At 41.7% G+C, this 57,671-nt stretch carries 49 protein-coding genes, 1 other RNA gene and 2 pseudogenes; 29 read left to right on the top strand and 23 right to left on the bottom strand.

What is annotated here, in order from left to right:
* Window positions 1–29: 29 nt before the first annotated feature.
* The 4 genes and pseudogenes from udp to BM329_RS14450 all read right to left on the bottom strand — a co-directional run.
* The gene (gene udp, locus BM329_RS08010) at window positions 30–806 is read right to left on the bottom strand and encodes a uridine phosphorylase (RefSeq protein ID WP_177216219.1); all 777 of its coding nucleotides are present in this window, start codon (window positions 804–806) and stop codon (window positions 30–32) included.
* A gap of 231 nt (window positions 807–1,037) precedes the next feature.
* On the bottom strand, window positions 1,038–2,426 hold the full coding sequence (locus tag BM329_RS08005; RefSeq protein WP_092551378.1) for a GntP family permease: 1,389 nt from the start codon (window positions 2,424–2,426) through the stop codon (window positions 1,038–1,040).
* A 277-nt stretch (window positions 2,427–2,703) separates the two neighbouring features.
* On the bottom strand, window positions 2,704–3,087 hold the full coding sequence (locus tag BM329_RS08000; protein WP_092551375.1) for a YgiW/YdeI family stress tolerance OB fold protein: 384 nt from the start codon (window positions 3,085–3,087) through the stop codon (window positions 2,704–2,706).
* A gap of 249 nt (window positions 3,088–3,336) precedes the next feature.
* A pseudogene (locus BM329_RS14450) lies at window positions 3,337–3,441 on the bottom strand (IS5/IS1182 family transposase); the annotation flags it as partial.
* Window positions 3,442–3,667: 226 nt separating this feature from the next.
* On the opposite strand from BM329_RS14450, the gene BM329_RS07995 reads away from it, so the two are divergent.
* The 3 genes from BM329_RS07995 to BM329_RS07985 are packed head-to-tail and all read left to right on the top strand — an operon-like array spanning window position 3,668 to window position 5,965.
* The gene (locus tag BM329_RS07995) at window positions 3,668–4,369 is read left to right on the top strand and encodes an amino acid ABC transporter permease (protein WP_092551372.1); all 702 of its coding nucleotides are present in this window, start codon (window positions 3,668–3,670) and stop codon (window positions 4,367–4,369) included.
* Window positions 4,347–5,111, top strand: a complete 765-nt coding sequence (locus BM329_RS07990) for an amino acid ABC transporter ATP-binding protein (RefSeq protein WP_092551369.1) — start codon at window positions 4,347–4,349, stop codon at window positions 5,109–5,111. The genes BM329_RS07995 and BM329_RS07990 overlap by 23 nt, the downstream gene beginning before the upstream one ends.
* A gap of 53 nt (window positions 5,112–5,164) precedes the next feature.
* Window positions 5,165–5,965 carry an amino acid ABC transporter substrate-binding protein gene (locus BM329_RS07985; protein WP_092551366.1) on the top strand — a complete coding sequence of 267 codons (801 nt, stop codon included), beginning with the start codon at window positions 5,165–5,167 and terminating at the stop codon, window positions 5,963–5,965.
* Window positions 5,966–6,060: 95 nt separating this feature from the next.
* Here the strand turns inward: BM329_RS07985 and rraB are convergent, their stop codons facing one another.
* On the bottom strand, window positions 6,061–6,486 hold the full coding sequence (gene rraB / locus BM329_RS07980) for a ribonuclease E inhibitor RraB (protein ID WP_092551363.1): 426 nt from the start codon (window positions 6,484–6,486) through the stop codon (window positions 6,061–6,063).
* Window positions 6,487–6,719: 233 nt separating this feature from the next.
* On the opposite strand from rraB, the gene argF reads away from it, so the two are divergent.
* Together argF and BM329_RS07965 are read left to right on the top strand one after the other, a co-directional pair.
* Entirely contained in the window at window positions 6,720–7,733 is a 1,014-nt protein-coding gene (gene argF, locus BM329_RS07970) for an ornithine carbamoyltransferase (RefSeq protein ID WP_092551357.1), read from the top strand.
* Between the two features lie 257 nt (window positions 7,734–7,990).
* Window positions 7,991–9,166, top strand: coding sequence for an MFS transporter (locus BM329_RS07965; RefSeq protein WP_143101224.1), 1,176 nt, complete (start codon window positions 7,991–7,993; stop codon window positions 9,164–9,166).
* On the opposite strand, the gene BM329_RS07960 is transcribed toward BM329_RS07965, so the two are convergent.
* From BM329_RS07960 to BM329_RS07945, 4 genes are all read right to left on the bottom strand, one after another.
* Entirely contained in the window at window positions 9,128–10,318 is a 1,191-nt protein-coding gene (locus BM329_RS07960) for a glycerate kinase (RefSeq protein WP_092551354.1), read from the bottom strand. The two genes, BM329_RS07965 and BM329_RS07960, sit on opposite strands and share 39 nt — an antisense overlap.
* 137 nt (window positions 10,319–10,455) lie before the next feature.
* Window positions 10,456–11,949, bottom strand: a complete 1,494-nt coding sequence (locus BM329_RS07955) for an aldehyde dehydrogenase family protein (protein WP_092551351.1) — start codon at window positions 11,947–11,949, stop codon at window positions 10,456–10,458.
* A gap of 14 nt (window positions 11,950–11,963) precedes the next feature.
* Entirely contained in the window at window positions 11,964–12,344 is a 381-nt protein-coding gene (locus BM329_RS07950; RefSeq protein WP_092551348.1) for a cupin domain-containing protein, read from the bottom strand.
* Between the two features lie 80 nt (window positions 12,345–12,424).
* Entirely contained in the window at window positions 12,425–13,726 is a 1,302-nt protein-coding gene (locus BM329_RS07945; RefSeq protein WP_092551408.1) for an NAD(P)/FAD-dependent oxidoreductase, read from the bottom strand.
* 519 nt (window positions 13,727–14,245) lie between these two features.
* Between BM329_RS07945 and uriH the strand changes: the two genes are divergently transcribed.
* A complete protein-coding gene (gene uriH / locus BM329_RS07940) occupies window positions 14,246–15,196 on the top strand; it encodes a uridine-preferring nucleoside hydrolase UriH (protein ID WP_092551345.1) in 951 nt (316 codons plus the stop codon).
* Between the two features lie 375 nt (window positions 15,197–15,571).
* On the opposite strand, the gene BM329_RS07935 is transcribed toward uriH, so the two are convergent.
* Window positions 15,572–15,742: a helix-turn-helix domain-containing protein gene (locus BM329_RS07935; RefSeq protein WP_092551342.1), complete on the bottom strand. Its 171-nt coding sequence runs from the start codon at window positions 15,740–15,742 to the stop codon at window positions 15,572–15,574.
* A 218-nt stretch (window positions 15,743–15,960) separates the two neighbouring features.
* Here BM329_RS07935 and BM329_RS07930 point away from each other — a divergent pair, with 218 nt between their 5' ends.
* On the top strand, window positions 15,961–16,173 hold the full coding sequence (locus tag BM329_RS07930; protein WP_092551339.1) for a helix-turn-helix domain-containing protein: 213 nt from the start codon (window positions 15,961–15,963) through the stop codon (window positions 16,171–16,173).
* A 44-nt stretch (window positions 16,174–16,217) separates the two neighbouring features.
* Here the strand turns inward: BM329_RS07930 and sugE are convergent, their stop codons facing one another.
* On the bottom strand, window positions 16,218–16,532 hold the full coding sequence (sugE, locus tag BM329_RS07925; protein WP_092551336.1) for a quaternary ammonium compound efflux SMR transporter SugE: 315 nt from the start codon (window positions 16,530–16,532) through the stop codon (window positions 16,218–16,220).
* A gap of 203 nt (window positions 16,533–16,735) precedes the next feature.
* Window positions 16,736–17,302 carry an elongation factor P gene (gene efp / locus BM329_RS07920; RefSeq protein WP_092551333.1) on the bottom strand — a complete coding sequence of 189 codons (567 nt, stop codon included), beginning with the start codon at window positions 17,300–17,302 and terminating at the stop codon, window positions 16,736–16,738.
* Between the two features lie 40 nt (window positions 17,303–17,342).
* Between efp and epmB the strand changes: the two genes are divergently transcribed.
* On the top strand, window positions 17,343–18,374 hold the full coding sequence (gene epmB / locus BM329_RS07915) for an EF-P beta-lysylation protein EpmB (RefSeq protein ID WP_092551330.1): 1,032 nt from the start codon (window positions 17,343–17,345) through the stop codon (window positions 18,372–18,374).
* Between the two features lie 279 nt (window positions 18,375–18,653).
* Here epmB and ampG read toward each other — a convergent pair whose 3' ends face one another.
* A complete protein-coding gene (ampG, locus tag BM329_RS07910; RefSeq protein WP_092551327.1) occupies window positions 18,654–20,183 on the bottom strand; it encodes a muropeptide MFS transporter AmpG in 1,530 nt (509 codons plus the stop codon).
* A 72-nt stretch (window positions 20,184–20,255) separates the two neighbouring features.
* Window positions 20,256–20,843, bottom strand: coding sequence for a lipoprotein (locus BM329_RS07905; RefSeq protein WP_092551324.1), 588 nt, complete (start codon window positions 20,841–20,843; stop codon window positions 20,256–20,258).
* A 254-nt stretch (window positions 20,844–21,097) separates the two neighbouring features.
* On the opposite strand from BM329_RS07905, the gene bolA reads away from it, so the two are divergent.
* The 9 genes from bolA to BM329_RS07855 all read left to right on the top strand — a co-directional run bounded on the left by bolA (window position 21,098) and on the right by BM329_RS07855 (window position 31,990).
* Complete coding sequence (bolA, locus tag BM329_RS07900; RefSeq protein ID WP_092551321.1) at window positions 21,098–21,421, top strand: transcriptional regulator BolA; 324 nt, start codon at window positions 21,098–21,100, stop codon at window positions 21,419–21,421.
* A gap of 604 nt (window positions 21,422–22,025) precedes the next feature.
* Window positions 22,026–23,330, top strand: a complete 1,305-nt coding sequence (gene tig, locus BM329_RS07890; RefSeq protein ID WP_092551318.1) for a trigger factor — start codon at window positions 22,026–22,028, stop codon at window positions 23,328–23,330.
* Window positions 23,331–23,592: 262 nt separating this feature from the next.
* A complete protein-coding gene (gene clpP / locus BM329_RS07885) occupies window positions 23,593–24,216 on the top strand; it encodes an ATP-dependent Clp endopeptidase proteolytic subunit ClpP (protein ID WP_092551315.1) in 624 nt (207 codons plus the stop codon).
* 146 nt (window positions 24,217–24,362) lie between these two features.
* Window positions 24,363–25,634: an ATP-dependent protease ATP-binding subunit ClpX gene (clpX, locus tag BM329_RS07880; RefSeq protein WP_092551312.1), complete on the top strand. Its 1,272-nt coding sequence runs from the start codon at window positions 24,363–24,365 to the stop codon at window positions 25,632–25,634.
* A gap of 342 nt (window positions 25,635–25,976) precedes the next feature.
* A complete protein-coding gene (gene lon, locus BM329_RS07875; RefSeq protein WP_092551309.1) occupies window positions 25,977–28,331 on the top strand; it encodes an endopeptidase La in 2,355 nt (784 codons plus the stop codon).
* A gap of 240 nt (window positions 28,332–28,571) precedes the next feature.
* Window positions 28,572–28,847 (top strand): nucleoid-associated protein HU-beta, encoded by a 276-nt coding sequence (hupB, locus tag BM329_RS07870; RefSeq protein WP_177216217.1) that lies wholly within the window; start codon window positions 28,572–28,574, stop codon window positions 28,845–28,847.
* 175 nt (window positions 28,848–29,022) lie between these two features.
* Window positions 29,023–30,903 (top strand): peptidylprolyl isomerase, encoded by a 1,881-nt coding sequence (gene ppiD, locus BM329_RS07865; protein WP_092551303.1) that lies wholly within the window; start codon window positions 29,023–29,025, stop codon window positions 30,901–30,903.
* 148 nt (window positions 30,904–31,051) lie between these two features.
* Window positions 31,052–31,444: a ComEA family DNA-binding protein gene (locus BM329_RS07860; RefSeq protein WP_092551300.1), complete on the top strand. Its 393-nt coding sequence runs from the start codon at window positions 31,052–31,054 to the stop codon at window positions 31,442–31,444.
* Between the two features lie 147 nt (window positions 31,445–31,591).
* Window positions 31,592–31,990 carry an acyl-CoA thioesterase gene (locus tag BM329_RS07855; protein WP_092551297.1) on the top strand — a complete coding sequence of 133 codons (399 nt, stop codon included), beginning with the start codon at window positions 31,592–31,594 and terminating at the stop codon, window positions 31,988–31,990.
* A 224-nt stretch (window positions 31,991–32,214) separates the two neighbouring features.
* Here the strand turns inward: BM329_RS07855 and queC are convergent, their stop codons facing one another.
* Both queC and BM329_RS07845 read right to left on the bottom strand, forming a co-directional pair.
* A complete protein-coding gene (queC, locus tag BM329_RS07850; RefSeq protein ID WP_092551294.1) occupies window positions 32,215–32,913 on the bottom strand; it encodes a 7-cyano-7-deazaguanine synthase QueC in 699 nt (232 codons plus the stop codon).
* Window positions 32,914–32,945: 32 nt separating this feature from the next.
* Window positions 32,946–33,998 carry a PLP-dependent cysteine synthase family protein gene (locus BM329_RS07845; protein ID WP_092551291.1) on the bottom strand — a complete coding sequence of 351 codons (1,053 nt, stop codon included), beginning with the start codon at window positions 33,996–33,998 and terminating at the stop codon, window positions 32,946–32,948.
* A gap of 122 nt (window positions 33,999–34,120) precedes the next feature.
* On the opposite strand from BM329_RS07845, the gene BM329_RS07840 reads away from it, so the two are divergent.
* From BM329_RS07840 to BM329_RS07830, 3 genes are read left to right on the top strand one after another with little or no spacing between them, the layout of a single operon-like run.
* Entirely contained in the window at window positions 34,121–34,591 is a 471-nt protein-coding gene (locus BM329_RS07840) for an Lrp/AsnC family transcriptional regulator (RefSeq protein ID WP_092551288.1), read from the top strand.
* 56 nt (window positions 34,592–34,647) lie between these two features.
* Entirely contained in the window at window positions 34,648–36,396 is a 1,749-nt protein-coding gene (locus BM329_RS07835; RefSeq protein ID WP_092551285.1) for a SmdA family multidrug ABC transporter permease/ATP-binding protein, read from the top strand.
* On the top strand, window positions 36,380–38,158 hold the full coding sequence (locus BM329_RS07830; RefSeq protein ID WP_092551282.1) for a SmdB family multidrug efflux ABC transporter permease/ATP-binding protein: 1,779 nt from the start codon (window positions 36,380–36,382) through the stop codon (window positions 38,156–38,158). The genes BM329_RS07835 and BM329_RS07830 overlap by 17 nt, the downstream gene beginning before the upstream one ends.
* Before the next feature lie 219 nt (window positions 38,159–38,377).
* Here the strand turns inward: BM329_RS07830 and BM329_RS07825 are convergent.
* Window positions 38,378–38,777 (bottom strand): annotated as a pseudogene (locus tag BM329_RS07825) (acyl-CoA thioesterase II); the annotation flags it as partial.
* Between the two features lie 864 nt (window positions 38,778–39,641).
* Here BM329_RS07825 and ffs point away from each other — a divergent pair.
* Window positions 39,642–39,738: signal recognition particle sRNA small type (gene ffs / locus BM329_RS07820), an RNA gene on the top strand.
* A gap of 88 nt (window positions 39,739–39,826) precedes the next feature.
* On the opposite strand, the gene BM329_RS07815 is transcribed toward ffs, so the two are convergent.
* From BM329_RS07815 to BM329_RS07800, 4 genes are all read right to left on the bottom strand, one after another.
* A complete protein-coding gene (locus BM329_RS07815) occupies window positions 39,827–40,030 on the bottom strand; it encodes an HHA domain-containing protein (protein WP_010845060.1) in 204 nt (67 codons plus the stop codon).
* A gap of 46 nt (window positions 40,031–40,076) precedes the next feature.
* On the bottom strand, window positions 40,077–40,445 hold the full coding sequence (tomB, locus tag BM329_RS07810) for an Hha toxicity modulator TomB (protein ID WP_092551279.1): 369 nt from the start codon (window positions 40,443–40,445) through the stop codon (window positions 40,077–40,079).
* Between the two features lie 764 nt (window positions 40,446–41,209).
* Window positions 41,210–44,359 (bottom strand): efflux RND transporter permease subunit, encoded by a 3,150-nt coding sequence (locus BM329_RS07805; protein ID WP_092551276.1) that lies wholly within the window; start codon window positions 44,357–44,359, stop codon window positions 41,210–41,212.
* A 14-nt stretch (window positions 44,360–44,373) separates the two neighbouring features.
* Entirely contained in the window at window positions 44,374–45,573 is a 1,200-nt protein-coding gene (locus BM329_RS07800; RefSeq protein ID WP_092551273.1) for an efflux RND transporter periplasmic adaptor subunit, read from the bottom strand.
* Between the two features lie 141 nt (window positions 45,574–45,714).
* On the opposite strand from BM329_RS07800, the gene acrR reads away from it, so the two are divergent.
* A complete protein-coding gene (gene acrR / locus BM329_RS07795) occupies window positions 45,715–46,365 on the top strand; it encodes a multidrug efflux transporter transcriptional repressor AcrR (RefSeq protein ID WP_143101223.1) in 651 nt (216 codons plus the stop codon).
* A gap of 166 nt (window positions 46,366–46,531) precedes the next feature.
* The gene (mscK, locus tag BM329_RS07790) at window positions 46,532–49,963 is read left to right on the top strand and encodes a mechanosensitive channel MscK (protein WP_092551267.1); all 3,432 of its coding nucleotides are present in this window, start codon (window positions 46,532–46,534) and stop codon (window positions 49,961–49,963) included.
* Window positions 49,964–50,010: 47 nt separating this feature from the next.
* Here the strand turns inward: mscK and rsmS are convergent, their stop codons facing one another.
* Together rsmS and priC are read right to left on the bottom strand one after the other, a co-directional pair.
* A complete protein-coding gene (gene rsmS / locus BM329_RS07785) occupies window positions 50,011–50,163 on the bottom strand; it encodes a pleiotropic regulatory protein RsmS (RefSeq protein ID WP_092551264.1) in 153 nt (50 codons plus the stop codon).
* Window positions 50,164–50,185: 22 nt separating this feature from the next.
* Window positions 50,186–50,728, bottom strand: a complete 543-nt coding sequence (gene priC / locus BM329_RS07780) for a primosomal replication protein PriC (RefSeq protein WP_092551261.1) — start codon at window positions 50,726–50,728, stop codon at window positions 50,186–50,188.
* 208 nt (window positions 50,729–50,936) lie between these two features.
* Here priC and apt point away from each other — a divergent pair, with 208 nt between their 5' ends.
* The 6 genes from apt (at window position 50,937) to adk (ending at window position 57,451) form a co-directional block, all read left to right on the top strand.
* Window positions 50,937–51,488 (top strand): adenine phosphoribosyltransferase, encoded by a 552-nt coding sequence (gene apt / locus BM329_RS07775; RefSeq protein ID WP_092551258.1) that lies wholly within the window; start codon window positions 50,937–50,939, stop codon window positions 51,486–51,488.
* A 97-nt stretch (window positions 51,489–51,585) separates the two neighbouring features.
* Window positions 51,586–53,550 carry a DNA polymerase III subunit gamma/tau gene (dnaX, locus tag BM329_RS07770; protein ID WP_092551255.1) on the top strand — a complete coding sequence of 655 codons (1,965 nt, stop codon included), beginning with the start codon at window positions 51,586–51,588 and terminating at the stop codon, window positions 53,548–53,550.
* Between the two features lie 48 nt (window positions 53,551–53,598).
* On the top strand, window positions 53,599–53,928 hold the full coding sequence (locus BM329_RS07765; protein ID WP_092551252.1) for a YbaB/EbfC family nucleoid-associated protein: 330 nt from the start codon (window positions 53,599–53,601) through the stop codon (window positions 53,926–53,928).
* Window positions 53,928–54,536, top strand: a complete 609-nt coding sequence (gene recR / locus BM329_RS07760; protein WP_092551250.1) for a recombination mediator RecR — start codon at window positions 53,928–53,930, stop codon at window positions 54,534–54,536. The genes BM329_RS07765 and recR overlap by 1 nt, the downstream gene beginning before the upstream one ends.
* 206 nt (window positions 54,537–54,742) lie before the next feature.
* Entirely contained in the window at window positions 54,743–56,632 is a 1,890-nt protein-coding gene (gene htpG, locus BM329_RS07755) for a molecular chaperone HtpG (RefSeq protein WP_177216220.1), read from the top strand.
* 171 nt (window positions 56,633–56,803) lie between these two features.
* Window positions 56,804–57,451: an adenylate kinase gene (gene adk, locus BM329_RS07750; protein WP_092551244.1), complete on the top strand. Its 648-nt coding sequence runs from the start codon at window positions 56,804–56,806 to the stop codon at window positions 57,449–57,451.
* Window positions 57,452–57,671: the final 220 nt, after the last annotated feature.

Below are 57,671 nucleotides of genomic sequence, written 5' to 3'. Positions count from 1 at the left end.
GCCCTTAACAGAATCACTTGATAAAAGTATTACAGCAAGCATCGAGCAGCTTCGACAACAATCCCCAAGGCATTGCTTTCTGTTTTCTTCAATAACTCAGCATCCGGTATTTCTTGTTGAGTACGATTAACAATAACACCTGCTACCATACCAGCACGCAGCCCCTGGCTTGCACACATTGTCAGCAATGTTGCTGATTCCATCTCAAAGTTCATTACACCCATTTCCTGCCACTCTTTCATGGAACCCTGGAAGCGACGGACAACACGGCCTGAATAAGTATCGTAACGCTCCTGCCCTGGGTAGAAGGTATCAGAAGATGCCGTCACACCAACATGAGTTGTAATACCGGATGATTTTGCTGCTTCATACAGAGCATTTGTACACTCAAAATCAGCCACGGCTGGGAATTCCATTGGAGCAAAGTGCAAGCTGGCACCATCTAAACGGACTGCGGCAGTTGTCACCAATACATCCCCTACATTGATGTGTGGCTGGATTGCACCAGTTGTACCGATACGCAAGAAAGTACGCACTCCCAACTGGGCAAGTTCTTCCACCACAATCGACGTTGAAGGGCCGCCGATACCCGTAGAGCAGACAATAACGGCTTTTCCGTCTATTTCTGCACGCCATGTTGTAAATTCACGATGAGAGGCCAGATGTACTGGGTTACCCATCAATCGTGCTATTTTTTCAACACGGTTAGGATCGCCTGGCACAATTGCCAGAGTCGCACCTCGCAGATCGCTTTTAGTGATACCTAAGTGAAATACATCGGACATATCTAACTCCTCAACGGCCATGATTCAAAATATGGATACCTAAATTTAGTCAATACTCTGACATTTTTTAGTGATTAAAATCACTTTTAATTTATACAGATAAGAAACACATACATATATTCGTGATAAAAATCACAAATAAAAAAGAAAATAATGTGGTGAGTGTAATGCGGCAATGAAAACAATGTTCGAAGAACAATCACAAAGTCAGAAAACAGAAAAAACGCCCTTTACAGAGCGCTATTGCATGGATTACATCACAAGATTGAGAAGCAATACACCACACAGCCCAATCCCCCACGCAATTGTGGTAGGAATTGACCAGACGATAATCTGTTGCCTCACATTTTTAATGCCCATCATCCGGTTAACCACCCAGAAAAAACAATCATTGAAGTAGCTAAAAAACAGTGTTCCCATCACCGCAGCCTGAGCCGCTACCAACATATTAATGTCCGGTATCTGCTTGATAACCGGGGCTGAAATAGAAGCTGCGGTAATCATTGCTACCGTGCCAGAACCTTGGATTATGCGGATTAGTGTCGCAATGATAAATGGAATCAAGACTGGTGTTATTGGCAAGCTGGCAATATATTGCGCCAATATCGTTCCCGTCGAACTTTCATTTAACACAGCCCCCAATGCGCCTCCAGCCCCTGACACCAACAAAATAATACCTACAGTCTTCAACCCTTCCTCTAAATGTTCAATCACTTCGTGTTTGCTGGCTTTTGGAATGAGCGTATAAATAGCCAATAAAACACTGATTGCCAGCGCGATAATTGGTGAACCAAGGAACCCAAAAATCTGAAAATAGAAATCGTTTTCTTTCCCGGCAAAGATATCGGTTTTCAATAGCAAGCCATTAATTACACCGGCCAAAATAAGAACAATAGGCACAACAATAGGCAAAAGAGACAAAAATAAGCTCGGTAGTGATTTGTTAGATTTTTCTTCCATATAACGTTGATGAACTTGTTGCAAATTTTCTGCATTTTCTTCTGTATCATCAAGCTGGTATTCAGGATATTTAGTCTCCAACCACTTTGCATAGCAGGTAATACCTATAACACATGGAACGGCCAGTATCATACCTGCCAGCATCATTGAGCCTATACTCACTCCGAATATCCCTGCCACACCAAGCGGTCCCGGGGTCGGGGGAACAATGTGGTGAGTCACTACCAGCCCTCCCGCCAGTGATACCCCCAGCGTCAATACATTGCGTTTACCTTTCTTTGCTAATGCTTTCACCAGCGGATAGAGGATCACAAAAGCCGAATTAACAAATATAGGGATACTGACAATATAACCGGTGATCGCCAGTGCCCATTCTTCACGCCGTTTACCCAGCCATTTTATCAAGCTATAAGCGATCCGTTCAGTTGCGCCGGACACTTCCAATATCCGGCCCATCATGCTCCCTAATCCAATTACAATGCCGATACTACCTAATGTTGAACCAAATCCTTTGGTGATCACTTCGACAGCATTGCTCATAGTTAAGCCGCCAGAAGTCCCAGCAATTATCGCAGCAATCAACATGGCAAGCAGTACATGAATACGAGTACGCAAGACCAGAAAAATCAGCGTAAATACCGCCACTCCCAATCCAATAATTGGAATGTAAAACTCCACCATAAAACCCCATTTCAATCTGTATTATTGGCGATAAATGCACGAATGACATCGCTGAAAGGATAACTGCAGAACCAAATGGGTATGATCCTTAAAAAGCAATGAATTTAGCTATTTTCAATATGTTAATATATCCATAAAATCAGTCACATTAAACCCTGCCTTCACGTCAATAATATGTTCATTTACTTAATTTTGGTTTTTGTCATTATGGTTAAACACCCGACTCCCAGAAAGCAAAAAACCCCGCGAGTGCGGGGCTGTATTCAAATTACTTGAGTTATTTCATGATGCGGATAGTTTTGACATCAATTTCAACACTGTTCCAGTCTTTGTCCACTTCACCTTCGATGCGAACTTTGTCAGTTGGAGTGGCCGTCAGACCCATCCAGCGCTTGTCATCAATGTCGACATAAACAGAACCACTGTTATCCCTGAATTCATAGAGTTCGTGACCAACCTGTTTAACAATGTTACCTTCCAAAACGACCCATGCATCATCACGAAAAGATTTTGCCTGAGCAACACTAGTCAGGTTGGGAGTTGGGCCTTTAAATCCACCCTGTGTGTAGTCTGTACTGTCCGGGGAAACGAAACCACCCTGCTGTGCCAAAGCACCAAAAGAAAGGGTACCGATAATGAGAGCAATCAGAGTTTTTTTCATAACTTTCTCTTTGATTATGCTAAAAAAACCCGCACTTGCGAGGTTTGGATATTTAATAAATTTTGTGACATTACTATCACTCTTGTCACGATACACAGGCTTTTGTAATTACGCAACTTTATTAAGGATTTATTTTTACGCACATTTATCTGACTCCAACATAACCCCTGAAACCAGCAAGACACCCTCATTAAATGACTAATATTTTCCTGTGAAATATAGGGCATGTTGATGTTTTATATTCACAAATCAATCAAACCACATAGGTAGCCAGACAATGATAAACGTCAGTGCTAACATGCTGGCATCATTTCGTTCTAATTTATAATATCTCGTTGCTATAGCACGAAAATTGTTCCAATAACCTGGTGAAACACCCGCTCCCCCAAGATAAAGGTACGGCCTTGTTATTTATTATAATTATACTTCTTGCCACATTTATCAATATAACCAACCCTACCTAAAGTTCTAAGCTATAACTTTCTTGTATATAGCGTTCACCTTTTCTTGCCATATCATCATTTAAACAACCCTATAAAAAATAAACATATTCTTGATATCAATCGATTAGGAAGGTTTTATGACCCCATCATGGCTCAGTTTAGCGCTGGATTCCCTGTGGCCGATGCTTTACGCTGGCCTGACATTCACTATTCCCCTCACTCTAATTACATTCGCACTTGGGATCTCGTTGGGGTTTATCGTTGCTTTAATCAGGCTATATGGCCCTAAGCCTCTGGTTGCAGTAGTGCGGTTTTATGTCTGGCTGATTCGCGGCACACCGTTGTTGGTTCAACTATTTTTGATTTTCTACGCCCTGCCCAGCATGGGCATTACTTTAGAAGCATTCACCTCCGCCGTTATCGGTTTTACCCTGAATGTCGGTGCCTATACTTCCGAAGTGATCCGCGCCGCGTTGATTTCTGTCCCCAAAGGGCAATGGGAAGCCTCCCACTCTATCGGCATGAGTTGGTGGCAATCACTGCGTCGGATTATTCTGCCACAAGCGGCACGGGTTTCTATTCCCCCCTTGTCCAATACCTTTATTTCGCTGGTAAAAGACACTTCGCTGGCTTCCGTCATTACCGTGCCAGAGATGTTCCTTGCGGCACAACGTATTGCTGCTGTGACTTATCAACCGCTAATTCTGTATACCGAAGCCGCCATTCTCTATCTCCTTTTGAGTTCGGTGTTATCCGCGCTGCAAGTCCGGTTGGAAAAGAAATTCGCCCAGCAAAATAGCAATAAGGAAGTCAAAGATGATTCAGCTCACCAACATTGAAAAAAGTTTCGGCGGGCAAACAGTGCTGAAAAACATCAGCCTGACAATTAAGGAAGGCAGTCTGACAGCACTGATTGGCCCTTCAGGCAGTGGTAAAAGTACTTTGCTGCGCTGCATTAATCTGTTGGAAATCCCGCAGGCGGGCAAGCTGGAGCTTGGCAAAGAAAAAATTACGTTTAATGGTAAGGAGCGGCTGCCACATCGTGAAATCCAGCGCTTTAGCCTGCAGACGGGCATGGTATTCCAGAATTTCCAGCTTTTCCCACATCTGACAGTAATTGAAAACATTATGGAAGGGCTGATTTGGGTACAGAAATGGCCACGCGAACTCGCCAGAGAAAGAGCGTTTGAGCTGCTGAAAAAAGTCGGGATGTCTCACAAGGCGGATGTTTGGCCCAGTACTTTATCAGGTGGCCAGCAACAGCGTGTAGCAATCGCCAGAGCGATGGCACCTTCACCCAAAGTGTTACTGTGTGATGAACCGACTTCGGCGCTTGATCCTGAATTATCCAAAGAAGTGGTTTCGGTTTTGAAACATTTGGCCGAAGAAGGCACAACCATGTTAATGGCAACGCATGATTTGCGGTTAGCAGCTAATCTTGCCCATGATGTTGTGTTTCTGGAATCCGGTGAGATTATTGAGTCCGGCACGGCAAAAACCATTTTCACACGTCCCGGTAAGGTGCGTACTGGCGAGTTTACCTCAACCCTGACAGAAACCTTGCCGGACTGGGAAATATAACGGGCAGTCATACTGAATATCAGCAAGATTATTTATGCGGAGAAACACAATTTATGCGGAAAAACATAGCGAAAAAACTTTTAAGTCTGTTACTGGCGAGCGCGACTGCCCTGGCTATTTCTGCCCCAAGCTATGCCGGCAAGGATTTTGACACTATAAAAGCCTCCGGTGTCTTTAAGATTGGTACAGAAGGGACTTATCCTCCTTTTACCTATCACGATGCCAGCAACAAACTGACCGGCTTTGATGTGGATATCGCACGGGAAATCGCCCGGCGTTTGAACGTCAAACCGGAATTTATGGAAGTAAAATGGGATGGATTAATCGCAGGGCTGGATGCAAAACGTTTTGATGCGGTTATCAATCAAGTTGGCATCACCCCAGAACGGGCAGCGAAATACAGTTTCTCTATTCCTTATACAACGTCTCAGGTGGTATTAATCACCCGTGATAACAACAGTAATATTAAAACATTCGCGGATATTAAAGGTAAACGCTCAGCTCAATCTCTGATCAGTAACTACGGCCAATTGGCAACCTTTTATGGCGCTGATTTAGTCAGCACGGATGGTTTTAATCAGGCCATTGATTTGGTCGTCACCGGACGCGCTGATGCCACATTGAATGATCGCCTGTCATTCCTCGACTTCAAAAAACAGCGCCCTAATGCACCAGTAAAAATCGTCGCCCGGCAAGCAAATGCCAGTCAATCAGCCGTATTGCTGCGCAAAAGTGATATTGAACTCGCAGAAGCCATTAATAAGGCTCTGCAAGAGATGAAAGATGACGGCACCTATGCCCGCATCTCCGAGAAGTATTTTGGAGTGGATATTTGTGACTGCTCCCCACCGTAAAGAGGGTTTACGGCGGATTTTGAACTTGCTCGTCAATTCAATCAGCCCCACCGTTCAAGTGGGGCATTCGATCTTAATGTGATGTTCGAAACATCTTAGTGAAGTCTTGGCTCATCTTCTTCTGGTGGGAAGAGATCACCGTTATCATCTTCATCATCCGATACATTGGGATCTTCAAAATACGTCCCCCAACCATCGTAATTCACACCCATTTTTTCAGCCAGATCCAGCAGTTGTTCAACCTGCGTATTGATCAAGTCAGCCTCCAGACGGCTTTCGCTAATCACATCACAACACATCAGAACAACACCATCTTCTGTTTCCAGCTCTTCCGCATCCGTTACTTCATAATCTAACTTAAATGCTTCAAGTGCTGCTTTTTCCAGTTGATCGAAATTTTCCGCCGAAAAGTGGTGCTCAATAATATAAAGCGCTTCAGGATCGCTGCCATCTTCCAATAATTCTTCGATGATCAAACGAGTTTCTTCACGCTGTTCTTCTAAAGCATGTGGGTCTGCCATGCCTATCCCCTCCGTCAGTTGGCTCTCCTGCTTTGCATTCTCCCATCTTTTCTAAACAAAGGATATATCTATCTCCTTTTGTCCAAAGAGAAATACAAACCATAATCGACTGATTCATCAGTCGTCTTAATACCATCACCCTTACAAACACCAAAGTCAGGGCTTGCAATTGAATTTTTAATCGGTATATATTGAATATAAATTCAATATTGCACTCATGGAGTCCATGCATAATGAATCCGTTTTTTCAACGCTCAATACTAAGACTGCTCGATATTACTCCTATAGAAATTAATACTCTTTTAACACTTGGCAAAAAATTAAAAGCGAATAAAAAATCAGGAAAAGAGCTTCCTTTACTTGCAGGAAAAAATATAGCCCTTATTTTTGAAAAAGACTCAACCCGTACACGCTGTGCATTTGAAGTTGCCGCTCATGATCAAGGTGCCAGTGTTACCTATTTAAGCACAAGTGGCAGCCAAATCGGGCACAAAGAATCCATCAAAGATACTGCGCGAGTGCTTGGCCGCCTATATGATGGAATACAATATCGTGGCTACGGGCAACACATCGTCGAAACACTGGCGCAATACGCAGGTGTTCCGGTTTGGAATGGATTGACCGATGAATTCCACCCGACCCAACTGCTGGCTGATTTACTCACAATGCAGGAGCACAGCCAAAAACTGCTATCTGAAATCAAATTTGCCTATTTGGGCGATGCCCGCAACAACATGGGCAATACTATGCTTGAAGCAGCTGCATTAACGGGTATGGATCTCTGTTTAATCGCTCCAAAAGCGTGCTGGCCAGAAGCAGATTTGGTTGCAGGATGCCAAAAACTGGCAGAAAAAACTGGCGGTCAGATCATTCTGACAGAAGATATTGAACAAGGTGTAAAAGAAGCTGATTTTCTGTATACCGATGTTTGGGTATCAATGGGAGAGCCTAAATCAGTCTGGCAAGAACGCATTGCATTGCTGAAACCTTATCAGGTCAATATGGATGTTGTGGAAATGACCGGTAATCCAGAGGTGAAATTCCTGCATTGCCTGCCCGCTTTTCATAATGAAGAAACCACACTCGGCAAGCAACTGGCAGAAGAATTCAATTTATATGGCGGATTAGAAGTGACCAATGACGTGTTTGAATCGAAACACAGCATTGTGTTTGATCAGGCTGAGAACCGTATGCATACCATTAAGGCGTTAATGGTGGCAACAATGGTGCAAAATCTAGTTTTATAATTGTTGATTCATATTGTGTCCGTTCATACTGCAAAAATTAAATGCAAATATCTCCAACTCACTTGAATCCTGCATTCTTAAGTGAATGCAACTATGTCACATGGCTCAATGACAAGAAAGCGCAGGAAGAGATTGGTATTTATTCTTGAAAGACAATGGGTATAGGATAATCTCGACAAGAATTCAGGCAATGAACAACTTGTAGAAATTATAAAGGCGGATAAATCAGTTTCCCTGGAAACAATATGGAGAAAAAGATGAATCAGCATTCTTCAATTCGTAATATAAAAATGGTTTTCTATCTGGTGTGTTTTAGTGCCCTGTTAGGTTCTCTTGCACAGAATATCTATGCACCTGTGATACCCACCATCAAAGAGATATTTAGTACATCCCTGCCCTTAGTTAATCTCACTGTGTCAGCATTCACATTTGTTTTAGCTGTTATGCAAATCGTGTACGGCCCACTCGCTGATAGTAAAGGGCGTAAAGCTGTTCTGCTCCCGGCTCTTGCTGTTTCTGTTATCGGCTCCATCGGTTGTGCCATGACTCACGATATCTATTGGCTGATTTTCTTTCGAGTAATACAGGCTATCGGGATTGCCGCCATCCCTGTTATTGCTGCAACAATTATTGGTGATCTGTATAAAGGGCAGGATCGTGCAAAGGCCATTAGTTCCTATCAAATGTTACTTACACTTGCCCCAGCTTCTGGGCCATTACTTGGCGGCTACTTGGCTGAATTAAATGGATATGTTGCTATTTTCCAGTTTATTGCGGTGATTGGCGGGCTATTATTCATCGGAAACTTGCTTTGGTTGCCAGAAACTCATCCCAGGCAACCTGAAAATGTTCAAAGGGGATCCTTTCATTTTCGTCTCATTTTGTCAGATCGTATTGCGCAATCCGTTTTTTTCGTCAGCTTTATGCTGTTCTATTGTTATTTTTGCTTTCTGACTTTTTTACCCATGATCCTGAATAGTGAATACCATTTCAGTCCTGTTGATATTGGTTGGATGTATATTCCCATGTCATTAGCTATGATTGCTGGCAGTTATAGCTATCGTCTAATCCATCATCGGCTTTCTCATATAAATGCATTAATTATCAGTAGCCTGCTGAATTTATCCATAATTTTCCTATTTTCCATGACATATCAATTTGGTATTCCTACGCTCATTATTGTCACGGCCTTGTACGGTTTCACTTTAGGTCTGTCAACTCCTACGCACGCTACATTATTACTCGCAAAGTTTGTGAAAGAGCGCGCTACCGTGATTGGGCTTTATAATTTCATCAGATACATGGGCATGGCGACCGGCCCAATAGTGGGGAGTTTTTTATTGTTCAATAATCACTATGAATGGATATTTTTAGTCGGGGCTGCGTTACTTGCCTTATCTATTACTTTTACCCATATCATGACTCAGAGATAAAGCGTAAGAGCACCTTATACAATGGGAAATAGACCAAAGCATAGCAACATTACGTGCCGTTACTCGTAGGTTCTCAGCACCATTGGCAAGGGCATCAGAAAGAGAACATGCCTCTGGCACAATGGAAAATACCGCATCCAGCCCATGTTGATGGACAACATCATAATCCCGGCTCATTCCCCCAACCAAAGCGATTGTGGGAATACCAAACTTTTTAGCAACACGGGCAACACCGATGGGCGTTTTTCCGTGTATGGTCTGGCTATCCATGCGGCCTTCTCCCGTGATGACCAAATCCGCTCCCTGAATGGCTTCTTCCAGTTTCAAGGTATCGATAACAATCTCAATACCTGAACGCAACCTTGCTTCCAAACATCCCAATAAAGAAGTGCCCATTCCTCCTGCCGCTCCCGCACCTGCTTCATCAATCACATTTTTGCCGGTCAAAGATTCAATCTTCATTCCATAATGGTGTAACGCAGAATCCAAAGCGTTAACCATTTCTGGCGTTGCTCCTTTTTGTGGACCAAACACCGCTGATGCACCTAATTCTCCACACAGAGGGTTATTCACGTCACAAGCGACAATGAGTTCAAGTTGATTGAGGCGAGGATCAAGCCCCGTTAAATCGATACTCTCCAATCGAATTAAGGCTGCCCCACCAAATGGCAGTATACGACCGTCACCATCCATTAAATTTGCGCCAAGTGCCTGCATCATACCCGCACCGCCATCGTTGGTCGCACTGCCGCCAATACCTAAAATCAGTTTCTGTACTCCATGTTCCAATGCAGCCAGAATGAGTTCCCCCGTGCCATAACTTGTCGTTATAAGAGGATTGCGTTGTTCTATTGGCACCAAATGCAGACCTGAAGCAGCAGCCATTTCAATCACTGCGGTTTTCCTGTCTCCCAGTAAACCAAAAAATGCTTCAACGGGTTGCCCTAGGGGATCAGTGACTGTACATAAGATACGCTTCCCCCCTGTCGCAGCGACCAGTGAGTCCACCGTGCCTTCTCCGCCATCCGCCATAGGCAACTTGATATAATCCGCCTGCGGGAAAATTTGCCGGAATCCCTGCTCGATCGCCAGTGACACTTGTAAGGCACTCAAACTTTCCTTAAATGAATCAGGCGCTATCACAATTTTCATTACAAATTTTCTCTATTCTCTATTATTTGAATCTATGATGACATTATGACGACAGGAAACGCTCTTCAAAAATAGGGCAGAGCGCTACAGCAGCCAAAAACTACGCAACGTTCTGCCGATATAGTCAATCTAGTCCATCAATAACGTATCATGACTGACTTAAGTTCGGTGTAGTGTTCAATAAACGCACTACCAAACTCACGACCAATCCCTGAAGATTTTACGCCTCCGAATGGGACTGCGGGGTCCAGGAATGTGTGCATATTGATCCATAGAATCCCAGCCTCAATGCGAGGTGTCATGCGCATCGCTTTACTTAGGTCATTCGTCCACAAACTGGCAGACAAACCAAATGGTGTTGAATTCATCATGGTAATCAGCTCTTCCTCATCATCATAACTGAGGAAAGTACCAATCGGCCCGAATGTCTCTTCTTTCATTAATGTATCTTCAGGGCTATTGGCTCTGACAATCGTTGGCGCGACAAAAAATCCTGGTCCTTCGAGCGCATAGCCTCCATACACAATTTCACAGCCATCCTGACGTGCTTGCTCAAACAAAGAGAGGATTTTTTCGTAGTGCGGCTTATTCGCCAATGGTCCCATTTCTGTTGATTCGTCAAGGGGAGAGCCTATTTTCATGGCTGACAGACGTTCAGACAATAATTCCAAGACGGCATCCATGTGAATTGATGGAATATAGAAACGTTCCGCAGCAGCACAAATTTGCCCCTGATAGACATATCCCGCTTCTAGGATGCCATCGACAATTTTTTCAACTGCCATATCTGGCAGGAAAGCAGCCGCATTTTTGCCCCCAAGTTCCAGTGTTGTGCGCTTCATTCCTTGCTCCAGCGCAGATTTACCCACGATCACTCCTGTCGGAACTGATCCTGTAAAAGTCACTTTGGAACATTGAGGGTGGTTTATCAGGGATGATCCAACACGAGGGCCAGAACCATTGACGATGTTAATCACGCCATCTGGAATGCCCGCCTCTTTTGCTAACTCTGCTACACGGAGCATGGTTAAGGGCGTATATTCACTGGGTTTAAGCACAATCGTACAACCACTGGCCAATGCCGCTCCCAATTTCCAGATAGAGATCATTATGGAGAAATTCCACGGAATAATGCCAACCACGACACCAACAGGCTTACGACGAGTAAACGCGGTATATTTCTCTCCCTTAAACGATGGTAACGAAACATTCAGGGTTTCACCGCTGATTTTGCTTGACCATCCTGCAAAGTAGCGTAAGTAATCGGCAGATGCCCCGACATCAAGCATACGAGATAATTGGATGGGTTTACCGGAACAGAGGCTTTCAAGTTGAGCCAATTCTTCACTATTCTTTTGCAGTAAGTCAGCAAGGCGATTCAAACAATTTCCCCGCTCCATCGGAGAAGTTTGTTCCCATATGCCATGGAACGCGTTCGATGCAGCCTGCATTGCCTGATCAATTTCCGCGTCCCCTCCCTGATTAACCGTAGCTATTGTTTCGCCGGATGCAGGGTTAACGATGGGGAAAGTGGTATTTCCCTGACCAAGAACAGAGATGCCATTAATATAATGACCGTGAGAGCGTTGCAAAAAAGCTGCAACGGACTCCAGTAAATGAATCTCACTCATTATCTTTCCTCTGTCTAGCCTGATATTTGCGCGTTTATACAAGCCATATAATGTTTGACAAAACGCTCACTGGTGATTTCCCACAGCACTTCAGTCCCCTTCACCACAAACCACGAATCACCTTTATGATATTCAATCATCACCCCTGTTTTGACATCCGTCAGTTTTACTGAACCTTCATGAACTGTTGCCATTTCATCGAAGGGATAAGTCATTTTGAACTTACCTTTAGTGCAGGTAAAAATACCGCACGTCAAATTATCCGTTGGCTCTCCGTGGATCATTGCCCCACTCACTTGTGGATCTCCTTCCACGATAATAGAACCAAGATTGGTGACACTGCCGATAGGCATTAATTCAGGAAGTGCTTTATCTAACATTAATGGCTTTATCATAACTTTTACCTTTCAAAATTTACTGTTTAAAATTTACTGTTCAAAAATGGAGAAAAGAAAAACGTTAAACAGAGATAAAATTAAAGACGACCCGTCCAATAACCAGAAGCTTGATGCCAAATCTTGCCAGCAGAGAAAAGTACATTTCTTAATTTATCTTTCCCGATAACATTAAGATGTGGAATAGAACTTAGTAGCGAATAACGATCAGATCCTTCGCTCATTCCTTCCGCCAGAATCTTGCAGATAATATGACTTGGAGTCACACCAAAACCCGAATATCCTTGTACATAGAACACATTTTTATGGTTAGGCAGAGAACCAATTTGTGGGAATAGATTGACACTGCAAGCCATTGGCCCACCCCATGCCAGTTCTATTTTTACCTCTTTCAGATAAGGGAAAGTTTTCAGCATGATTTTGCGGTTCCATGCTTTTAAATTAGAGGGAATATACTCAATAAGCTTTGTCGCACTACCATATAACAGGCGATTCTCTTTGGTCACCCGATAGTAGTCGATGATAGGTCTTATATCACTGTACGCTCCACGGATCGGGCTGATCCTTTCGATAAGCTCGTCTGACAGTTCTTCTGTCATCAGTTGGAAAGCGTAGGTATTGATCGTTTTTCTGTAGATAGTAGGTTCAAGCCCATTCAAAAATGCGTCGCATGCCCACAACATTTTATTGGCTCGAACCGAACCTGTTGCCGTACGCACTGTAACCCTTGGGCCATACTCCACATTCAAAACCTGACTGTTTTCGAAAATTTTGACGCCATATTCCGTCACTGCCTTAGCTTCACCTAACAGTAAGTTAAGTGAATGAACATGCCCGCCCCCCATATGTTTTAATGCACAGGTATAGCGATCTGAGCCGATAATTTTTTTAACATCAGCACCAGCATAAAACTCGATTTCTTCATCGGGAGAAGCCAGGCGAAATTCTTTCAACCAACCTTGTAACGTCTTTTCATGGCGTGGGTTCCAGCCAAGATAAGCATAGCCACGGCAAAAATCAGCCTTAATATCATATTTAGCTATTCGATCACGAATAATTCCTGTACCCAAGTTACTGATTTTAAATACGGTTTCTAACCCTTTTTCACCGATATAGCGCTTGATCTTCTCGAGATCATGACCAATCCCCGTCATTACCTGACCACCACTGCGGCCGGTACCCCCATATCCCAGTGTCCAACCTTCCAAAATAGCGATATTGGTAATGCCTTTTTCCGCCAGTTCCAACGCTGTATTGATACCAGAGAAACCGCCACCAATGATAACAACATCAACATCCAAGTCTTCTGTCAGTATTGGGAAGCGGAGATCATATTTCTTAGTTGCCGCATAATATGTCAATGAATCTATTTGATTATTCATATTATATCCCGTGAGCATCTGTTTTATCCCCTGACAATTAGCCAATCAACTGACGATTCTGCTTTTTCAGGGACGTTTGTCACATCCGTTGAATATTGGTTATTCAGATGTATTAACAAAACAATAAAAAATCAAATTATTAACAAGTTAACAATTATTGGCTAATCAACTATTCACGCATTTTTCATATATCATATATGAAACATATGTACTTAAAATGCTCAAATCATTTATTATTTATATGTTAATTAAATCACAAATGCGCAATACTTAATTAACAATTTATGATTTTTACATTATCGTTTTGTGATAGCCTGCTGAGAAATTTTTTCCTATGATGAATTATTATAGGAACAGAGAATTGCACTTATATACACTTCGTATTTCAAACTGTCTCATTGTAATCAATTGATATTTATGATTAATTTATATTTACAACTCATTGTCTGGGATAAATGAGCGTGACCAACAAACCAGCAACGTTAAAGATGAAAAATATAATCACTGAAAGGAACAAATATGCTACCCAAGAAAATTATTCTTGATTGCGATCCCGGGCATGATGATGCCATTGCTCTATTGCTTGCACACGGAAATCCGAATATTGAGCTACTGGCCGTCACAACTGTTGTTGGCAACCAAACTTTGGACAAAGTAACCCATAATGCTCTTTGTATTGCCCGTATCGCCAATATTCATAACGTTCCTTTTGCAGCAGGATGCCACCGACCACTTATACGGGAGATCAAAACTGCGCCGGACATTCATGGCGAAAGTGGTCTGGATGGCCCTATTTTGCCTGAGCCAGCAATAAGGTTGGATACTCGTCACGCGGTTGATTTAATTATTGACGTAATCATGAAGAATCCACCCAAAACCGTGACACTGGTGCCGACGGCTGGTTTGACAAATATCGCCATAGCGGCACGCAAGGCACCCTATATTGTTGAGCGAGTAAAAGAAGTTGTATTGATGGGCGGTGGTTATCACAAAGGTAACCAAAGTGCTGTTGCAGAGTTCAATATTACGATCGACCCAGAGGCTGCTCACATTGTTTTTAATGAGAAATGGCCACTGACAATGGTTGGTTTAGACCTGACTCACCAGGCTCAAGCGACACCTGATATTATTGAGGCAATCACCCAGATTAAAACTCATTCTGCCCAATTCGTTTTAGATGCACTCAAATTTTACGGGGAGCAATATCGTGCGCATCAAGGTTTCAACTATCCTCCAGTGCATGATCCCTGCGCAGTGGCCTATGTTATCGATCCAACCGTCATGACTACCCAAAAAGTTCCCATTGATATCGAATTAACGGGAAAATTAACAACAGGAATGACAGTTGCAGATTTCCGTAACCCTCCACCTGAAGACTGTCATACGCAAGTGGCAGTTAAATTAGATCATGCTAAATTTTGGCTTCTAATCATCAATGCCTTAAAAAATATCGGCGAAACAACTTACTGATCATTCAAGCAAGCTGACAACACCAGTAATGCTGATAATCAAACCAACAACCGCTCCAATTGCAAGCTCAGGGATCAATGACATCATCTTATTTCCGGCTGAAATTTAATCAAAGCTTATCTGCCCACCAAATTCCACACAGCATTGTCCAATAATATGACAAAAACAAATATCATATTCAAAAACTGAATAAGAATTCCAATACCCTGTAATAAGCAAAATTACAATATATCCGATTGATGTCGCGTTGCAGCGCTTATGTCTTGAAAGAAAATCCCCAGTCGCATAGATAACTATGTGACTGGGGTGAGTGAGTGTAGCTAACAATGCTGCTGCCTGAAAGACAAGGAGAATATTGGATATGTCTGAGCGGCTTTAATCGGGAAGAGATATCGCCTCAAAATCAAACAATTCATTTAGTTCAATCTGCAATCCATTAGCGATTACATAAATAATTTCTAAGGTAGGATTTCTGACACCACGTTCAATGCCGCTGACATAGGTTCTATCCAATCCACATTTATCGGCAAAAGCCTCCTGTGACATTCCTGCTGCTTTCCTGAGATGTCTAATTCTTTGCCCAAAAAGGGATCTGATGTTGTTCGATTTTTTCATCCGATAAGTATCGATTCGTGTTACTTATCCGACCACGGACTATGAGTCACGTTTCAATCTGAGTTATGCTATGATGTGTGACTTATAGTCTACTGATTAATTACTAACTTTTTAATTGAAAAAATGATAGATAATTGGAGATCCCAAGAATGGAAAAAAAAGACTGGCATTCCGCTGATATCATCGCTGAACTGAAAAAACGTGGAACAACATTGTCAGAGGTATCACGGGATGCAGGACTAGCATCATCAACTCTTGCCAATGCATTGCAACGTCACTGGCCAAAAGGTGAACGTCTTATTGCAACTGCGTTGGAGCGGACGCCAGAAGAAATATGGCCTTCGCGCTATGCAAAAAAATGAACCAAAATAGAACCCAGCGTAATGCTGGGTTCATTCATCAATAATCAGCTCGCTAGCTTCAAGCCTATAATCCCCAAGACAATCAAAGCAAGGCTAAACACTCTGAAAAAATTTGCTGATTCCCCCAGTACCATTATGCCGAAAATTGCTGTTCCCACCGCACCAATACCAGTCCATACAGCATACGCAGTGCCTACTGGTAGATTTTTCATGGCATAAGCCAACAAACCCACACTGGTAACCATCGCACTAATCGTAATCAAACTCGGTATCAAACGTGAAAAACCTTGGGTATATTTCAGGCCTACCGCCCAAACTACTTCTAATAAACCAGCAATAAGAAGGATCAACCAAGACATGACTTTCCCTTTATCTGATGACAAATGGGGCCGTCCCCAATGAGATGACGTTTATCCGGGCCGTCCCAGATAACGATAAGAAATGAAAGAGAATTATAGCCATCCCTTTTAATGGCTTCAATGATAACGTCTGGTAGCACACAATAAAAAACCGCAGCTATTAGACGAAGAGGCTGCGGTTTTTCTAGAATAACAAAACTCGATTATTTTACGCGAGAAACGTATTCGTTAGAACGGGTATCAACTTTAATAACTTCACCTATCTGTACGAACAGAGGTACTTTTACTATCGCACCAGTACTCAGAGTTGCTGGTTTACCACCAGTACCTGCGGTATCACCTTTCAGACCCGGATCGGTATCAACTATTTCCAGTTCAACGAAGTTTGGTGGAGTGACAGCAATAGGACGACCATTCCACAGAGTCAGAATACATTCTGCCTGATCGATCAGCCATTTTGCATTATCACCAACGGCTTTCTCATCCGCGATCAGCTGCTCGAAAGTTTCGTTGTTCATGAAATGCCAGAACTCACCGTCGTTGTACAAATAAGTCAGGTTGGCATCCGTGACATCTGCACTTTCAACAGAATCTGTTGATTTAAAAGTTTTTTCTAGTAATTTACCAGAAATCAGCTTACGAATACGAACACGGGCAAATGCCTGCCCTTTGCCTGGTTTAACAAATTCACTGTCAAGAATAGCGCACGGCTCGCCATCTAACATGATTTTAAGACCTGAACGGAATTCATTGGTACTATAAGTAGCCATGGAGATCCTCTAATTTTTAACAAAATGGCTTAGCCAAAAAATGGCACATATTATAACCCATATTCACCCTGTCAGAGAAGTCTGGCTAAAACAACTTGCGGATGTTATTACTGATCCCAGTGAGTTATTACAATTATTATCCCTGAACACGCATGCGATACTAAAAGAAGGTACTGAAGCAAGGCGTTTGTTTCCTCTGCGTGTGCCAAGAACATTTCTCACACGAATGAAAAAAGGTGATCCCCGTGATCCTCTGTTATTGCAAGTCCTGACTGCCCGGGAAGAGTTTGCTACAACCTCTGGTTTTTCCACCGATCCATTAGAAGAACAACAAAGTGTTGTGCCTGGCCTGTTGCACAAATATCGTAATCGGGCCTTGTTATTGGTCAAAGGGGGATGTGCTGTCAATTGCCGTTATTGTTTTCGCCGTCATTTCCCTTATGAAGATAACAAGGGCAATAAAAATAACTGGCAACTTGCATTGGATTATATTGAACAACATCCAGAAATTGATGAAATTATCTTCTCTGGAGGTGATCCATTAATGGCAAAAGATCATGAGCTGGATTGGTTAATTAGTCGCATTGAATCCATTCCTCATATTAAACGATTAAGGATCCATACACGCCTGCCAGTTGTGATCCCCGATCGAATCACGCTTTCACTGTGTAATCGTTTAGCCCTGTCCAATTTGCAGGTCATCATGGTGACCCATATCAACCATGCAAATGAAATTGACGATGCCGTTCGAGAAAGCATGATACGACTAAAACAGGCCGGAGTAACACTGTTAAATCAAAGCGTGATGCTACGTGATATCAATGATAATGCTGATACGTTAGCTGATTTAAGTAATGCGTTATTCAACGCGGGGATTTTACCTTACTACATCCATGTCCTGGACAAAGTTCAAGGTGCAGCCCATTTTCTGGTAGGTGATGAAGAAGCAAAAGCCATCATGCGGGAATTATTGACAAAAGTATCCGGTTATTTAGTTCCCCGCCTGACAAGGGAGATTGGGGGTGAACCCAGCAAAACACCTCTGGATTTAGGGTTGAAACAAGACCAGTGATACTAAACAACCCACGGATGTCGTTGTAATATCCGCCCAAATAATGGGTGATATCCCTGATTGCTCCATGAATGTCCAAATAACCTTCTGGCGGAGCCATTCACTGTTATTCCCTGCATTTCGGCCTAGTATTGGCGACCCCATTAAGTTACTTACATATAGTTGTGTTTTTTTATTTTTCATGTGAAGTCTGTCACTAAAAGAATCAACATAAGACTGAATTTTATCAGTCTTATGTTGGAGATAAATATCAAAGATGTGTTGAATCAGTAGGATAGACTAAGCTAATTTGCTTTTCTTTAAAGCTAAATAGTCCAGAATTCCGCCCAAGAAAAGGCTTACAGCTCCAATGAGTACACCCCAGGTTAATAGCGGGGATATACAGTCACCTATTTTATTAAGATGTAGAATATATTCTGGAGACATATCATACATCAGAGGCACAAAATAAATTATGATGAACAGTATGCTGCTAATAATTAACCAGGTTATAAACATCAAGGCAGCAAGCATCATGATAATAAAAGTGGACTTATAATATTTTTTGAACAGAGTACGGGGAATAAATGAGTCAATTTCTTGGGTATATGTCAGTGTCTTACGGCAGATAAATAACAGTATAAGCCCCGGTAATCCGACAATAACAGAAAACAAATAAAACATAGGCCAGCTATACGCTTCTGCAAACCAACCCGCTATTGGGCCAACATAAACCCGACCAACTGCCGACAGTGCAGAAAGTAACGCGAACTGAGTTGCCGAGAATGATTTATTGCACAGGGTCATCAGTAAGGCAACAAAAGCGGCAGTCCCCATACCACCACAGATGTTTTCCAGAAAAATAGCTACCCCCATGACATAAATATCTTTAGGAGTAACCGCAAGTATCCAGTAACCGAAATTTGAAACGGTTTGAAGAATACCGAATATCATCAGAGCACGGAATAGGCTCAGCTTATGCATCAAATAACCACCGTACAATGCACCAATAATGGTTGCCCCGAGTCCGAGGGTTTTATTGATCATGCCTACTTCTGCAGGAGTGAAACCGACACCACGAATAAGGAATGGTGTACTGAGTGAAATAGCAAAGGCATCTGCCAGTTTATACAGTATGATCAATAGAAGGATAAGCCAGGCATTGTTTCGACTGAAAAAATCATACAAAGGCTCTAATACTGCTTGATGCAACGTTTTGGGGGGGACTGTATTTACTTCTGGTTCTTTGGCTGTCAGAGTAGCATAAACACCAATCAGCATCATGCCAGCCATAACCCAGTACATACTTTGCCAGCCAATATAGGTAGCTATCAATAACGCTAATCCACCGGAAACCAGCATAGCCAGCCGATATCCCAGAACAGAAATAGCGGCACCTGTTCCTCTTTCTTCTTGTGGCAGCAAGTCGGTTTTATAGGCATCGAAAATAATATCCTGAGAGGCGGAGAAGAACGCAACTGAAACGGCTAATGCAGCGAGCCACCATAAATGTTGGGAAGGTTGGAGAAAACCCATTGCCGCGATACTGACGATCAATAAAAGCTGAGTAACCAGCATCCATCCTCGTCTTCGTCCTAATAATGAGGGCGAATATCGATCCATTGCGGGTGCCCAGAGGAATTTAAAAACATAGGCTTGACCAACTAATGTGAAAAACCCGATAGTTCGGATATCAACGTCTTCAACAGTCATCCATGCTTGTAACGTTCCAGCAGTGAGCGCAAGAGGTAGGCCAGAAGCAAAGCCTAATAATAGAAGGGTACGATAATTGCGTAATGCAGATAGGTTTAAATAACGATGGCTAGTCATGAGTCTCCTAAAAACTTTCTGCCTGTTGTCTGGTTCAGTCAGAGCCAGGCACAAAGTTTATTCATTATCCTGTTATTGCACGTTTTGTTTGATGAAGGTACTGATTGATGTATCTTGAGCCATGTCCGCGATCACGTCAGATAAAACCGTATTTACAGCATCAGCAATTTTAGCATTTGTTGCACTTAATGGTGCTTGAGCATTATAGCTGGTACGATAGTTTTTAGTTTGCTTGTTGCCATTTTGAGCGTAGACAATGATAGATATCTCTGCTTTGGCCGAGATATCATGGCGCAGACTCCCTTCTTTCACATTGGCATAGAGCTGATTTACAATGACTTGCAAATTGGCATTCGCAGGAGAACCAATCATATAGCCGCGAGCCACCATTTGTTTTTCCAGTACTTCTTGCAATAAAAAACGTAAATCACGGGAAGGGAGGAGAGTGACTAAGCGCGAATCACGATTAATTTGAGCAAGAGTTTGAGATTGACGATGATCGATCCCACTAATACTGATTGTAATTGCCTTCATTGTTGGGTCTGCCTGTGGCAGAGTGATTTTAGGTTGAATAATCAATGTATTGCCTGAGTCTGCGCAGCCGGATAAGCCAACTAAAAAGAAAAGTGTGATCACTGAAATAAATATTTTCTTTAGCATTTGAGTGTTCTCAATTCAAGATTAGAATACCCGATATATTAAAACAGGTAGTATAAATCGTAGGTAGTATAAACTGTCGTAATCATAACATCGCCATTGATATCGGTATATCCCTTATGATTGATATATAGGGAGAAGTTCTTAAGCAAATGCTGTTAAAGAGATTTGGTTGCCCTGATGTTATAACTCACGGGAAATAAACTAAAATTAATTAGGTGATTAATAAATAACCTTAGGTGATTAAGGAGAATGAGATGGTTCGTCAGGAAATAAAAACAAAGTTACAGGCGGCATTTAAGCCTTCTCATCTGGAAGTTGTCAATGAAAGTTATCGTCATAATGTACCTGCTGGTTCCGAAAGCCATTTTAAAGTCATTGTAATAAGTAATGATTTTATTGAACAACGAATGATCAGCCGACATCGCTCAGTATACAATGTCTTGGCTAAAGAGTTGGAAGAAGGGGTACATGCTTTAGCGCTCCATACTTATACAGAGAAAGAGTGGGCAGAATTAGGCGATAGTGTTTTGGCTTCTCCTGCATGTCGTGGTGGAAGCACAACGACATCAACTTTGTGATTTTTTAACCTAATTCAATAGCCTATTCCGCTTTATTTTATTAATCTAAATAGCAGCTAAAAATTGTAGATCACTTCCTTACTCCTCACGTTGCGAGGAGTAAGGAAACCTCATAATTTGTGTGTATCACTATTATGAAAGCTATTTAGGTCTTAATTTTAGATAGCAGCCTTCGGGCTGTATTTTTATTTATATACATAGGACATATAACCAATGGATTTCAAGATGTGGAGTGACGGCAAAAGCACTAATTCTCTGGAAGCATAGATAATTATGTGACTGGGTGAGTGAACATAGCCAACAAAACTGCAACTGGAAAGACAAAGGGGATAAACAATATAGTGATGTGGCTAGTGAGTAGCATTTATCACATAAGTCAACGAATCATGCATGCTTTTATCTGCAATTCTCGACTCATACTGTCTGCATCGCTATAATGTTGCGTCTAAATTTTTAGAATGGTTTCGGGACACTTCTGATCACAGGGATTTCGGTTTTTAAATACGACCGCCCCGGTTCTTAAAGAGTGCTGTGGTCTACTTATTTTAAGTATTGCAGTCATTCTGAAGTTGACCGAGCACTATGATTTTTTTGAGGTAACAAGATGCAAGTTTCTGTTGAAACCACTCAAGGCCTTGGGCGTCGTGTGTCAATCACCGTTCCTGCTGTCGATATCGAAAAAGCAGTTAGCAGTGAATTGGTTAATGTAGCAAAGAAAGTCCGTATTGACGGTTTCCGTAAAGGCAAAGTGCCAATGAAGATAGTTCAGCAACGTTACGGCGCTTCTGTTCTTCAGGATGTTCTGGGTGATTTGATGCAACGCAATTTCGTCAATGCGATTATTGAGCAGAAAATCAATCCAGCAGGCGCACCAAGCTACAAACCAGAGCAGTTCAAAAAAGGTGAAGACTTTACTTACTCAGTTGAGTTTGAAGTTTATCCAGAAATTGAACTGAAAGGCCTGGAAGAAATTGAAGTTGAAAAACCTGTTGTTGAAGTGAAAGATGCAGACGTTGACACTATGCTGGACACTCTGCGTAAACAGCAGGCAAATTGGAAAGAAACAGATGAAGCAGTCGTTGCAGAAGATCGTGTAACTGTTGATTTTACTGGTTCTATTGATGGCGAAGAGTTCGAAGGCGGTAAATCAACTGACTTCGTTCTGGCAATGGGTCAGGGTCGTATGATCCCTGGCTTTGAAGAAGGTATCGTTGGTCACAAAGCAGGTGAAGAGTTTACTATTGATGTAACTTTCCCAGAAGATTACCATGCAGAAAACCTGAAAGGTAAAGAAGCTAATTTTCTGATAAACCTGAAGAAAGTTGAACAGCGTGAACTGCCAGAACTGACTGAAGAATTCATCCAGCGTTTTGGTATTGCTGATGGTACTGTTGAAGGTCTGCGTGCTGAAGTTCGTAAGAACATGGAACGTGAACTGAAAAATGCGGTTCGTAATCGTATCAAAACTCAGGTTCTTGATGGTCTGGTTAAGGCTAACGAAATTGAAGTTCCTGCTGCAGTTATTGATGGTGAAATCGATGTACTGCGTCGTCAGGCAGCTCAGCGTTTTGGTGGCAATGAGAAACAGGCTCTTGAACTGCCGCGTGAACTGTTCGAAGAGCAGGCAAAACGTCGCGTTGTTGTTGGTTTGCTGTTAGGTGAAGTTATCAGCAGCAATGAGCTGAAAGTAGACGGAGATCGCGTTAATGCACTGATCGAAGAGATGGCTGCTGCTTACGAAGATCCGAAAGAAGTTGTTGAATACTACAGCAAAAACAAAGAAATGATGAACAATGTTCGTAACATTGCCCTGGAAGAGCAGGCAGTTGAACTTGTTTTGAGTAAAGCTAAAGTTTCTGAAAAAGAAACTGGCTTCAATGATCTTATGAACCAAAATCAACTGGTATAAGTTTCATTTATTGATTGCCTGGGATGATGAAATCTCACTCTCAATGGAAGGAAACCCGCAGGCAATACCTGCGGGTTTTTTTATTTTTCTTGAAAAAAACAGATTTAACCTCATGTCCTTTCTTACTATTATGTAAGGGCTTACTACTTTTTAGAGGGAAGAAAACCCCTTGTGAGTTAACTTTGAATCATGGTCATCATCACTTATCTCAAGTAGAATCAGTTATGAATGGCACCAGCGTGAGTTCTATTAGGAGACGGAAATGTCATACAGTGGCAAGCAAGATCAATATGCACCTAACATGTCTTTGGTGCCGATGGTGGTTGAACAAACAGCACGTGGGGAGCGTGCATTTGATATTTACTCCCGTTTATTAAAAGATCGTATTGTTTTTCTGACAGGCCAAGTTGAAGATAATATGGCGAATTTGATTACCGCCCAAATGTTATTCTTGGAAGCAGAAAACCCTGAAAAAGATATTCATCTATATATCAACTCGCCGGGTGGTGTTATTACGGCTGGTATGTCTATTTATGACACAATGCAGTTTATCAAACCAGATGTGAGTACTATTTGTATGGGGCAAGCCTGTTCGATGGGTGCGTTCCTGCTGACAGCTGGAACAAAAGGAAAGCGTTTCTGTCTACCAAATTCCAGAGTTATGATTCATCAGCCATTAGGTGGTTTCCAAGGGCAGGCGACGGACATTGAAATCCATGCGCAGGAAATACTCAAGGTTAAAGCTCGTATGAACGAGTTGATGGCAAAACATACTGGCCAACCACTTGATAAGATTGCACAGGACACTGAACGTGATCGTTTCTTATCAGCGTCGGAGGCCGTAGAATACGGGTTGGTTGATAGTATATTCACCCATCGAAACTAATTTATTGACAATTATTTTATTACTCCGATGCTGGTTTTTTCTGAGTGCTTTTTGTCTTAGTGTCAGACTAAGCGGAGTAATAAAACAGCGTTTTTTCTGTTATGCCAGATAAACTGGGATAACAGCTCATAAAGTGAGGTTGACTGATGACAGATAAGCGCAAAGACGGTTCAGGAAAGCTGCTGTATTGCTCTTTCTGCGGGAAAAGCCAACATGAAGTGCGGAAATTAATAGCTGGCCCGTCAGTGTATATCTGCGATGAATGTGTCGATTTATGTAATGATATCATTCGCGAAGAAATTAAAGAGTTAGTACCACATCGTGGGCGCAGTATATTGCCTACCCCTCATGAAATTCGTCAACATCTGGATGATTATGTCATTGGTCAGGAACCGGCGAAAAAGGTATTGGCAGTGGCCGTCTATAACCATTACAAGAGATTGCGTAATGGTGACACCAGTAATGGCGTGGAATTAGGCAAGAGTAATATTTTGCTGATTGGCCCGACGGGTAGCGGTAAGACTTTGTTGGCTGAGACCCTTGCCCGCTATTTAGATGTTCCGTTTACTATGGCTGATGCCACAACATTGACAGAAGCGGGTTATGTTGGGGAAGATGTCGAAAATATTATCCAGAAACTTCTGCAAAAATGTGACTACGATGTACAGAAAGCACAACGTGGTATCGTATATATTGATGAAATAGATAAGATTTCTCGTAAGTCTGATAACCCTTCAATTACCCGTGACGTATCAGGTGAAGGGGTTCAGCAGGCACTGTTGAAACTGATTGAAGGTACTGTGGCAGCGGTTCCACCTCAAGGTGGTCGTAAGCATCCACAGCAGGAATTCTTGCAGGTTGATACATCCAAAATCTTATTTATCTGTGGTGGTGCGTTTGCCGGTTTGGACAAAGTTGTCAGCCAGCGCTTGAATGTCAGTTCAGGCATTGGTTTTAGTGCTACAGTTAAAGGCGAATCGGAGAAAGCAACAGAGGGTGAATTACTGGCTCAGGTTGAACCAGAAGACTTGATCAAATTTGGGTTAATTCCTGAATTCATTGGCCGTCTACCTGTTGTGGCAACGCTGACTGAGCTTAATGAAGAAGCATTGATTCAGATCCTTCAGGAACCGAAGAATGCACTGACTAAACAGTACCAGGCCCTATTTAATCTTGAGGGTGTTGAACTGGAGTTCAGAAAGGAAGCACTTACTGCTATTGCGAAAAAAGCAATGGCACGTAAAACAGGTGCCCGTGGTCTTCGTTCAATTGTTGAAGGTGTTTTGCTAGATACAATGTATGACCTGCCATCAATGGAACACATAGAAAAAGTTGTCGTTGATGAAATGGTTGTTGAAGAGAAATCCGCGCCATTATTAATATATAGCAAGCCGGATGCCCAAGTTTCTGGTGAGTGAAGAAAATAGGGTAGGAAATACCGATTATCAATATCCATTGAAAAAATAAATGAGGGATTCTCCCTCATTTTGTTTTTTGCCGTTATAGGCTATTGAATGTCAGATTCTTGTCCCCATATATTTTATATTCTTTGAAGTGAAACTCGTGAAAACCGTGTTTCACGAGATTCCTAAAAACTGGCGAAAGCTGTACCCGATAAATTTCGAGTTACATCGCGACGGCAAGTTAATCGATTCACAGCAGCATAGATACTATATAGCGACTATGTGACTGGAGTGAATGAGCGCAGCCAACAGAGAGGCAACTTGAAAGATGAAAGGTATAAACGAAGAGAGAGCTCTATGAATCCTGAGCGTTCCGAACGCATAGAAATCCCTGTATTGCCTTTGCGTGATGTAGTGGTTTACCCACATATGGTGATCCCTCTGTTTGTTGGGCGTGAGAAGTCAATTCATTGCCTAGAAGCAGCAATGGATCATGACAAACAAGTCATGTTGGTCGCGCAAAAAGAAGCATCCACTGATGAACCAGGAGTCAATGATCTTTTCTCCGTAGGTACAGTGGCTTCTGTTTTACAGATGTTAAAATTGCCAGATGGTACAGTAAAAGTTCTGGTTGAAGGTTTGCACCGTGCTCGTATTACCACATTAACGGATAATGGTGAGTATTTTTATGCGCAGGTTGAATGCCTTGAATCTCCTGAATTGGATGAACGTGAACAAGAAGTTCTGGTAAGAACTGCTATTAATCAGTTTGAAGGTTACGTCAAACTGAATAAAAAGATCCCGCCGGAAGTATTGACATCGTTGCATAGTATTGATGATTTGGCAAAATTGGCAGATACTATTGCCGCTCATATGCCTTTGAAAATCAATGATAAGCAGGCAGTTTTAGAAATGTCTGATGTTGTTGAACGCATTGAATATCTGATAGCTATGATGGAGTCAGAAATCGATCTGTTACAGATAGAAAAACGTATCCGTAATCGCGTTAAAAAACAGATGGAAAAAAGCCAGCGCGAGTACTACCTGAATGAACAGATGAAAGCGATTCAGAAAGAATTGGGCGAGATGGATGATGCGCCTGATGAATATGAAACGCTTAAACGCAAGATCGAAGATGCGAAAATGCCGAAAGAGGCTCGCGAAAAAGCAGAAGCTGAGTTGCAGAAATTAAAAATGATGTCTCCGATGTCAGCAGAAGCGACCGTCGTTCGTAGTTATATTGACTGGATGGTACAAGTTCCTTGGGTTACACGTAGCAAAGTTAAGAAAGATTTAGTTAAAGCTCAAGAAGTGCTGGATATAGATCATTATGGTCTGGAGCGTGTTAAAGAGCGTATTCTTGAATATCTCGCAGTACAAAGCCGTGTTAGCAAGCTTAAAGGGCCAATACTCTGTCTGGTAGGACCTCCGGGTGTGGGTAAAACCTCGTTGGGTCGCTCCATTGCATGTGCGACAGGACGAAAATATGTGCGTATGGCATTGGGAGGCGTGCATGATGAAGCTGAAATCCGTGGGCATCGCCGTACCTATATTGGCTCTATGCCAGGTAAATTGATTCAGAAAATGTCCAAGATTGGGGTTAAAAACCCACTGTTTCTGTTGGATGAGATTGATAAAATGTCATCCGATATGCGGGGTGATCCAGCCTCAGCTTTATTAGAAGTCCTTGATCCTGAACAGAATGTGGCATTTAACGATCACTACCTTGAAGTAGATTACGATCTGTCTGATGTGATGTTTGTGGCAACATCTAACTCCATGAATATTCCAGCGCCGTTGCTGGATCGTATGGAAGTTATTCGTTTGTCAGGTTATACCGAAGATGAAAAACTGAATATTGCCAAACGCCACTTAGTGCCAAAACAGATCGAACGCAATGCGTTGAAGAAAGGTGAACTGTCCATTGATGATGGTGCGATTATTGGCATAATTCGTTATTACACTCGTGAGGCGGGCGTTCGCAGTCTGGAGCGTGAAATCTCCAAATTGTGTCGTAAAGCTGTTAAAGCATTACTGATGGATAAAAAGATTAAGCACATTGAAATCAATGCGGATAATCTGAAAGACTATCTGGGTGTGCAGCGTGTGGATTATGGTCGCGCTGATACAGAAAACCTTGTTGGTCAGGTAACAGGCCTTGCATGGACAGAGGTGGGCGGTGATCTGCTGACCATTGAAACAGCCAGTGTACCGGGTAAAGGTAAATTGACTTATACCGGTTCATTGGGTGAAGTGATGCAGGAATCCATCCAAGCTGCATTAACGGTCGTTCGGGCTCGTGCAAATAAATTGGGTATCAGTTCTGATTTCCATGAAAAACGTGATATTCACGTTCACGTACCAGAAGGGGCTACCCCAAAAGATGGGCCGAGTGCAGGTATTGCAATGTGCACAGCACTGGTTTCTTGCCTGACTGGTAATCCAGTTAACGCTGATGTTGCTATGACGGGGGAAATTACCTTGCGGGGTTTAGTTTTACCAATTGGTGGCTTGAAAGAGAAACTGCTGGCAGCACATCGAGGGGGAATTAAAACGGTTGTGATTCCCTACGAGAATAAACGAGATCTGGAAGAGATCCCTCAGAATGTGATCAAAGACTTAGAGATCCATCCTGTTAAGCGCATAGAGGATGTTTTGTCTATTGCTTTGCAGGAACCGGCATTTGGAACAGAAGTAGTATCACTAAAATAGTACAAAAATAGTGAGCTAATTCAAGAATTGTGTATAAAATTTAGGTTGGCGAGTAAATTCAGACTTGCCAGCTTTTTTTGTATCATTAAGTTAGTTTAGTCTAATTATCCGATTAAATATTTTGCTGTTCCATGATTTCTTGCTAATACTGGAAGGGATTGATATGACAGCGTGACTGTTATGTTATCTGTTATTAATCGGATTTTGTTACAATAGTAAAACTAAATGGGGACGATAAGAGTGAATAAGTCACAACTGATCGACAAAATTGCTGCTGATGTGAACATTTCCAAGGCAGCCGCTGGACGTGTAATAGATGCATTCATTTCTTCAGTATCTGATGCATTAAAAGACGGTGATGATGTCGCTTTGGTAGGGTTTGGTTCATTTATTGTGCGTGAGCGTGCTGCACGTACAGGACGCAACCCCCAGACAGGCAAAGAAATCAAAATTGCGGCAGCAAAGGTACCTGCTTTCCGTGCAGGAAAGGGCCTTAAAGACGCTGTTAATGCCTAAGAATAGAAAACAGGCCTCTCATTTTTGCCAATCGCAGTAAACTTCAACTGACCAGGCAGGGTTGATGGGTTAGAATATAAGCGCATCAATTGATTGGTGCGCTTTTTTTCTCTTATCGTTTGAATTAGCGTAATATGACAGTTTCTTTTTTACTAAAGCGGAGTTTTACGTCTTTATGATGGACAACCTACGCACGGCGGCAAACGGTCCTGTGCTTAAAATTGTGTTGGCTCTAATTATCCTGACTTTTGTGTTGACAGGTGTAACGGGCTACCTGTCAAGCGAAAGTGGTAGTTACGCTGCCAAAGTGAATGGTCAAACCATTAATCGTGCTCAACTGGAACAGGTATTTCTGCAAGAAAAAAGTATGTTGCAGGAGAAGCTGGGAGATCAATTCTCAACGCTGTTAAGCAATGAACAACAAGTGCGTCAGATTCGTCGTCAGTCATTGGATCGTCTTATCAATTCTACACTGATTGAACAGTATGCCTACAAGTTGGGCTTGTCTGCAAGTGATGATCAGGTTGCACAGGAGATACGTAACTTACCTTTTCTCCAGACCGACAGTAAATTTGATAGCAATAAATATCAGGATTATTTGAACTTACTTGCCCGTTCAAACATAAGCCCTGATAACTTTGCAGAGCAGGTTCGTAACAAGATTATCAATCGTCAATTGATGCAAGTATTGATGGGGTCGGAAATTGCCTTACCGACAGAAATCAAACAAGAAGTCATGCTTGCTCTTCAAGAAAGAACGGTACGTCTTGCGACTCTTGAATTGAAATCAATTGAAGCACAGCAAAAAGTTACCGAAGATGAGTTGAAAAACTACTATGGTGAGAATAGCAAGCATTTCACCGTGCCAGAAAAAGTTAAAATCAGCTATATCAAGATGGATGCTACAGATGAACTCAAAAATATCACTGTATCTGAAGCCAATATCGAAAAATATTATAAAGATAATTTGTCAAAATATACGACATCTGAGCAGAAGAAGTATAGCTTTATTCAGCTGTCTTCAGATTCAGTCGCTAAATCTGTTTTGGATGAGTTAAATAAAGGGGCTGATTTCAGTCAATTGGCAACCGAAAAATCGACTGATAAATTTTCTGCCCAAAAGGGAGGAGATCTCGGTTGGATGGAAGAGAGTTCTCTGCCTAATGAGCTTAAATCAGCTAATTTGACAAAAAAAGGGCAACTTTCTGATATTGTCAAATTATCCAATGGGTACGCCATCTTCCGTTTAGATGATATCAAGCCTCAGGTAATCAAATCATTAGCTGATGTGCATTCAGAAATAGAGAAAATTGTTAAGCAGGAAAAAGCAGTTGATGCGTTCTATGCATTGCAACGGAAAGTGAGCGACGCAGCAGCTAATGATAACGAATCCTTGGCAGCAGCAGAAAAAGCAGCTGGTCATGCAGCTGTGACTACTGACTGGTTTGACCGCGATCAAATTCCCGCCGACATTAATTTCACTCAAGTTGTTCAGGCTATTTTTTCCGGTAATTTGATTGATGATAAAGGAGCAACGGGAACTAACTCTGATGTCATTTCTGTTGAAGGTGACAGAGCCTTTATTGTTCGTGTTGATGATGTCAAACCTGAAACTGTTCAACCGTTCGAACAAGCTAAATCTGAAGTAACTGAATTGTTGAAACGTCAGAAAGCAGAAAAACAGCTTCAGATTGAAAGTGAAAAGCTGCTGGCAGCTCTAAAAGAAGGTAAAGGCGAGCAGGCGCTGAAAACCGCTAATATCCAGTTTGGTCAGCCTACAGTAATAAAACGCTTCTCACAAACTAACCAGGTGACTGATGTTGCATTTACTCTGCCTCGTCCTAAAGAAGGTAAAGTTGAATATGGTTTAGCTCAAGATGAGCTTGGGAACTCAGTATTTATCCAGTTGGATAAAGTTGCTCCTGGCTCTATCAACGAAGAGCAGATTAAAGAATATCTGGAAGGCTATCAGTATCAGACTGGTAATATTATGCTGGAATCATTGATAATTAATTTACGTGATGAAGCTGATATTAAGTTCGGTCAAACCGAGTAAAATTGCGACGTTACCCGCAACTATTTTTGCAAAATAGCAATTTGAAAAGGCCACTTTCGTGGCCTTTCGCATATTTGAATCTTGCCTGTTGTCCAAAAATATCGTTATGGCAATCTCTCTTCCGTCAACAATACATGGAGAAATTTACATGAAGTATTTAAGGATATTATTCAACTCAGTCATCATGGCTTTGTGTATCAATATGCCATTATCGTATGCGATCACGTCAAATGAGCCTGCTGATAAAACGGTAAAACAGCCTGGTAGTCAACATAAAGCTATTATTGAAGACAGTGCTTCAAAAGAAGGAAAGGAGCAAGTCACCGCTCAGCAAATACCAGGGGAAGGATCACTTAATATTAATATTGCAAATGCAGAAGAATTAGCGAAAGAACTTAATGGCATTGGAGTTAAAAAAGCACAGGCAATTATTGAATATCGTGAGAAATATGGCCCTTTTACGGCAATAGAACAACTACAGGAAGTTCAAGGTATTGGACCTATCTTTATAGAAAAAAATCGGAGTAAGTTAACTTACTAAGTATTAAGCCCTCTTGAGACACGGTTATGCTTCTACCAAGAGGGCTGTGATACCGATCAAAAATAATTGATTAAACACTATTGTAATTAAATTGTTTTGATATTGTTAATGTCAGTCTGGTCGGATGAGTGTAAGGAAAAAATAGCAATGAGCACGATTATCAAAGTTAGGGGTTACCATATCGATCTTTTCCAGCATGTGAATAACGCTCGGTATTTAGAGTTTATGGAGGCAGCACGCTGGGATTTACTCACAGAAGGTGACTCTATGGAATGGTTAAACAGTAATAATATTGGTTTTGTCGTGGTGAATATCAATATTAATTATCGCCATCCGGCAGTGATAGCCGATGAATTGGAAGTCAAATCTTCTTTACAGGAATTACGCAATAAAAGTGGCACATTCTTTCAGGAAATTATACGCAGGAGAGATAATCAAATTATTGCTGATGCTTTAACTACATTTGCCTGTATTGATTTAAAAACCCAAAAATCTCTGATATTGGAAGGTGAACTACGGAAAAAAATGGAAGCCTATAACCAATGAGTTGCGAATTGTAGCGTGACAGTAAGGAAGCAGATCCTGGGGGAATATAGGAGCATAAATAACTGCATGTGTATAAAAACGGTGGCTGGGATAAGCTAAACCAACAAAGCTGCAACTTGAAAGATGACGGGTAATCAGACCTAATACAATCAGACCTAATACAATAAAGTGAGAGGTCTGTTGAACCTCTCACAAACAGATATGAATTAAATAAAGCGATGTGATTAACTTAAATGTGTTTTAGATTTCATATCCGCCATTATGGATTGGATATTGGTTAAATAGTTAGTTAATCCTTTGGTTCGAAGATGGCAGGCAGCGCATTCACCGCATCCATCACCTTGAATACCGTTATAACAAGTGAGAGTTTGGTTACGGACAAAATCTAGTTTTTGATAATAATCGGCCAGTGCCCAAGTTTCCGCTTTGTTTAACCACATTAAGGGAGTTTCAAAACGGATATCACGAGCGATACCAAGGCTGACAGCGTTATTTAGCGCTTTGACAAATTCGTCACGACAATCTGGATAGCCCGAAAAATCAGTTTCACAAACACCAGTAATCACTGCTTCAGCCTCAATCTGGTAAGCATAAATAGCGGCCAGAGTTAAAAACAGAATGTTACGACCGGGCACAAAAGTATTTGGGAGGCCACTTTTTTCACTTGCATTGAAATCTGGCACAGGAATGTTGTCTCTTGTCAGGCTGCTGATTGCAAGCTCATTTAACACAGTAACATCAAGTACTTTGTGGGCAGCGGCTCCTAATTCTTTGCTGATACGACAAGCAACATCAATTTCAGTGCGATGACGCTGTCCATAATCAAAAGTAACACAGTGAACTTCGTCATATTGACGGAGTGCCTGAATTAAACAAGTGGTGGAATCCTGCCCACCACTGAATACAACAACGGCTCGTTTCATGATACCTGCCTCTGTAAATTGAAGGAGGTATGTTACTCATAACTGTTTAGCTTGGGTAGTTGTGTTAGATACTGAGTGACATCACCGATATTATTGCGAACCCATTCCGGATTGTAATAAGTATCAAGATAGCGTTCCCCGCTATCACAAATTAACGTCACGATAGCACCTTGTTGGTTGTTATCGCACATTTGTTTGGCGAGTTGCAAAGAGCCCCAGACGTTAGTTCCTGTTGATGCACCCGTTTTTCTGCCAATTAATTTTTCAAGCCAATAAATAGTAGCGATAGAGGCAGGATCAGGAACTTGGATCATATTATCGATAACAGTAGGGATAAAGGAGGGTTCTACACGTGGACGACCAATACCTTCGATTTTGCTGCCAGCATCTCCGCGAATTTCACGGCAATTCTGACGATAGCAGTCGTAGAAAACGGAGTTTTCAGGATCAACAACAACCAGTTTGGTGTCATATCCCTGATAACGGATATAGCGGCCAAATGTTGCCGATGTACCTCCAGTCCCTGCACTCATAACAATATAAGTTGGTTCAGGAAATGGCTCTAGTTTCATATGGCGAAAAATACTTTCTGCAATATTGTTGTTTCCTCGCCAGTCGGTTGCTCGTTCGGCATAGGTAAATTGATCCATGTAGTGTCCATTCAGTTCTTTTGCCAGACGTTCTGATTCTTGGTAAATCAGAGCCGAATGTTCTACAAAATGACATTTACCGCCATGGAATTTAATCTCCTGAACCTTACGTTTAGCCGTACAGGAAGGCATTACTGCAATAAAAGGTAAGCCAAGCAAACGGGCAAAATAAGCTTCCGAAACAGCGGTACTGCCGGATGAAGCTTCAATAATTGGAGTTCCTTCCTTAATCCAGCCATTAGTGAGCGCATAAAGGAATAGGGAACGCGCAAGCCGATGTTTCAGGCTACCTGTAGGATGAGTGCTTTCATCTTTGAGATAGAGATGAATATTTGGAAACATGGGAAGATTGAGACGAATAAGATGTGTATCAGCACTGCGCTGATAATCAGCTTGGATAGCTCTTATGGCATTTTTAGCCCATGAAGACGACATAAATTGATCCTGAATAATAATACCGTAGTGGTATATAGATTACCCTTACATTTAGAGAAATAGGTTGTTATTTTTCTGTTTTTATCCGTTATATTTGGGAAATATTTCTATAGGATTGAGATATGCTAGACAAAATAGACCGTAAGCTACTGGAACTACTCCAAAAGAATTGTAGTTTATCCCTGAATGCGTTGTCTGAAGCTGTTAATTTGACATCTACACCTTGCTGGAAACGTCTTAAGCGACTTGAAGATGAGGGATATATTGTTGGAAAAGTGGCATTGCTCAATGGTGAAAAACTCGGTCTTGGTCTGACAGTGATAGTGATGATCAAAACTCAGCAACACAGCAGTGAATGGTATGGGCAGTTTGTTACCTTTATTAAAGAGATGCCAGAAGTATTAACATTTTATCGCATGGCTGGTGAATATGATTACCTCATGCATGTAGAAGTTGTTGATATGAAAAGTTATGATCGATTCTACAAACGCATGGTAAATGGGATTTCTGGTTTGATTGATGTCACCTCCAATTTTGCAATGGAGAAAATAAAATATACAACGGCGTTACCAATATCAGATCCAGTAATATGAAGTTCCCTTTGGTATGTGGACGCTAACTTTTTCATTTTTACCTCAGGAATAGGTGCGTGAGATTATTTTCACAATTAGGTTGGTATTTTATTAGTGAATGGCGGCGTTATTTGGGCGCTATTGTTTTTCTCATTATGATTGCAGTGCTGCAACTCATTCCACCTCGCTTGGTGGGGATTATTGTTGATGGTATTAGCGCAAGCACTATGTCATCCGATCAGCTATTGATGTGGCTGGGAGTGTTACTTGTTATCGCATTGGCTATTTATGGGCTGCGATATGTTTGGCGTGTATGGCTGTTTGGAGCCTCTTATCGATTGGCTGTTAAATTGCGCAGTGATTTTTACCTGCGGCTGAGTAGCCAGAATCCTGAATTTTATTTACGTCATCGAACCGGTGATCTCATGGCTCGCGCAACAAACGATGTTGACAGAGTTGTTTTTGCTGCGGGTGAGAGAGTACTTACTTTAGTTGATGCCTTAGTGATGGGGTGTGCTGTTCTTATCGTAATGAGTGTGGAAATTAGTTGGGAATTAACGTTGTTATCACTATTGCCGATGCCCATTATGGCGTTGGCAATAAAACATTATGGTGCTCAGCTCCATCATCGTTTTAAATCAGCGCAAGGCGCTTTCTCAAGCCTGAATAACCACGCTCAGGAAAGTTTAACCAGCATCCGTATGATAAAAGCGTTTGGTTTGGAAGAATTACAATCCAGTCAGTTTGAAGAAGTTGCCATTGATGCAGGGCGTAAAAATATGCATGTTGCACGTGTGGATGCATGTTTTGATCCCACAATTTTTATCACTATTGCCATTTCAAATCTTTTGGCTATTGGTGGTGGGAGTTGGATGGTTGTGCATGGCTCCATGACGTTAGGTGAACTTACCAGCTTTGTTATGTACTTGGGATTGATGATCTGGCCAATGCTGGCATTGGCTTGGATGTTCAACATTGTTGAGAGGGGTAGCGCCGCATATACACGTATTCAGAGTTTATTGCAGGAACCTTTAGTGATCAATGATGGTACACAGTCCTTATCTTCAGATCATGGCATTTTGCAGGCAAATATTAATACGTTTACTTATCCAACAAATGATAAGCCTGTCTTGAATGGTATCCGTTTCCAGTTAGAGCCTGGTCAGTTATTAGGGCTATGTGGCCCAACAGGTTCAGGCAAAAGTACTTTGTTGGCTTTATTACAGCGACAATTTGATGTCACTGATGGAGATATTCGTTTTCAGTCACAAAATATCTCTGCCTTCAGAATAGAGGAGTGGCGTTCACGGTTGGCTATTGTTAATCAAACACCTTTCCTGTTTTCGGATACAGTAGCTGGCAATATTGCGTTAGGACGGCCTAATGCAACCCAAGAGCAAATAGAAGAGGTCGCTCGCTTGGCGAATGTGCATGATGATATTTTGCGGTTGCCGCAAGGTTATCAAACCGAAGTGGGTGAACGTGGAGTGATGCTTTCCGGGGGACAAAAGCAGCGTATTTCTATTGCCAGGGCCTTGTTATTGGATGCAGAGATTTTAATTCTTGATGACGCCTTATCAGCTGTTGATGGACATACAGAACATCACATCATGAAAAACCTCAACCAATGGAGACAGCGACGCACCATTATTATTAGTGCACACCGACTATCTGCATTAACGGAGGCAGATAATATATTGATTATGCAGCATGGCACAATTGCACAGCAAGGTTTGCATAAGCAACTTATCGTTCAACCCGGCTGGTATTCTGACATGTATCATTACCAACAATTAGAAGCCGCATTGGATGGGGAAAATGACTAATATTCATGTGCGCAAGCTATGGCCATCATTAAAGCGCCTGCTTTCTTACAGTAAAAACCATCGCAAGCCCATTATAATTGCTGTGTTAATGTTATGGGTTGCGGCGCTGGCAGAAGTGAGCGGGCCGTTGCTTGTGAGTTATTTTATCGACAATATAGTTGCAAAGGGACATTTACCGCTTGATGTTGTCAGTGGGCTTGCGGCTGCCTTTTTGGTCCTACAGCTTATTTCTGCTGCCTTACATTATTACCAGACCTTGTTTTTTAATCAGGCATCTGTAGGTGTGGTACAACAGATACGTACTGATGTTATGAACTCAGCATTACATCAGCCATTAAGCGCTTTTGATAATCAGCCTGTTGGTCAACTGATCTCTCGTGTAACTAATGATACTGAAGTCATTAAGGATCTGTTCGTAAATGTGATCCCTACTGTGTTTCGCAGTATTGCATTGATTGGCGCTATGTTGATAGCCATGTTTGTACTGGATTGGCGTATGGCATCTGTTACGATAGCAATATTCCCAATAGTCTTATTAGTAATGTTTATTTATCAGCGTTTAAGTACCCCAATTGTTAGGCAGATTCGTGGCTATCTGGCCGACATAAATGATGGTTTTAACGAAGTTATTAATGGAATGGCTGTAATTCAGCAACTCCGTCAGCAGGCTCGTTTTGGTGAAAGAATGCTGGCTACTAACCGGGCGCATTATAAGGCTCGTATGCAGGCTTTACGGTTAGATGGGATTTTATTGAGACCATTATTGAGTTTTTTTTCTACTGCAATATTGTGTGGCTTGCTTCTGCTATTTGGACTCAAAGGAACTGACGTCATTGGCGTTGGTGTATTGTATGCTTTTATTAACTACCTCGGTCGATTGAATGAACCGCTAATTGAACTCACGGCACAGCAATCGTTATTACAGCAAGCTGTGATTTCGGGAGAACGGGTTTTTGAACTAATGGATAGCCCGCAGCAGCTGTATGGCAATGACTCACAGACATTGGCGAGTGGTCGAATTGATGTTGAAAATTTAAGTTTTGCCTATCGAAGTGACAAACATATCTTGAATGATATTAACCTGCATGTTCTTCCTCATGGTTTTGTAGCGTTGGTTGGACATACAGGAAGTGGGAAAAGTACCTTGGCCAATTTGATTATGGGCTATTATCCGTGGCAAGACGGTGAAATTTATCTTGATGGACGCCCCGTATCTTCGCTTTCCCATGCAGTGCTGCGTAATGGCATCGCAATGGTACAGCAAGATCCTGTCGTTTTGGCCACTTCATTTCTTGACAATATCACGTTAGGACGGGATATCAGTGAAGAAAAAGTATGGGAAGTGCTGGAGCTGGTTCAATTAGCCGAATTTATCCGTAACTTGCCAGATGGTTTGAATTCTTTATTGGGAGAACAAGGGAACACTCTTTCAGCAGGACAAAAACAGCTTTTAGCAATGGCTCGGGTTTTAGTACAAACGCCACAGATTCTTATTTTGGATGAAGCAACGGCGAATATTGATTCTGGAACAGAACAATCAGTCCAAAAAGCATTGAGAATGATCCGTAAGCAGACAACGTTGGTAGTTATCGCCCATCGTCTTTCAACCATCATTGAAGCCGATTCCATCTTAGTGCTGCATCGTGGTGCAATTGTAGAACAGGGACAGCATCAGCAGTTACTGGCAAGACGTGGACGTTATTACCAAATGTACCAGCTTCAACAGGTTGGTGAAATTTTGAATGAGCCTGTGCACGTTTAATGTGCACATATAGGGAGCAGTTGCTGTTTGCTGCTCCTTTATTTATCCCTTCTTTAGCAATATTCTTCGGTAATGAAACGAATGAGAACGGTTGTTCATATTAATGCGGCAACAGCAGGATCGGTTGGAGCTTAATCACCGTAATAATAGGGTAACAATGAATAACCATTATGTGTTATCCAGATTATTACGGCATACAGTACTTATTTATTACATTTATTACAGTTTGCGGATAACCCCTTCCTGAACTGCAGAAGCAATAAGTATTCCTTCACGATTATAGATGTGCCCACGAACAAAACCACGCGCTCCTGATGCTGATGGGCTCTCGATCGCATAGAGTAACCAATCATTCATATTGAAAGGACGGTGATACCACATTGAATGGTCAATTGTGGCTACCTGCATGCATATTGTGCTCCATAAAATCCACGCTATGGGGCAGTAAAGATGTCGGCAGGAAATTGAAATCTGAAGCATAGCCTAACAAACAATGATGTATGAATGGATCTCCTGGCATTTTTCCATTACTGCGAAACCAAACATAACGCACAGGCTCTTTTGATGAATGATTAGGCAAACTGTGGGACTTAACCAGCTTCATCTCCAGAGGTGGTGCGGAAAAAGCTTTGTACAATTTGTCAGGGAGTGAAGGGGCCATTTTTTTTACCATTTCCTCTTGAGATTCTAACTCTTCTGGAGGAGGAACTATTGGCATAGTATTTTGATGCTCAAAACTTTCTTCAGTCTTCACTTTGCCCACGATAAATCCCTTCTTCTATTTTTTCCAGATGTATCAAGTTAATTAAATTTTGCAATGCCTGGCTCATAATGTGCCTTTGCTTTTTATAAGAGTTGTTGAAAACGTATAATCAAACGATTACAGATATAAAAACTCATTTATCCAAAAAAATAAAGATATTAAGTTGTAAATCAAATTTATCTTTATGTTTTTATTTCGGTGTTAAAATATCACTGTTGATTTAATCAATACTTATTCAAATAATGCATATAACATTGCTGCAGTGTTTATTTATTGATTTATATGATTATTTTTACTTGAGCGAAAAATAGTGTTAATATTTTATTTAAGTTGATATTGTAAAATTTATCAGATTTTTATATCAATTTAAAATTATTCATATTTGTTATCATATGTGCTTTTTTTATTATTTTATATGTTTATTGTTTGCATGTTAAATGTTCAATTTTATCCCAAAGACGATTATTACACTGAAGAAATTGAAGCTAATCTAATATCTATAGAACATAAAAAGAGCATTATGTTAAGCGGAAATGTTGAGTTATGGAAAGGTTAATTCTTTTAGGTAGCAGAAAAATTTATTTTCTTAATGTTATTTTTGATTTTTTCATCGCGGTGAGCAAGAAAGCAGCATTCAAATGAAGGTGTCTTGCTATTTTATTATATATGAATGATAATAGCCGCCGCTTCAAGATTTGAAGCTAATATCAATGAGGACTCTGTTGGTTCTCCCGCAACGCTAACTTGTTAACTTGGTCAGGTCTGGAAAGAAGCAGCCATAGCAAGGGATGTGTGTGCCGGGATGTCGCTGGCAGAGTCCTCGCCAATCTCAGGTTTATCATTGGCTCCTCAGTTAGCCGATAATATCTACCGGCTTTAGTCGCTTACTATCCTATCACTACAGCTTAGCGGACAAATTTCCAGACAGATGATGGGATTTTATCATAGAGCTTATTCATAGTAAGTTCGGCTAAACGGTGGTCAGCAGCGGAGTAGAACAATTCAAGTTCATCATCCGAAAGTTCGTATTTATTTTTTTCAATTACACGCTCCAGTGTTTCAATAGAAGTGCATTTTCTCAAACGCATCAGATAGTCAGTTTTAGTCATAATTGCCTTATCTTATTTGGTATAAAAATAGTTAGAAATATATTTATCAGGTTTTGCTTAAAGAAGCGTTCAAATCGAGTAGCAGAATGTTAGTTAAGTGTTCGTTTGTTCTTTGCCATTTTGTAAGTTCAAGGAAGCTTATCTTATCACTTCCAAACAAATTATATGTTTCATCCAGATATTCATCAATTAAGGTGCTGAGATCGTAGTTATCTGCATATTTAATTTTAAAGCTCCAGACAAAAGCTGTAACGTGTTCGATCAATTCGTTTAGTTTTAAGCTTCTCTCGGAAGCCAGATCCTGAATCCAATGATTATCAGTGCGATTCAGGACTAGAAATGCTTCATGAATTAATTTTTCACATAAGTATTTTAATTCAGCAATATCATGTCTTCTTGGTGAATATTCATCCATAATCACCTCCGTAAAAAGCGCACTGCTTATTTGAACTAAGACTTATACATACTATTTATTATAGTCATTCTTTTAGAATAGAGCCTATCAAAACATGATTATTATTTATTAATATTAAAAGCTCTATTTTTTTCATCTGCTAACTGAGTTTTTAACAATGACTAATTTATGTTTAGTTTTACTCAAACACTTAGTTCTGGTACAGCTTAGTTTCCGACAACAGCCTGACATTCTACTATAAAAGATAGTCATATCTACATATACCGTTAAATATATAGAATTATACTAATACAGTAGAGGCTGTAGCAATAGCACTGGGGTCATTATAGGCGATTGTATTGCGACTTTCAAAATCAATATATCGACATTATTACATATGTCACCATCGGGATGGAACACTTTTTACCATTAAAGCTGTAATCAGAAGAAAAATCAGAGCAGTTGCCAATTTATCTTGTATTTATTATAAAAAACAGAATGATATCGCCCTTAAATGTAGTTTTTTGCATAATTATTTATTTTAACTATACACAATGGATTTCAAGTTGCATCGCGACGGCAAGAGAGCAAATCCCCGGGAGCATAGATAACTATGTGACCGGGGTGAGCGAGCGCAACCAACAAAGAGGCAGTTTGAAAGACAAAGTGTATAGATTATAGATAGGGTTTAATGTAGATATTGTAATCAGGGGAATTTACCATTTGAAGTGATTTTTGCCCATTAAAAAAGGTCACTTATGTGACCTTTTTTAACATAATTAAATTCAGTAGTGGGTTGAGGTGTGCTCAACCGCTTCACTTTTCTTTGTGAATCGACGCTTGATAACAACGAAGAACACTGGGACGAAATAAATTGCCAATGATGTAGCAGCAATCATACCACCCAATACTCCTGTCCCTACGGCATTTTGTGCGCCTGAGCCAGCCCCGTTGCTTAATACTAAAGGCATAACCCCAAGCATAAAGGCCAAAGATGTCATCAGGATTGGACGTAGACGCATTTTGGCAGCATCCAGAGTGGCTTCTATTAACCCTTTGCCTTCTTTCTCCATCAGATCTTTAGCGAACTCTACAATAAGAATGGCGTTTTTCGCTGACAAACCAATGGTCGTCAATAAGCCAACTTTAAAGTAAACGTCATTATCTAACCCCCGCATTGATGTTGCCAACAATGCACCGATGACCCCCAAGGGGACGACCAACATGACTGAGAACGGAATGGACCAGCTTTCATACAGCGCTGCCAGACAGAGGAATACGACAATCAATGACAGCGCATAGAGAGCTGGAGCCTGATTACCTGACAGACGTTCCTGATAAGACATTCCAGTCCAGTCATAACCAATTCCGGCGGGCAGTTGTGCCGCTAGCTGTTCCATCAGCGCCATTGCATCACCGGTGCTTTTATCAGGAGCTGCTTCACCTACGATTTCCATAGAAGGAAGCCCGTTATAGCGTTCCAGACGGGGTGAACCATAAACCCACGGTTCTTTTGATACATCTATAAATGCGGAAAACGGCACCATTTGGCTATGGTAATTGCGGATATATAATTTGCTAATATCGCTCGGCAACATACGGTAAGCTGCATCAGCTTGGATATAAACTTTTTTGACTCGACCACGGTCAATAAAGTCATTGATATAAACACCACCAAACATCGTGCTCAGTGTTGTGTTGATATTTGAGGTAGATACACCTAACGCTTCTGCTTTTTCCTTATCGATATGGAGACGGTATTGCTGTGTGTCATTTTGTCCATTAGGACGAACACTTCTGAGCATATCAGGATGCTGAGCAACCATACCAAGCAACTGATTACGTGCATTCGTTAATGCTTCATGCCCAAGATTTCCTTTGTCAATCAATTGGAAATCAAAACCACTGGCAGAACCCAACTCTACAATCGAAGGAATATTAAACGCAAAGACCATGGCTTCCTTGATTTGAGAAAAGTCAGCATTTGCTCGATCAACAATAGCGGAAACTTTATCTTTCTCATTCTTACGCTGGTCCCAGTCTTTTAAACTGATAAACGCCAGACCGGTATTTTGCCCCTGACCAGCAAAACCAAAGCCGTTAACTGTAAACACAGATTTAACAACATCTTTCTCTTTGGTATAGAAGTAGTCATTGACTTGATTCAATACCTTTTGTGTCTGCTCCTGAGTGGAACCTGACGGTAATTGAATCATTGCCAATAAAACACCCTGATCTTCTTCAGGCAGGAAGGATGATGGCAGACGGGTAAACATCAAAGCCATACCCGCAATCAATGCAACATAGATCAGCAAGTAACGCCCTGTACCACGCAACATCCGGCCGATGCTATCGGTATAATGGAGAGTGCTCTTTTCAAACAGACGGTTAAACCAACCAAAGAGTCCTCTTTGAGTGTTATGGCTGCCTTTGGCAACAGGTTTGAGCATGGTTGCACACAAAGCTGGCGTCAGGATTAAGGCTACCAGAACAGACAATATCATTGCAGAAACGATAGTAATTGAGAACTGGCGATAAATTGCCCCTGTAGCGCCTCCGAAGAATGCCATTGGTACAAATACAGCAGAAAGTACCAGTGCAATACCGACTAGAGCACCTTGAATCTGCCCCATTGATTTTTTAGTAGCTTCCTTTGGCGATAGCCCTTCTTCCTGCATGACACGCTCGACGTTTTCCACTACAACAATAGCATCATCGACCAGCAAACCGATGGCAAGCACCATGGCAAACATCGTCAATGTATTGATGGAATAACCAAAGGCCGCAAGAATGGCGAATGTGCCAAGCAATACAATCGGAACCGCAATCGTTGGAATCAGAGTAGCCCGGAAGTTTTGCAGGAACAGGTACATAACAACAAACACCAGCAGGATAGCTTCTGCCAATGTTTTCACCACTTCGAAAATAGATATTTTAACAAAGGGTGTTGTGTCATACGGATATACAACAGCCAGCCCATGCGGGAAGAATGGCGACATCTCAGCCAATGCTTTTTTGACGGCTTTGGATGTATCCAGTGCGTTGGCACCTGTAGCTAGTTTGATACCGATACCAGCCGCAGGTTTGCCATTGAATCGGCCAATGATATTGTAACCTTCAGCACCTAGTTCAACGACAGCAACATCACTCAAATTAATTTTTGATCCGTCAGGATTCACGCGTAGCAGAATTTTGCTGAATTCTTCCGCAGAACTGAGGCGAGTTTGTGCAATGATCGACGCATTTAATCGTTGCCCCGGAACTGGTGGTGTTCCCCCTAGCTGCCCACCTGCAACCTGATTGTTTTGTGCTTTAATTGCATTAACCACTTCCAAGGGGGTCATTTTATAGTTAAGCAGCTTTTCAGTATTGAGCCAGATACGCATCGCATACTGTGTACCGAACAGCGTTGTTTCCCCCACGCCTGTAACGCGGCTCAAGGAATCTTTGACATTGGCTCCGACGTAGTCGGAAATATCATCTTGACTCATGGAACCATCTTGCGAGTTGAAACCAACCACCATCAAAAATGAGTTAGTTGTTTTCTCAACATTGATCCCTTGTTGCTGAACTTCTTGAGGTAACAGAGGCATCGCCAATTGCAGTTTATTCTGAACCTGCACTTGAGCAATATCTGGGTTCGTGTTCGCCTCAAAAGTCAGCGTGATATTCATGTGACCGGCAGAATCACTATTGGAGGACATGTACACTAGATTATCTATGCCATTCATATTCTGTTCAATAATCTGTGTTACAGTATTTTGTACTGTAGAGGCATCAGCTCCAAGATAAACTGCCGAAATAGAAATAGCGGGTGGCGCAATCGCAGGGTATTGCTCCACGGGTAATTTCATGATTGCCAGCAGACCAGATAGCATAGTGATAATTGCAATTACCCATGCAAAGATTGGTCGCTCGATAAAAAACTTAGGCATGAATCACCGACTCCTTATTGAGGCTTTTTTTCAGGCTCAGCTTTATTAGTCGCAGGCTTGACATTTAGATCAGTTTCTACTGGATTAACCGTTATTCCCGGCGCTATTTTCTGTAATCCAGTGACGATAACTTTATCTCCAGATTTCAAGCCTTCCGTCACCAGCCATTTGTTACCGAGTGCCTGAGTAGCACTGATATTACGTACTTCTACTTTGTTATCTTTATCGACAACCATAGTAGTCGCTTGGCCGCGAGGTGTCCGGGTAACAGCTTGCTGAGGAATCAAAATTGCATTCGGACGGACACCCTCTTCCAGTTTGGTACGGACAAACATGCCAGGAAGTATTTCTTCATTTGGGTTCGGGAAAACAGCACGCATAGTGATAGAGCTGGTAGTTTCATCAACCGTCACGTCTGAAAACTCAAGATAACCTTCCTGACTGTACTCTTGTCCAGAGTCAGTAATTAGGCGAATTTTGGTTTTTGGGGTCTCTTTTTGAACGACTCCTTTTGCAATTTCATTTTTAAGCCGCAGGTAGTCATCACTTGATTGGGTGATATCAACATAAATAGGATCTAACTGTTGAACAGTTGTTAAGGCCGAACCTTGGTTAGCAGAAACCAGCGCGCCTTCTGTGACGGTGGATTTACCCGAGCGGCCGGAAATAGGGGATGTGACTTTGGTATAGGCCAGATTGATTCTGGCACTTTCCAATGCAGCTTGAGCGGACTGAACATCTGCGCTTGCTTGTGCATAATCAGAAGTTGCTTTATCAAATTCCTGCTTACTTACATACTGTGTGCCCAGCAATGATTTATAACGTTCAACGGTCAAATGAGAGACATTCTCATTAGCCTGCGCTCTGGCTAAATTTGCCTTAGCCTTGCTGTACTCTGTTTGATAGGTTGCCGGATCTATTTGGTATAACGATTCTCCAGCAACAATATCACTTCCTTCTTTATAGTTACGTTTCAGAATAATACCACTGACTTGAGGCCGAACCTCCGCAACACGATAAGCCACTGTACGGCCTGGCAATTCCGTGATCACTGTCAGAGGTTCTGCTTTCAGCGTTACGACCCCAACCTCAGGAACATGCTGGCCGGCAGCTCCTTGCTGTGCGTCTTTATTGTCATTACATCCAGAAAGAATAAAACCGCCTGAAAGCACTAGTAATGTAGCCAGAGGTAAAACTCCCCTGTTTTTTCGCATAAGTAAACCTCAATTTTTCAATGTTGATTCTCTGAACAAACAAGTGAAATCATTACTTCATTGATTAAGGGTGCTATAGTACAAACATACATGAATGTATGTAAATCAGCCTCAGTCAAAAACAAAGTTTATGGCACGAAAATGGCACGAAAAACTAAACAACAAGCAAAAAAAACTCGTCAACAAATCATAGACGCTGCGATAAAGACTTTTTCTGAGCAGGGCGTTTCTGCTACTTCATTAGCAGATATCGCAACAGCAGCTGGTGTAACACGTGGAGCAATTTATTGGCATTTTAAAAATAAAACGGATTTACTTTCCACTGTTTGTAAAATTCCAGAAGATAAAATAGACGCGTTAGAGAAAGAGTATCAAGCAAAATACCCTAATAATCCACTCCTTGCGTTGAAATCTTTATTGATTTTTATATTAGGAATGATGATGGATGATCCTCAAAGTCACCTGTTGGTGGAAATTTTTTTCCATAAATGTGAGTTCGTAGGAGGAATGTCTTCATTAGCGGAGGAGCTTCGGGAGACATGTATTTCCGATTACGAAAGAATTGAAAAAGCGTTGGAAGCGTGCATTCAATCTGGAGAATTACCTCACGACCTAGATCTCAGACGTTCTGCGATAATGCTGAAAGCATTGATGACGGGATTATTGGAAAACTGGTCATTCGCACCGGACAGTTTTAATATTCAAAAGCAGTCAGTGTATCTGGTGGACAGCTTTATCGACACACTTAAATATAGTCTCCACGTGCGGAATCGCGAAGAAAATGAAGCTTGAATAACAGGAGTGAAAATTGATGGAATCCATTCTTATCATTGCCAATGGCGCAGCATTTTGACGGCCCAGAATGTCGAAGTGAAATTGTGCAAAACTTGTGCGGATGCCAGAGGAATTAGTGGGCTGGCATTATTCCATTATCTGCAAATGATGAGTAGATGAATTTATGGTTCCAGCTAACCGATATTTGGGTATTTCGCTTAATAGGGGGAGTTCGTGTAACAAACTCTCCGATAGATTATTTTTTCGCTTTGCGTTGATGATAAGTCTGTTTTTTCTCCTGTCATCTCTCTTTTCTCCTGCAAGTACGGCATTCAGTAGCGATGTCCCAACCCGTAACGATATTCAAAACCAGCTTAAGAACCTGACAGAACGTAAGGAACATACGGTTGAAGAAAGAGTATCCATATCTGATTTAGAAAAAACACTTGCTTTCTTTGACAAGATAGAACAAGTGAAGTTGGATACCGAGCTACTTCACAAAAATTGGCAAGAAGCGCCACAAAAAGCACGTCAGGTTATGACTAAATTAGAAAACCTGAAAAATAGCACTCAGCAAGATAAAAATGAATACATAGAGGCGCTGGAAAGATTATCTCTTAAACAGCTTGAAGTGAAGCTAAATACTACATGGAATAGCTTGCAACAGGCACAGGAAAACCTTGGAAGCTACAATAGTCAGTTGATTGGTTTGCAAACACAGCCAGAACGAGCACAAAACGTGTTGTTTCAAAACATGCAGAGATTGCAGCAAATTCGTAATCAACTTAATAATGCATTGACTGAACAACCAGAATACAGTCGTACCCAAATGGAATTGTTGCAGGTAGAACAATCTTTCTTGATGTATCAAAATGCGTTTCAAAAAGCATCCTTGCAAGCGAATATTCAGTTGCAGGTGCTTCTACGACAGCAAAGGGATTATACGACATATCAGATTAGACAACTGGAGAGTTACGTTGAATTTATTCAAAATGTGTTGAGTGGAAAACGCCTGAGCATATCTGAAGAAACAGCTAAAGAAGCCCAAAATCAGGACGGAAAAAATTCACATATTCAGGATAATCCACTGATTCAGCAGGAAATTGAAAATAACCATGAACTCAGTGAACGGTTGATTGCGGCAACACGTGACAACAATCAGTTGTTCCAGAAAAATATTAGTGTCAAAAATTATCTGGAAAGAATTATTCAATCCGAGCGGAATTTAAAAGAGCAGGTCAAGGTATTACGTGGCAGCTTATTATTATCGCGTATTTTATTTCAAGAACAGTTAAAAGTCCCTCAGGATATTCTGACAAAAGATTTGCCGACAAAAATTGCTGACTTGCGTCTTGAGCAGTTTGAGATTACTCAGGAACGGGATCTTATTTATCAAAATGATGACTATATCGTCGATTTATTGAAAGATAGTCACAATAAAATAAAGAATGAATCCTCTGAGATGATAGAAGAAATTCACAATGCCCTTAACAAGGTTATGGATGTTCGCCGTGGGCTTCTGGATCAGCTAAATGATCAGTTAGGAAACCAAATTACTCATGCTATCAACTTACAGATGGATCAACAGGAGTTGTTGGATGTTACTCATTCGTTGGAACAAACGCTTGTTCAGCAGATTTTTTGGGTGAACAGTAATAAACCGATGAACTTAGTTTGGCTGAAATCCTTGCCCGGACTGATTCAAGGAGAATTGAGCCACTTAAATGTTCGATTTAACTTCAGTGGGCTTATCACTGGGCTAAAAGATTCCATCCATTTCGTTATTCCTCTTATGCTGGTTAGCTTATTTTTACATTGGCAGACCAAAGGCATTAATGAACAGTTGAAGAAAATTGCGGATGAAGTGGGGCAATTTCGTCGTGATAGCCAATTACACACACCACTGGCATTGATTCTGACACTGATAAAAACATTACCACTGGCTTTTATCGTTCTGGCAATAGGTTATTGGTATTCGAAATCAGGTGATGATCTGAATGATTTGATTTGGGGATTTTCTCGTCAATTGGCATTATTTTGGATTATATATAGTTGTAGTTACCAAATTCTTACCAAAGATGGAATTGGAGAGAGTCATTTTTTTCTGGACAAAGCGGTCTGCACTTTATTTCGCAAAAATCTTGTACGTTTATCGATAGCGTTACTGCCTATTTTATTCTGGATAACATTGGGGGCAAAACATCCCCTGAGATTGTCTGATGATGTTATTGGTCAGGGTATTGTATTTATTTGCCTATTCTTGCTTTTCTTTTTTATTTTTCCATTCTGTCGGTATATATGGCGTGAAAAAAATTCACACATGATTCGCACTATCGTAGTGACAGCATTGACGTTTGCACCATTGGTACTGATGGTATTGATGGTATCCGGCTATTTCTACACGACTTTGCGCTTGGCAGAACGTTGGCTTTACAGCCTGTATTTACTGTTCTTCTGGCATATCAGTTATCAGGCTTGCTTACGGGGATTGAGTATTGCTGCTCGCCGCATTGCCTATCAGCGGGCCGTTGCCCGCCGTCAGTCCCTGGTGAAAGAAGGGGCAGAAGGTGAAGTTGTGGAAGAACCCCCAATGGCTTTGGATCAGATTAACCAGCAGTCATTGCGTTTGACGACGATGGTACTGTTTTTGGTCTTTCTGGGAGCGTTTTATTATATTTGGTCTGATTTGGTGACGGTGTTTTCTTACCTCGATAGGATCAATCTGTGGCAATACAACACAACAACAGAACTGGGCAATGTTCTGAAATACGTTACTCTGAAAGACTTTATGCTATCGCTAGCAATGCTGGTGATTGCATGGGTCATGATGAGAAATTTGCCGGGATTATTGGAAGTCTTGGTACTCTCTCGTCTGCAATTACAGCAAGGTTCCTCATATGCCATTAAGACGACATTGACTTACTTAATCATGGGTGTCGGAGGAATTACTGCTCTAGGAACTCTGGGTGTTTCATGGAATAAATTACAGTGGCTGGCGGCAGCTCTTTCAGTTGGGTTAGGTTTTGGTTTGCAGGAAATCTTTGCTAACTTTGTTTCAGGCCTGATTATTTTGTTTGAGCGCCCAGTTCGTATTGGAGACACAGTAACAATAGGAACTTACTCTGGTTCGGTCAGTAAAATCCGTATTCGTGCGACAACAATCACAGATTTTGATCGCAAGGAAGTGATTATCCCTAATCGTGCATTTGTAACGGAACGGTTAATCAACTGGACACTTTCCGATACTGTCACGCGAATTATCATTAAGGTTGGTGTCGCATATGGCTCTGATCTTGATAAGGTAAAAGAGATTTTGTTAAAAGCAGCAAACGATAATTCCCGAGTAATGAACGAACCGGGGCCACAAGTCTATTTTATGAGTTTCGGTTCCAGTACATTGGATCATGAATTAAGGCTCTATGTTCGAGAATTGGGCGATCGCAGTCGCACAGTGGATGAAATAAACCGCAGTATCGATAAATTATGTCGGGAAAATGGTATCAACATCGCATTTAACCAGTTAGAAGTTTACTTACACAATGGGCAAGGCGACAGCTTGCAAGAGGTACAGAAACCATTAAATGGTGATAACCACCACCCAGATGGCCGTTTTTAAAAAAGGAAGCCTGATGAAATAGGAATTAGTTTTACTTATTTCTCAGGCTATTGAGTCTGTTTTTCCAGTTTCCCCTGAAAATCGTGTTTGACTATCTCTAATGCAGCTAATGCAATGGCAGGGGAAATTTCATTGCATTCAAGCAGATAAATAAGATCTACTGCAAGTTGTACTTCAGGTGGTGCTTGTTCAAGAGTCATAACGGCTTTTTTATCCTTCTGGTTAATCTGAATGTTCTTGTTTTTCTATTGATTTTTCGATACGCATCAGTGCCTGACGACAGCGGGCAAGCCTTCCTGCCAGAGCTGCGATTTCTCTTTGCAATTTTGACCTGTTGGCTAGTATAACTTGCTTATTTAACTGCAATTCTCTGTCATCGATCATTGCAATTAAACGGCGTTCATAATCTTGGTGCTCTGCCAGACGTTGATAAAGATCGCGTTGTTGTGATCGGTGTTCAAATTTATCTTCCTGTTTTCGCAGCGTTTGGGTTGCTATTTCACGCTTCAATGCCTCAGTTTGTGTTACCAAGCGTTCAGAAAGGTATTTAACCTGCTCAATACGATAGTCGTTTACACAAGCTTTTAACTGCTCCATATTTTGTTTAATTTCTTGCATGTATCCACTGAGTTTGTTGCTATGGTGGTGGAATAGTGTCCGATCAAAACGTGCGATGGAAAAAGGCGTATCGTGTAATAAAGTGAGGTCTTTTTCCAGAATACTGATTTGTTTTTCAAGTGCATTTAATAAATTTTGTATGCTCATCAGTATCTCGTTATCGTTAATAATCTGTTCGTTAAAGACGATTTCGTTGGCCTATCTTATTTGGCCACGATATCACCCTATTTGATAGACGCGAAGCTTGAACTAAATCAACAAAATATAAGCTGTAATTTGCATTACAGTTGCTTTTTTTCAATAGGTTGAATAAATTTCACCATTTTCGTTTTTTATAAACTGGCTGGCATCGATTATGACCGCTAACGCACAACAACTGCAATTAATTAAAGATAGTATTGAAACAATTCCTGATTATCCAAAAGCGGGAATACTTTTTCGTGACATTACCACATTACTGGATAATCCTGCTGCGTACCAAGCTACAATAGATCTATTAGTTGCGCATTATCAAGGAAAAGGCATCACGAAAATTGTTGGTACTGAAGCTCGTGGTTTTTTATTCGGTGCTCCTGTTGCACTGCGTCTGGGTGTTGGTTTTGTTCCTGTCCGTAAAAAAGGTAAGTTACCGCGTGAAACGTTAAGTGAAACTTACGATCTGGAATATGGTACTGATACGCTGGAAATCCATAAGGACAGTATCAATGAGGGGGAAAAAGTCCTGGTCATTGATGATCTACTTGCAACGGGTGGTACGATTGAAGCTACGGTACGCCTGATCCGCCGTTTGCGGGGAGAAGTTTCAGAAGCAGCGTTCATCATTGGGCTACCGGATTTGGGTGGCACCGAACGCTTGAAAAAACAAGGCATTGATAGCTATACAATCATTGAGTTTCCCGGTCACTGATTGTTCTCATTTTCGCATTATTGATACATCAGCCTCGCCGTTCATGGTGAGGCTGTGCTAGCATGATAGTCAGTCATGTTCAATTTCCTCGGTATTCATGAGCTATCAGGTACTTGCCCGTAAGTGGCGCCCACAAATATTTTCTGACGTAATCGGTCAGCAACATGTGTTGACTGCATTGGCGAATGGTCTTGAACACCAGCGTCTCCATCACGCTTATCTTTTTTCCGGCACTCGAGGTGTAGGTAAAACCACAATTGCACGTCTGTTGGCAAAAGGATTGAATTGCGAAAAGGGTATTACAAGGACTCCGTGTGGTCAGTGTGTAAACTGTCTCGAAATTGAACAGGGACGATTTGTCGATCTGATTGAAATCGATGCAGCTTCCCGAACAAAAGTAGAGGATACCCGTGAACTACTGGACAATGTTCAGTATGCTCCGGCCCGAGGCCGTTTCAAAGTTTATCTTATTGACGAAGTTCATATGCTCTCTCGCCATAGCTTCAATGCTTTGCTGAAGACATTGGAAGAGCCGCCTGAGCATGTGAAATTCCTTTTGGCAACGACGGATCCACAGAAACTGCCCGTAACTATTCTTTCACGTTGTTTGCAATTCCATTTGAAGGCGCTTGATGTGAATCAAATCAGCAATCAATTGGAATATGTTCTGAATGCGGAACAAATAGAAAGTGATGTTCGTGCCCGCCAACTTCTTGCCCGTGCTGCGGATGGCAGTATGCGTGATGCCTTGAGTTTAACCGATCAGGCCATTGCTCTTGGTGGAGGCAAACTGACATCTGATATCGTCAGCCAGATGCTGGGAACATTGGATGATGCCCAACCATTGGAGATTATCGAAGCGTTGGTTCGTGCTGATGGCCAACAAGTGATGGCTTTGGTTGAGCAAGTTGCATCCCGTGGTATGGATTGGGAAAACTTGTTAGTCGAAACACTGTCGTTGTTGCATCGCATTGCGATGCTTCAATTATTACCTCAGCAACCTGAGAGTGATCCTTCTTCTATAGAAGAGCGTTTGCGCTTGCTGGCAAGATCGATCTCCCCTACTGATTTGCAGGTTTATTATCAGGCATTATTGGTTGGACGCAAAGAACTCTCTTATGCCCCAGAACGCCGAATGGGAGTTGAAATGGCATTATTGAGAGCTTTAGCATTTCATCCCAAGAGTGTCATTGAGGAAACACCGCCATCTTTGGTGGAAGCGCCCGTAGTGCCGGTGGGTTCAACATCTGTAACCCCAGCTTCAGCCCAGCCAGCGTTAAGTAATGAAGAAAACAGGCAAGCTGCACAGAAAGTCTCCCAATCGTTGGGAACTGCATCCACAGTTAACAGTCCGACAGCAAAATTATTGCAAGCGAGGAGTTCACTTACTCGTCAAGGACAAACTTCACCAAAAAAGCCTGAGCCGGCAGAGTCTGCGAAGGCTAAACCGGCAAGTTCGGCTCTGGAGCGATTGGTGGCAGTGGCTGAGCAGCGCCCTCAATCATATATTCCTAAAACACAAGAGCCTAAACCGATAAAGAAAGAGGCGTATCGCTGGCGAGCCACAAATGCGAATATTGAAGAAAAACAATCATCGGTGACAACGCCAAAATCGATAAAAGCGGCGCTTGAAGATGAAAAAACAGCAGAATTAACCGTAAAACTGGTTGTCGAATCGATACAAAGGGATTCATGGGCAGCGGAAATTGATAAACTGAATATTCCAAAATTAGTTCAGCAGGTCGCATTGAATGCATTTAGAGAACAGATTGATGAAACTCGGTTCTGTCTGCATTTGCGTTCAAAGCAGCACCATCTTAATTCGGCATCGGCACAGAAAGCATTAGCTGAAGCATTAAGTGCATTACATGGAAAACCTATTGAACTCAGTATCATTGAAGATGATAATCCTGCGGTAAAAACGCCTCTGGAGTGGCGAAAAGCCATTTATGAAGAAAAATTGGCACAAGCGCGCCAATCCATTATTTCGGATAGAACAATTCAAACACTTCAGCAGCTATTTGATGCAGAATTAGATGAAGAAAGTATCCGGCCTGTTTAACTGCCGCAGTGTATCTTTATGCTGTGGCTATAGCGAAGAGAGAGAATTATGTCTGGTAAAGGTGGTTTGGGTAATTTGATGAAACAGGCCCAGCAAATGCAAGAAAAAATGCAAAAAATGCAGGAAGAAATTGCAAGTCTGGAAGTGACGGGGGAATCCGGTGCGGGTCTGGTGAAAATCACTATTAATGGCGCACATAACTGCCGCCGTGTAGAAATCGATCCAAGCCTGATGGACGATGACAAAGACATGTTGGAAGATCTGATCGCTGCTGCATTCAATGATGCGGCGCGTCGCATTGAAGAAACCCAGAAAGAGAAAATGGCCGGTGTTTCCAATGGAATGCAATTACCACCAGGCTTTAAGATGCCATTCTGATGCAAACCAGCCCTCTTCTTGAATCACTGATGGAAGCACTACGCTGTTTGCCCGGCGTAGGTCCCAAATCTGCTCAGCGGATGGCATTTCACCTATTGCAGCGGAATCGTAGTGGGGGAATGCGGTTAGCACAGTCACTGACGAGAGCGATGTCTGAAATTGGCCATTGTCAAGATTGCCAGACATTCACTGAACAGGAACAGTGTACGATTTGCGCTAATCCCCGTCGTCAGCAAAATGGACAGATCTGTGTGGTAGAAAGCCCTGCTGACATTCATGCCATTGAGCAGACAGGTCAATTTGCGGGACGCTACTTTGTCCTGATGGGGCATTTATCGCCTTTGGATGGTATCGGGCCAATGGATATTGGTCTGGATCGTTTAGAAGAACGATTATTTGCTGAAACGTTGTCAGAAGTTATTCTGGCAACGAACCCAACCGTCGAAGGAGAGGCAACGGCAAACTATATTGCAGAAATCTGCTCTCAGTATGGTGTGACAGCCAGCCGAATTGCTCACGGGGTTCCTGTGGGTGGTGAGCTTGAAATGGTGGATGGCACGACCTTGTCTCATTCACTGGCTGGCCGTCAAAAAATCACTGATTTGTGATTTATTCCCCTAATTCAAATGGGAAAATTCAATGGATGGTGCTGCGGTTAATGCCGCCATCCATAACAGATTTACGCACTCATCAAACTAAATTTTTCATTCTTCTTGTTTTTCTAACTTGAAACTCTCCAGATCTATCCCCATTTGATTACCATCATTCGATTTTACATATCTGAACTGGATTTAGATTGAGGTAATAAATGAACATGAAAGGTCAGAAAACCCGTGGATTTCAGTCTGAAGTCAAACAACTGTTGCAGTTGATGATCCACTCTCTCTACTCCAACAAAGAAATTTTTCTTCGTGAACTGATTTCGAATGCCTCTGATGCGGCTGACAAATTGCGTTTCCGTGCATTGTCTACACCTGAGCTGTATGAAAATAATGGTGAATTACGCGTTCGTCTAGCTTGTGATAAAGAGCAAAAAACCATCACCATCAGTGATAATGGTATCGGTATGTCCCGTGATGAAGTCATCGATAATCTGGGAACGATTGCAAAATCCGGCACTAAAGCATTTCTTGAATCCATCGGTTCTGATCAGGCAAAAGACAGCCAATTGATTGGCCAATTCGGTGTAGGTTTCTACTCTGCATTTATCGTTGCGGATAAAGTTACTGTACGCACCCGTGTAGCTGGTGCTGCGGCTGATCAAGGCGTATTCTGGGAATCAACGGGGGAAGGTGATTACACTATTGCTGATATCGAAAAAGCAGAGCGAGGTACAGAAATCACCTTGCATCTGCGTGACAGCGAAAGCGAATTCCTCAATGACTGGCGTCTTCGTTCTATCATCGGCAAATATTCTGATCACATTGCTTTACCTGTTGAGATTGAAACTCAAACTAAAAATGAAGAAGACGACTCGGTTACAATCACATGGGAAAAAATCAATAAAGCCCAAGCTTTGTGGACTCGTGGTAGAGCAGAAATCAGTGATGAAGAATACCAAGAGTTTTATAAGCATATCTCTCATGACTTTGCTGACTCTCTGACCTGGAGCCATAACCGTGTTGAAGGTAAACAGGAATATACCAGCCTGCTGTATATCCCTTCTCAAGCGCCATGGGATATGTGGAACCGTGAGCATAAACATGGTTTGAAATTATATGTTCAGCGCGTATTCATCATGGATGAAGCTGAACAATTCATGCCGAATTATTTGCGTTTTGTCCGTGGCCTGATCGATTCTAACGATCTGCCGTTAAACGTTTCCCGTGAAATTCTGCAAGACAGTACAATTACTCGGAACTTGCGCAGTGCGCTGACTAAACGTGTATTGCAGATGCTGGATAAACTGGCAAAAGATGATGCAGAAAAATATCAGACTTTCTGGCAGCAATTCGGTTTAGTGCTGAAAGAAGGGCCGGCTGAAGATGGTTCAAATAAAGAAACCATTGCTAAACTTTTGCGCTTTGCGACAACTCACAATGATTCTTCAGAACAAGCCGTTTCTCTGGAAGATTATATTGGTCGCATGGCAGAAGGGCAGGAGAAGATTTATTACATCACTGCAGATAGCTATGCTGCGGCGAAAAATAGCCCGCATTTGGAACTGTTCCGCAAAAAAGGCATTGAAGTATTGCTGCTGTCTGACCGTATCGACGAATGGATGATGAACCATCTGACAGAATTTGATGGTAAATCATTCCAGTCTGTTAGCAAAGCTGATGAATCTCTCGATAAACTGGCGGATGAAAATAAAGCAGAGCAGGAAGAAGCAGATAAAAAATTGGAGCCGTTCATTGAGCGTGTGAAGACTCTGTTGGGTGAGCGCGTGAAGGAAGTAAAACTGACTCACCGTTTGACTGATACGCCGGCAATTGTAACAACTGATGCCAATGGAATAAGTACTCAAATGGCGAAGTTATTTGCAGCAGCAGGCCAGTCTGTACCGGAAGTGAGCTATAATTTTGAACTTAACCCAGAGCACGACCTGGTTAAAAAAGCATCAGATGTTCATGATGATGCTCAATTTGCTGATTGGATAGAATTGTTGCTGGATCAGGCTCTGTTTGCAGAGCGTGGCACACTGGATGATCCAAACCAATTCATTCGTCGAATGAATCAATTGTTATTAACTGAAAAAGCATAATTTCATTGAGATCGTGATAAATAACCACGCTTCCATGAAAAATGGAGCGTGGTTTATTTTTGTATAACGCGAAAACGTTTACCTGTTTTCTTGAGCCACTCCCCATTCAAGTGGTATGGTGGTTCGTTTTCTTTAAAAATACGAAAAGCAAATAGCAAGGGGATTTACGCGATGCGTATTATTCTGCTGGGCGCACCAGGCGCCGGTAAGGGGACTCAGGCCCAATTTATCATGGAGAAATATGGGATCCCTCAAATTTCGACAGGTGACATGCTGCGTACCGCAGTAAAAGCGGGTACAGAGTTGGGTTTGCAGGCAAAGGAGTTGATGGATAATGGCAAGCTAGTGACTGATGAATTAGTCATTGCCTTGGTTAAAGAGCGCATCAAACAAGATGATTGCCGTAATGGCTTCTTGTTGGATGGGTTTCCGCGTACTATTCCACAAGCTGATGCGATGAAAGAAGCGGGTATCAAAGTTGATTCGGTTCTGGAATTTGATGTTCCCGATGAAATCATCGTTGAACGTATTATCGGTCGCCGAGTGCATGCACCATCAGGCCGTGTTTACCATATCAAATTCAATCCACCAAAAGTGGAAAACAAAGATGACGCAACTGGTGAAGAACTGACTATCCGTAAAGATGATCAGGAGAATACCGTCCGCAAACGCTTGGTTGAATACCACGCACAAACTGCGCCTTTGGTCTCTTATTACCAAAAAGAAGCACAGGAAGGTAACACAAAATACTTTAAACTTGATGGTACCCGTCAGGTATCTGAAGTGAGCGCAGAATTGGCCAGCATTCTGGGTGAATGATTTAGCGTATTTCTAAATAGTGATATCTTGAATTGCCAGAATAGTCAGGGGGTATTTGTACCGCCTGACTTTTTTGTATACCATTCCATGAAATGTTACATATAGCTATTAATCATGCCTTATACTAGATAATGTCGTCATAAATTATTTTGTGCGATAATAAGATTTGCATTCCATAAACAGAGTGAACTAACCATGAGCACGCCTGCATACCGCCGCC

Source organism: Xenorhabdus koppenhoeferi (genome assembly GCF_900116635.1).
Lineage (GTDB): Bacteria > Pseudomonadota > Gammaproteobacteria > Enterobacterales > Enterobacteriaceae > Xenorhabdus > Xenorhabdus koppenhoeferi.
Note: the sequence above shows the minus strand (reverse complement) of the source record. Positions and strands in the feature narration are given on the sequence as shown.

Bases quoted from the DNA above. Each gene is read 5' to 3' on its own strand.
- udp (WP_177216219.1), bottom strand. From the start codon at position 806: ATGGCCGTTGAGGAGTTAGATATGTCCGATGTATTTCACTTAGGTATC.
- BM329_RS08005 (WP_092551378.1), bottom strand. From the start codon at position 2,426: ATGGTGGAGTTTTACATTCCAATTATTGGATTGGGAGTGGCGGTATTT.
- BM329_RS08000 (WP_092551375.1), bottom strand. From the start codon at position 3,087: ATGAAAAAAACTCTGATTGCTCTCATTATCGGTACCCTTTCTTTTGGT.
- BM329_RS07995 (WP_092551372.1), top strand. From the start codon at position 3,668: ATGACCCCATCATGGCTCAGTTTAGCGCTGGATTCCCTGTGGCCGATG.
- BM329_RS07990 (WP_092551369.1), top strand. From the start codon at position 4,347: ATGATTCAGCTCACCAACATTGAAAAAAGTTTCGGCGGGCAAACAGTG.
- BM329_RS07985 (WP_092551366.1), top strand. From the start codon at position 5,165: ATGCGGAAAAACATAGCGAAAAAACTTTTAAGTCTGTTACTGGCGAGC.
- rraB (WP_092551363.1), bottom strand. From the start codon at position 6,486: ATGGCAGACCCACATGCTTTAGAAGAACAGCGTGAAGAAACTCGTTTG.
- argF (WP_092551357.1), top strand. From the start codon at position 6,720: ATGAATCCGTTTTTTCAACGCTCAATACTAAGACTGCTCGATATTACT.
- BM329_RS07965 (WP_143101224.1), top strand. From the start codon at position 7,991: ATGAATCAGCATTCTTCAATTCGTAATATAAAAATGGTTTTCTATCTG.
- BM329_RS07960 (WP_092551354.1), bottom strand. From the start codon at position 10,318: ATGAAAATTGTGATAGCGCCTGATTCATTTAAGGAAAGTTTGAGTGCC.
- BM329_RS07955 (WP_092551351.1), bottom strand. From the start codon at position 11,949: ATGAGTGAGATTCATTTACTGGAGTCCGTTGCAGCTTTTTTGCAACGC.
- BM329_RS07950 (WP_092551348.1), bottom strand. From the start codon at position 12,344: ATGATAAAGCCATTAATGTTAGATAAAGCACTTCCTGAATTAATGCCT.
- BM329_RS07945 (WP_092551408.1), bottom strand. From the start codon at position 13,726: ATGAATAATCAAATAGATTCATTGACATATTATGCGGCAACTAAGAAA.
- uriH (WP_092551345.1), top strand. From the start codon at position 14,246: ATGCTACCCAAGAAAATTATTCTTGATTGCGATCCCGGGCATGATGAT.
- BM329_RS07935 (WP_092551342.1), bottom strand. From the start codon at position 15,742: ATGTCACAGGAGGCTTTTGCCGATAAATGTGGATTGGATAGAACCTAT.
- BM329_RS07930 (WP_092551339.1), top strand. From the start codon at position 15,961: ATGGAAAAAAAAGACTGGCATTCCGCTGATATCATCGCTGAACTGAAA.
- sugE (WP_092551336.1), bottom strand. From the start codon at position 16,532: ATGTCTTGGTTGATCCTTCTTATTGCTGGTTTATTAGAAGTAGTTTGG.
- efp (WP_092551333.1), bottom strand. From the start codon at position 17,302: ATGGCTACTTATAGTACCAATGAATTCCGTTCAGGTCTTAAAATCATG.
- epmB (WP_092551330.1), top strand. From the start codon at position 17,343: ATGGCACATATTATAACCCATATTCACCCTGTCAGAGAAGTCTGGCTA.
- ampG (WP_092551327.1), bottom strand. From the start codon at position 20,183: ATGACTAGCCATCGTTATTTAAACCTATCTGCATTACGCAATTATCGT.
- BM329_RS07905 (WP_092551324.1), bottom strand. From the start codon at position 20,843: ATGCTAAAGAAAATATTTATTTCAGTGATCACACTTTTCTTTTTAGTT.
- bolA (WP_092551321.1), top strand. From the start codon at position 21,098: ATGGTTCGTCAGGAAATAAAAACAAAGTTACAGGCGGCATTTAAGCCT.
- tig (WP_092551318.1), top strand. From the start codon at position 22,026: ATGCAAGTTTCTGTTGAAACCACTCAAGGCCTTGGGCGTCGTGTGTCA.
- clpP (WP_092551315.1), top strand. From the start codon at position 23,593: ATGTCATACAGTGGCAAGCAAGATCAATATGCACCTAACATGTCTTTG.
- clpX (WP_092551312.1), top strand. From the start codon at position 24,363: ATGACAGATAAGCGCAAAGACGGTTCAGGAAAGCTGCTGTATTGCTCT.
- lon (WP_092551309.1), top strand. From the start codon at position 25,977: ATGAATCCTGAGCGTTCCGAACGCATAGAAATCCCTGTATTGCCTTTG.
- ppiD (WP_092551303.1), top strand. From the start codon at position 29,023: ATGATGGACAACCTACGCACGGCGGCAAACGGTCCTGTGCTTAAAATT.
- BM329_RS07860 (WP_092551300.1), top strand. From the start codon at position 31,052: ATGAAGTATTTAAGGATATTATTCAACTCAGTCATCATGGCTTTGTGT.
- BM329_RS07855 (WP_092551297.1), top strand. From the start codon at position 31,592: ATGAGCACGATTATCAAAGTTAGGGGTTACCATATCGATCTTTTCCAG.
- queC (WP_092551294.1), bottom strand. From the start codon at position 32,913: ATGAAACGAGCCGTTGTTGTATTCAGTGGTGGGCAGGATTCCACCACT.
- BM329_RS07845 (WP_092551291.1), bottom strand. From the start codon at position 33,998: ATGTCGTCTTCATGGGCTAAAAATGCCATAAGAGCTATCCAAGCTGAT.
- BM329_RS07840 (WP_092551288.1), top strand. From the start codon at position 34,121: ATGCTAGACAAAATAGACCGTAAGCTACTGGAACTACTCCAAAAGAAT.
- BM329_RS07830 (WP_092551282.1), top strand. From the start codon at position 36,380: ATGGGGAAAATGACTAATATTCATGTGCGCAAGCTATGGCCATCATTA.
- BM329_RS07815 (WP_010845060.1), bottom strand. From the start codon at position 40,030: ATGACTAAAACTGACTATCTGATGCGTTTGAGAAAATGCACTTCTATT.
- tomB (WP_092551279.1), bottom strand. From the start codon at position 40,445: ATGGATGAATATTCACCAAGAAGACATGATATTGCTGAATTAAAATAC.
- BM329_RS07805 (WP_092551276.1), bottom strand. From the start codon at position 44,359: ATGCCTAAGTTTTTTATCGAGCGACCAATCTTTGCATGGGTAATTGCA.
- BM329_RS07800 (WP_092551273.1), bottom strand. From the start codon at position 45,573: ATGCGAAAAAACAGGGGAGTTTTACCTCTGGCTACATTACTAGTGCTT.
- acrR (WP_143101223.1), top strand. From the start codon at position 45,715: ATGGCACGAAAAACTAAACAACAAGCAAAAAAAACTCGTCAACAAATC.
- mscK (WP_092551267.1), top strand. From the start codon at position 46,532: ATGGTTCCAGCTAACCGATATTTGGGTATTTCGCTTAATAGGGGGAGT.
- rsmS (WP_092551264.1), bottom strand. From the start codon at position 50,163: ATGACTCTTGAACAAGCACCACCTGAAGTACAACTTGCAGTAGATCTT.
- priC (WP_092551261.1), bottom strand. From the start codon at position 50,728: ATGAGCATACAAAATTTATTAAATGCACTTGAAAAACAAATCAGTATT.
- apt (WP_092551258.1), top strand. From the start codon at position 50,937: ATGACCGCTAACGCACAACAACTGCAATTAATTAAAGATAGTATTGAA.
- dnaX (WP_092551255.1), top strand. From the start codon at position 51,586: ATGAGCTATCAGGTACTTGCCCGTAAGTGGCGCCCACAAATATTTTCT.
- BM329_RS07765 (WP_092551252.1), top strand. From the start codon at position 53,599: ATGTCTGGTAAAGGTGGTTTGGGTAATTTGATGAAACAGGCCCAGCAA.
- recR (WP_092551250.1), top strand. From the start codon at position 53,928: ATGCAAACCAGCCCTCTTCTTGAATCACTGATGGAAGCACTACGCTGT.
- htpG (WP_177216220.1), top strand. From the start codon at position 54,743: ATGAAAGGTCAGAAAACCCGTGGATTTCAGTCTGAAGTCAAACAACTG.
- adk (WP_092551244.1), top strand. From the start codon at position 56,804: ATGCGTATTATTCTGCTGGGCGCACCAGGCGCCGGTAAGGGGACTCAG.